Source organism: Streptomyces sp. MH60 (assembly GCF_002939385.1).
Classification (GTDB): Bacteria; Actinomycetota; Actinomycetes; order Streptomycetales; family Streptomycetaceae; genus Streptomyces.
In genome coordinates this window covers 1-41,598 of sequence record NZ_MULI01000065.1, presented here as the reverse complement: position 1 = coordinate 41,598, position 41,598 = coordinate 1, and the positions used below count along the sequence as shown (strand labels likewise).

Annotated in this window: 37 protein-coding genes and 1 pseudogene; 15 read left to right on the top strand and 23 right to left on the bottom strand. The window is 73.0% G+C overall.

Going from position 1 to position 41,598, the window contains the following annotated elements; translation table 11 throughout:
* Positions 1–220: pseudogene (locus tag BZZ08_RS29550) on the top strand (histidinol-phosphate aminotransferase family protein); the annotation flags it as partial.
* Positions 221–236: 16 nt separating this feature from the next.
* Here the strand turns inward: BZZ08_RS29550 and BZZ08_RS29545 are convergent.
* From BZZ08_RS29545 to BZZ08_RS29480, 14 genes are all read right to left on the bottom strand, one after another.
* Positions 237–1,493: a lytic transglycosylase domain-containing protein gene (locus BZZ08_RS29545; RefSeq protein WP_104635270.1), complete on the bottom strand. Its 1,257-nt coding sequence runs from the start codon at positions 1,491–1,493 to the stop codon at positions 237–239.
* A 95-nt stretch (positions 1,494–1,588) separates the two neighbouring features.
* Positions 1,589–2,365 (bottom strand): hypothetical protein, encoded by a 777-nt coding sequence (locus BZZ08_RS29540; protein ID WP_104635269.1) that lies wholly within the window; start codon positions 2,363–2,365, stop codon positions 1,589–1,591.
* A gap of 48 nt (positions 2,366–2,413) precedes the next feature.
* Positions 2,414–2,962 carry a nuclear transport factor 2 family protein gene (locus tag BZZ08_RS29535; RefSeq protein ID WP_104635268.1) on the bottom strand — a complete coding sequence of 183 codons (549 nt, stop codon included), beginning with the start codon at positions 2,960–2,962 and terminating at the stop codon, positions 2,414–2,416.
* Between the two features lie 26 nt (positions 2,963–2,988).
* Positions 2,989–3,666: a nuclear transport factor 2 family protein gene (locus BZZ08_RS29530; RefSeq protein ID WP_104635267.1), complete on the bottom strand. Its 678-nt coding sequence runs from the start codon at positions 3,664–3,666 to the stop codon at positions 2,989–2,991.
* Positions 3,666–4,175, bottom strand: a complete 510-nt coding sequence (locus BZZ08_RS29525) for a hypothetical protein (RefSeq protein WP_104635266.1) — start codon at positions 4,173–4,175, stop codon at positions 3,666–3,668. Before BZZ08_RS29525 ends, BZZ08_RS29530 begins: the two co-directional genes overlap by 1 nt.
* Positions 4,172–5,470 (bottom strand): MlaD family protein, encoded by a 1,299-nt coding sequence (locus BZZ08_RS29520; RefSeq protein ID WP_104635265.1) that lies wholly within the window; start codon positions 5,468–5,470, stop codon positions 4,172–4,174. The genes BZZ08_RS29525 and BZZ08_RS29520 overlap by 4 nt, the downstream gene beginning before the upstream one ends.
* The gene (locus tag BZZ08_RS29515; RefSeq protein WP_104635264.1) at positions 5,467–6,606 is read right to left on the bottom strand and encodes an MCE family protein; all 1,140 of its coding nucleotides are present in this window, start codon (positions 6,604–6,606) and stop codon (positions 5,467–5,469) included. Before BZZ08_RS29515 ends, BZZ08_RS29520 begins: the two co-directional genes overlap by 4 nt.
* A complete protein-coding gene (locus BZZ08_RS29510; RefSeq protein ID WP_104635263.1) occupies positions 6,603–7,625 on the bottom strand; it encodes an MCE family protein in 1,023 nt (340 codons plus the stop codon). The genes BZZ08_RS29515 and BZZ08_RS29510 overlap by 4 nt, the downstream gene beginning before the upstream one ends.
* On the bottom strand, positions 7,625–8,677 hold the full coding sequence (locus BZZ08_RS29505) for an MCE family protein (RefSeq protein ID WP_104635262.1): 1,053 nt from the start codon (positions 8,675–8,677) through the stop codon (positions 7,625–7,627). Before BZZ08_RS29505 ends, BZZ08_RS29510 begins: the two co-directional genes overlap by 1 nt.
* Complete coding sequence (locus BZZ08_RS29500; RefSeq protein ID WP_104635261.1) at positions 8,674–9,738, bottom strand: MCE family protein; 1,065 nt, start codon at positions 9,736–9,738, stop codon at positions 8,674–8,676. The genes BZZ08_RS29505 and BZZ08_RS29500 overlap by 4 nt, the downstream gene beginning before the upstream one ends.
* Complete coding sequence (locus BZZ08_RS29495) at positions 9,735–11,000, bottom strand: MCE family protein (protein ID WP_104635260.1); 1,266 nt, start codon at positions 10,998–11,000, stop codon at positions 9,735–9,737. Before BZZ08_RS29495 ends, BZZ08_RS29500 begins: the two co-directional genes overlap by 4 nt.
* A 1-nt stretch (position 11,001) precedes the next feature.
* Positions 11,002–11,808, bottom strand: a complete 807-nt coding sequence (locus BZZ08_RS29490) for an MlaE family ABC transporter permease (RefSeq protein ID WP_104635259.1) — start codon at positions 11,806–11,808, stop codon at positions 11,002–11,004.
* Between the two features lie 6 nt (positions 11,809–11,814).
* A complete protein-coding gene (locus BZZ08_RS29485) occupies positions 11,815–12,579 on the bottom strand; it encodes an MlaE family ABC transporter permease (protein ID WP_104635258.1) in 765 nt (254 codons plus the stop codon).
* Positions 12,576–13,586 carry an ABC transporter ATP-binding protein gene (locus tag BZZ08_RS29480; protein ID WP_198601759.1) on the bottom strand — a complete coding sequence of 337 codons (1,011 nt, stop codon included), beginning with the start codon at positions 13,584–13,586 and terminating at the stop codon, positions 12,576–12,578. The genes BZZ08_RS29485 and BZZ08_RS29480 overlap by 4 nt, the downstream gene beginning before the upstream one ends.
* Positions 13,587–14,237: 651 nt before the next feature.
* Here BZZ08_RS29480 and BZZ08_RS29475 point away from each other — a divergent pair.
* The 4 genes from BZZ08_RS29475 to BZZ08_RS29460 all read left to right on the top strand — a co-directional run bounded on the left by BZZ08_RS29475 (position 14,238) and on the right by BZZ08_RS29460 (position 18,965).
* Positions 14,238–14,870 (top strand): hypothetical protein, encoded by a 633-nt coding sequence (locus tag BZZ08_RS29475; protein ID WP_104635256.1) that lies wholly within the window; start codon positions 14,238–14,240, stop codon positions 14,868–14,870.
* A 110-nt stretch (positions 14,871–14,980) separates the two neighbouring features.
* The gene (locus BZZ08_RS29470) at positions 14,981–16,567 is read left to right on the top strand and encodes a DUF6801 domain-containing protein (RefSeq protein ID WP_104635255.1); all 1,587 of its coding nucleotides are present in this window, start codon (positions 14,981–14,983) and stop codon (positions 16,565–16,567) included.
* 48 nt (positions 16,568–16,615) lie between these two features.
* Positions 16,616–17,557 carry a hypothetical protein gene (locus tag BZZ08_RS29465; protein ID WP_104635254.1) on the top strand — a complete coding sequence of 314 codons (942 nt, stop codon included), beginning with the start codon at positions 16,616–16,618 and terminating at the stop codon, positions 17,555–17,557.
* A gap of 196 nt (positions 17,558–17,753) precedes the next feature.
* Entirely contained in the window at positions 17,754–18,965 is a 1,212-nt protein-coding gene (locus tag BZZ08_RS29460) for a PucR family transcriptional regulator (RefSeq protein WP_104635253.1), read from the top strand.
* 39 nt (positions 18,966–19,004) lie between these two features.
* On the opposite strand, the gene BZZ08_RS29455 is transcribed toward BZZ08_RS29460, so the two are convergent.
* Entirely contained in the window at positions 19,005–19,979 is a 975-nt protein-coding gene (locus BZZ08_RS29455) for an arabinan endo-1,5-alpha-L-arabinosidase (protein ID WP_104635252.1), read from the bottom strand.
* Between the two features lie 259 nt (positions 19,980–20,238).
* Between BZZ08_RS29455 and BZZ08_RS29450 the strand changes: the two genes are divergently transcribed.
* Entirely contained in the window at positions 20,239–21,810 is a 1,572-nt protein-coding gene (locus tag BZZ08_RS29450; protein WP_104635251.1) for a substrate-binding domain-containing protein, read from the top strand.
* Positions 21,811–21,875: 65 nt separating this feature from the next.
* Here BZZ08_RS29450 and BZZ08_RS29445 read toward each other — a convergent pair whose 3' ends face one another.
* Positions 21,876–22,334 carry an RrF2 family transcriptional regulator gene (locus BZZ08_RS29445; RefSeq protein ID WP_104635272.1) on the bottom strand — a complete coding sequence of 153 codons (459 nt, stop codon included), beginning with the start codon at positions 22,332–22,334 and terminating at the stop codon, positions 21,876–21,878.
* A gap of 96 nt (positions 22,335–22,430) precedes the next feature.
* Here BZZ08_RS29445 and BZZ08_RS29440 point away from each other — a divergent pair, with 96 nt between their 5' ends.
* A complete protein-coding gene (locus BZZ08_RS29440) occupies positions 22,431–25,190 on the top strand; it encodes a beta-galactosidase (RefSeq protein ID WP_104635250.1) in 2,760 nt (919 codons plus the stop codon).
* Positions 25,191–25,308: 118 nt separating this feature from the next.
* Here the strand turns inward: BZZ08_RS29440 and arfA are convergent, their stop codons facing one another.
* From arfA to BZZ08_RS29420, 4 genes are read right to left on the bottom strand one after another with little or no spacing between them, the layout of a single operon-like run.
* Entirely contained in the window at positions 25,309–26,814 is a 1,506-nt protein-coding gene (arfA, locus tag BZZ08_RS29435; RefSeq protein ID WP_104635249.1) for an arabinosylfuranosidase ArfA, read from the bottom strand.
* 49 nt (positions 26,815–26,863) lie between these two features.
* Positions 26,864–27,733, bottom strand: a complete 870-nt coding sequence (locus BZZ08_RS29430; protein WP_104635248.1) for a carbohydrate ABC transporter permease — start codon at positions 27,731–27,733, stop codon at positions 26,864–26,866.
* The gene (locus BZZ08_RS29425; RefSeq protein WP_104635247.1) at positions 27,730–28,671 is read right to left on the bottom strand and encodes a carbohydrate ABC transporter permease; all 942 of its coding nucleotides are present in this window, start codon (positions 28,669–28,671) and stop codon (positions 27,730–27,732) included. The genes BZZ08_RS29430 and BZZ08_RS29425 overlap by 4 nt, the downstream gene beginning before the upstream one ends.
* Complete coding sequence (locus BZZ08_RS29420; RefSeq protein ID WP_104635271.1) at positions 28,668–30,026, bottom strand: extracellular solute-binding protein; 1,359 nt, start codon at positions 30,024–30,026, stop codon at positions 28,668–28,670. Before BZZ08_RS29420 ends, BZZ08_RS29425 begins: the two co-directional genes overlap by 4 nt.
* Before the next feature lie 267 nt (positions 30,027–30,293).
* On the opposite strand from BZZ08_RS29420, the gene BZZ08_RS29415 reads away from it, so the two are divergent.
* From BZZ08_RS29415 to BZZ08_RS29400, 4 genes are all read left to right on the top strand, one after another.
* The gene (locus BZZ08_RS29415) at positions 30,294–30,821 is read left to right on the top strand and encodes a toxin (protein WP_104635246.1); all 528 of its coding nucleotides are present in this window, start codon (positions 30,294–30,296) and stop codon (positions 30,819–30,821) included.
* Positions 30,818–32,002: an MAB_1171c family putative transporter gene (locus BZZ08_RS29410; RefSeq protein ID WP_104635245.1), complete on the top strand. Its 1,185-nt coding sequence runs from the start codon at positions 30,818–30,820 to the stop codon at positions 32,000–32,002. Before BZZ08_RS29415 ends, BZZ08_RS29410 begins: the two co-directional genes overlap by 4 nt.
* Before the next feature lie 103 nt (positions 32,003–32,105).
* Positions 32,106–33,320, top strand: coding sequence for an MAB_1171c family putative transporter (locus BZZ08_RS29405; protein WP_104635244.1), 1,215 nt, complete (start codon positions 32,106–32,108; stop codon positions 33,318–33,320).
* Positions 33,310–34,716, top strand: coding sequence for an FAD-dependent oxidoreductase (locus tag BZZ08_RS29400; protein WP_104635243.1), 1,407 nt, complete (start codon positions 33,310–33,312; stop codon positions 34,714–34,716). Before BZZ08_RS29405 ends, BZZ08_RS29400 begins: the two co-directional genes overlap by 11 nt.
* A gap of 39 nt (positions 34,717–34,755) precedes the next feature.
* On the opposite strand, the gene BZZ08_RS29395 is transcribed toward BZZ08_RS29400, so the two are convergent.
* Together BZZ08_RS29395 and BZZ08_RS29390 are read right to left on the bottom strand one after the other, a co-directional pair.
* Positions 34,756–35,616, bottom strand: a complete 861-nt coding sequence (locus BZZ08_RS29395; RefSeq protein WP_104635242.1) for an SMP-30/gluconolactonase/LRE family protein — start codon at positions 35,614–35,616, stop codon at positions 34,756–34,758.
* Positions 35,613–36,386 (bottom strand): IclR family transcriptional regulator, encoded by a 774-nt coding sequence (locus BZZ08_RS29390; RefSeq protein WP_104635241.1) that lies wholly within the window; start codon positions 36,384–36,386, stop codon positions 35,613–35,615. Before BZZ08_RS29390 ends, BZZ08_RS29395 begins: the two co-directional genes overlap by 4 nt.
* Positions 36,387–36,524: 138 nt before the next feature.
* Here BZZ08_RS29390 and BZZ08_RS29385 point away from each other — a divergent pair, with 138 nt between their 5' ends.
* Entirely contained in the window at positions 36,525–37,127 is a 603-nt protein-coding gene (locus tag BZZ08_RS29385) for a hypothetical protein (protein WP_104635240.1), read from the top strand.
* Positions 37,128–37,148: 21 nt separating this feature from the next.
* Here BZZ08_RS29385 and BZZ08_RS29380 read toward each other — a convergent pair whose 3' ends face one another.
* Positions 37,149–37,856 (bottom strand): FadR/GntR family transcriptional regulator, encoded by a 708-nt coding sequence (locus BZZ08_RS29380; RefSeq protein ID WP_104635239.1) that lies wholly within the window; start codon positions 37,854–37,856, stop codon positions 37,149–37,151.
* 197 nt (positions 37,857–38,053) lie between these two features.
* On the opposite strand from BZZ08_RS29380, the gene BZZ08_RS29375 reads away from it, so the two are divergent.
* From BZZ08_RS29375 to BZZ08_RS29365, 3 genes are all read left to right on the top strand, one after another.
* Positions 38,054–39,460 carry an SLC13 family permease gene (locus BZZ08_RS29375; RefSeq protein WP_104635238.1) on the top strand — a complete coding sequence of 469 codons (1,407 nt, stop codon included), beginning with the start codon at positions 38,054–38,056 and terminating at the stop codon, positions 39,458–39,460.
* Positions 39,461–39,569: 109 nt separating this feature from the next.
* A complete protein-coding gene (locus BZZ08_RS29370; protein WP_104635237.1) occupies positions 39,570–41,027 on the top strand; it encodes an acyl-CoA synthetase in 1,458 nt (485 codons plus the stop codon).
* Positions 41,020–41,598, top strand: a 579-nt coding sequence (locus tag BZZ08_RS29365; protein ID WP_274543300.1) for a carboxyl transferase domain-containing protein, incomplete at its 3' end; no start/stop codon positions are given. The genes BZZ08_RS29370 and BZZ08_RS29365, both read left to right, overlap by 8 nt.

Below are 41,598 nucleotides of genomic sequence, written 5' to 3'. Positions count from 1 at the left end.
GGTGCCGGTCCCCCACCCGGGGCCGGTCCCGCAGCCCGGACCGGCCCCGGTTCCGGCGCCCGCCCCGGCCGTCGCGTACCCGCCGCCGTTCGGGCCCACCCCGCCCGGCGTCCCGGCCCGCGGCGGCCTCACCGCCGCCCAGGTCCGGGGCACCAACGGTCTGGAGTCGGTCCCGGCGACGGGCTGGCCGAACGCCGCGGGGATGGGCCAGGCGGGCTGATCCGCGCCGGGTGCCCCTACCCGGCCGAGGTGGCCGGAGTGTCCGACGGGGTCGGGCAGGACGGGTCCGTCGGGGAGGCCGTGGGGTCGGGGGACGCGGTCCCCGGTTCCGTGGAGCAGCCGTCCGTGGCCGTCGGCGAGGGGCTCGGGCCGGTCGGGTCCGGCGAGGGGTCCGGGGTCTCGGTGGGCGACGACGGGGAGGGGTCCGGGCTCGTCGGGTGCACCGTCGGGGAGGGCGGGTTCGGGGCCGTGGACGGTACGGGGCGGGACGGGGACGGTCCGGGGCTGCCCGGCGTGGTGCTCGGGTCCGGGCCGATGTCGATGCCGTCGTCCGCGCCTCCACCGCCGTTCCCGCCGCCGTGTCCCCCGCCGCCGCTCTCGCCGTCGACGGGCTCGGTCGCCGGGGTGTCGCCGCCCGCGCCGGGGCTCTTCGGGACGACGCCCTTGCCGTCGGGGACGGTGTGGACTCCCCGGCTGTAGAACTCCAGCCAGTGCCTGACCAGTTCGAGGTAGGTGCGGGAGTTGTTGTAGCTGAGGACCGCCCGGTCCAGGTCCGCCGCCCGGCCCAGGTCCCGGTCACCGGCGCACAGGTAGTGCCCGGCCGCCAGCGCCGCGTCGAAGACGTTGTCCGGGTCGGCGCGGCCGTCGCCGTTGCCGTCCGCGCCCCAGCGGGCCCAGGTGGACGGCAGGAACTGCATCGGGCCCACCGCCCGGTCGTAGACCGTGTCGCCGTCGTGGGCGCCGCCGTCCGTGTCCCGGATCAGGGCGAAGCCCCGGCCGTCGAGGGGCGGTCCGGTGATCCGGCTCAGGGTCGTGCCGTTCCGGTCGACCGCGCCGCCGCGTGCCTGGCCGGACTCGACCTTGCCGATCGCCGCGAGCAGTTCCCAGGGCAGCCGGCAGCCCGGGTCCGTCCTGCCGACGGCCGTCTCGGCGGCGCGGTAGGCGCGCAGCACGGTGGCCGGGATGCCCGACTGGGCGCGGATCTCCGGCCCGAGGGCGGGGGCGGCCGAGCCGCCGTCCCGGGTCCTCAGCGGCGGGAGTTCGGTGTGGTAGGAGCCGTCGCCCGGCGGCACGAGTTCGGCGAACGGGCCGTCCGTCGTCGGCAGGCTCAGGTCGTCGGCCGCCGGTCCGGCGTGGGTGTCCTTCGCGTCGCCGGTGAGGCCGGGGGCCTGGGACGCGGTGAGGGCCGCCATGGCCGCCACCGCGAGGGCGGTCGTGCGCAGTCCCTTGCGGGCCCGCCCTCGGTACAGGCGTCGGGCACGGCGTACGGACATGGTCGTCACTCCTGTCGGATCCGTCGGAGGTGCGGGGGCGGGAGGCGGGAGACTGGTCAGGGCCGCGGGTTCGGGGGTGCGGTCGGGCGTGCGGTTCAGCGGCCGAAGGTGTCGAGGGCGGAGACCAGCCAGCGTCCGTCGCGGTGCACGACGTCGACGGCGAGCATGGCCGCCGCGTACACGCCCTCGTCCTGCGCGGTCCCTCCTCCCGCCTCGTTCTTCTGGTCCGTGGCGGCCTGCTTCCCGGTGGTGGCGACGCTGCTCTGGTCGGCGTAGACGAGGACCCGGGCCCGGTCGCCGTCGATCCGTTCGACCGCGCTCTCGGTGACCGTCGTGGTGATCACCGCCTTCTGCTCGTCGGCCCGCGCGCGGACGTCGGCGAACAGGTCGCGGTGCTGGTCGACGGCCTTGCCCGTCAGGAGGTCCTTGGCCGCCTCGTCGAGGGCGCCGGGGTCCGCGTGGTCGTAGGAGAAGAGCCGGTCGACGGCCTTGGCCACCTGTCCCTTGATCTCGCTGGTGCGGGCGAGGTCGGTCAGCGCGGTGTTGCTCCGCGCGGGCTCGGACCTGAGCCCTTCGGCCTTCGCGTGCGCCCAGCCCGCGAAGCCGCCGAGGAGCACCGTCAGCGCGCAGAGCAGCACGAGGAGCGGGGGGCGGCGGCGCGGCCGGCCCCCGGTGGCCTTCGGGGCCGCTCCGTCCGTGGACGGGTCGGCGGTGGCGGCCTCGGCGGGCTCCAGGACGGCGGTGGCGCCGCGCGTACCGGCCCCCCTTGGCGTGCGCTCGGTGTGTTCCGGGTGCCCGGCGGAGGCGGCGGGCCGGGTCTCGCGGGCCTGGCGGCGCCGCTGGCGGTTGATGTGGTGACGGGTCGTCGACATGGTGCGGTGTCCTCCTCGCTGCGGCCGGCTTCGCGGTACGGAACCGGGTCAGCCGGTCGATGTGCCGCCGACGGGTGCCTGTCCCAGGGCGCTCAGCTTCCACCGGCCGTCGGTCCGGGTGAGTTCGCCGAGCATGCGGCTGTCCTTGTCGGACTTCGCCCCGTCGGCCGCCTTGACGGTGACGCGCAGGGCGACCAGCACCCGGGCGCGTCCGGCGCGGTCGTCGAGTTCGGTGACCGCGCCGGACAGCACCCGGGCCGTGCTCACCGTCTTCGCCTCCTTCACCTGGGCGGCGAACTCGTCGCGCCCCGAGGCGAGTTGCTCGTGCAGCTCGCCGGTGGTCGACGACTCCCACAGGTCCAGGCCGCGCTTCAGCTCGCGGTGGTCGAGCGTGTTCAGGTTCTGCACGGCCTGCTCGCCGGCGGAGAGTGCCGCGTCCCGCTGGGTCGCGTACGCGGCCTGTTCGTCGTGGGCCGCCCGGTACCAGTCCTGGCCGGCCCAGGCGGCGAAGCCGCCCGCCACGAGGGTGAGGGCGAGGGCCAGGGCCGGCAGCGGCCGGGAACGGCCGGCGTCGAGGAGGCGGACCGCGCGTTTCATGGGGTGCTCCAGTCTCCCGCGCATGGTCAGCGGGCCTTGATGTCGACGATCCGCCACCGGTCGCCGTCGAGCCGGGCGGTGACGGTGAGCTGGGCCGCCGCGGTGGTGGTCTCGGCGTCGGCCTTGGCTTGGCCCTTCCCGTTGCCCTTGTCTTCGCCGCGGTGGGAGGTCTGGTCGAGGAAGACCAGCAGGCGGGCCCGGTCTCCGTCGAGTTCGATCACTCCGGTGCGGACGGCCCGGGTGCTCAGGGTGACGCGCTGCTCGGTGAGGTCGTCGCGGACCCGGGCGAAGAGGGTCTCGTACTGGCGGGCGGCGCGGCCGTCGAGGACGCTGTTCGCGGAGCGTTCGGCGGCCGCGGTGCCGTCCGGCGTGTAGGAGAAGATCCGGGCGAGGGCGTCGCCGACGTCGCCCGCGACGCGGGTGGTGGCCTCGGTGTCGGTGAGCGCGCGGTTCCGGGCGGGCGCCTCGGACCTCAACTGGTGGGCGGCGTAGAAGAATCCACAGCCGCCGAGGACGAGGACGGCGGCGGTCCCGGCCAGGGCCGCCCTCCGCAGGCGCCCGTTCGGCGGGCCCTTCTCGGCGGACGCCTCGGCGGCGGGCTCCGGCTCGGCGTCCGCGTCCGGGGCGTCCGCGTCCGGGGCCTGCTCGTCCTCCGTGCCGGGCTCCGGTGCGGCGCCCCTGCGCAGCAGCCACGTCGGTGTCATCACTCCTCGCCCTTCCCTTCCGCCACCGGCACGGCGCTCAGCGCCCGTACCTTCCACTCCCCCTCGCCCGTGCGGGCCAGGACCGCCTCCAGGCGTTTGCGGTCGGTGGACGGCTTCTTCGTCCCGGCGGGGGTGACCTGGACGCGTACGGTGGCGATGAGCTTGGCCGTGCCGGACCGCGTGTCGAGCGCGGTGACGGCGGCCTCGGTGACCGTGCCGCGCGCCGAGGTCCCGGCCGCCGCCTCGGTGTCGCCGAGTTCCTCGCGCAGCGGCCCGGTGGAGACGCTGCGCCAGTCCCGGATGCTCCGCTCCGCGCGCTGCCGGGTGGCGGCGTCGAGCGTGGTGAGTACGGCGATGCCGTCCCGCCCGTCGGCGAGCGCCTCGTCCCGCTCCCGGCCGTAGGCGAGCGCGTCGTCGGTGCGGGCCTCGGCGTACGTCCACGCGCCGGTGCCGCAGACGCCGAGGGCCAGCACGAGCCCCGCTCCGGTGAGGATCCCGGCCCGTCTCATCGCGTGCTCCCGGCGGCCGGGGCGAGGAGACCGGTCAGGCCGGCCGGCGCCTCACCGCTCTGTCCGGGCAGGGCGAGAGCGCCGGGGAGGGCCGGGGTGCTCTCCTTGGCCGGAGTGCCGCCCCCGGCCGGGGTTCCGCCGCTGCCCGAGGGCAGGGAACCGGGTCTGGCCGGGTCGGGCACCGGGCCGCTCTTCGGGGCGTTGGCGGAGCCGCGCACGTTCTTCCCGCTCGACGCGGGGGCGGTGCAGGCCGCGTCGGTGTTGAGGGCGGGCGCGGTGCCGAGGTCGAGGCCGTTGCGGTAGCGCGTGGCGCCGTAGCCGTCGGTACAGGGCAGGGGGCTGAAGAAGGTGACGGCCAGGCCGAGGTTCAGCCTGCCCCCGTCGACCGCGGTGGCGCCGGCGGCGACGGCCGCCGGGTACTTCACGAGGAGTTCCTCGATGCCGCGCTGCCGGGTGACGGCGACCTCGGAGGTGGTCAGGAGGTTGGCGAGGACGACGCCGAGGCTCGGGTCGAGGTCCCGCAGCAGGCCGCTGACCTGGGTGGCGGCCTCGGGGGTGACCGCGAGCAGGCGGCGCAGGTCGGTGTCGGAGCCCTTGAGCGCGGCGGCCAGGTCCTTGGCGCCGACGGCGAAGTCGCGGATGGCCCGCGCCTCCTGGGCCTGGGTGCGCAGGACGGTCTCGCCGTCGTTGATGAGCAGGGTGGTGGAGGGCAGGGCGCGGTCGGCGGCCTCGACGAAGTCGCTGCCGCTGTCGAGCAGCACCTGGAGGTCGTCGCCGTGCCCTTCGAAGGCCTTGCCGAACTCGTCGACGACCGTGCGCAGATCCTCCAGCGGCACCGAGCTGACGAGGTCGTCGACGCTGGTGAGGACGTCGGTGACGGGTGCGGGCACCTCGGTGTCGGCCTGTTCGATGCGGGTGCCGTCGGCGAGGTAGGGGGAGCCGTCGCTCTCGGGCCGCAGGTCGATGTACTGCTCGCCGACGGCGGACAGCCCGGCGACCACGGCCTTGGTGTCGGCCGGGATGCGGGGCGCGGACTTCTTGATGCGGAGTTCGGCGACGACGCCCTCGTCGGTGAGGTCGATCGGGCCGACCCGGCCCACCGAGACGCCCCGGTAGGTGACGTCCGAGTGGGTGAAGAGGCCGCCCGTGCGCGGCAGCCGGACGTCCACGGTGTAGTAGTCGGCGACGCCCACGTACCGGCCGAGGTCGGCGTAGCGGATGCCGAGGTAGGACAGGGCGAGGACGGCGACGACGAGGAAGGCGAGGTTCTTCAGCCGTACGGCCAAGGTGATCACTCGCGCTCACCTCCGGACTCCGACACGGAGGGCAGCGGCAGGGGCGAGGAGGAGGACCGCTTCTTCGCCGGTTTGTCCTCGGACACGAGCGGCGGGATCACCTGGGTCCCGGGCACGGCGGTCATGGTCAGATACGTGTTGAGGTAGTCGCCCTTCACGCCGCTCAGCACCTCGTCGGTGAACGGGTACGTCAGCAGCACCTGGAGCGAGTCGGGCAGGTCGGTGCCCGCGTCGGCCAGGGCCTTCAGCGTCGGCGCCACGGCCTTGAGGTCGGCGATCATGTCGTCCTTGCTCGCGTCGATGGTGGAGACGGCGACGCCGGACAGCGTGTCGAGGGAGCGCAGCATGGTCAGCAGGGAGCCGCGCTGCTGCTCCAGCGTCTTCAGTCCGGGCGACAGGTCGGTGAGGACGGTGCCGACGTCGTCCTTGCGGGTGGCGAGGGTCGAGGAGAGCCGGTTGACGGCGTCGAGGGCGTCGGTGATGTCTCCGCGGTGGTCGTCGAGGTCGCCCACCAGGGTGTTGACCCGTTTCAGCATGGAGCGGACCTCGGGTTCGCGGCCGCCGAGCGCGGCGTTGAGTTCCCGGGTGATGGTCTTGAGCTGGTTGACGCCGCCGCCGTTGAGGAGCAGGGACAGCGCGCCGAACACCTCCTCGACCTCGGTGTTGCGGCCGGTGCGGGCGAGCGGGATGACGCTGCCGTCCGTCAGCCGGCCGGTGCCGGTCTCCTTGGCGGGGGCGACGAGCTGGATGTACTTCTCGCCCAGCAGGCTGGACTGTTCGAGGCGTGCGGTGGCGTCGGCGGGCAGCCGCACGTCGCCGTTGATCTCCATGGTGACGCGGGCCGACCAGTCGTCCTCGCCGAGTTCGATGCCGGTGATCCGGCCGACGGCGACGTCGTTGACGCGTACGGCGGCGTGCGGGACGAGGCTGAGCACGTCCTGGAGTTCGGCGGTGACGGTGTAGGGGTGGTCGCCGAGGTCGGCGCCGCCCGGCAGCGGCAGGTCCTCGATGCCGTCGAAGCCGCTCGGTACGACGGTGACCCCGCCGAGGGTCAGGACGAGGGCGAGTCCGACGGCGGCCAGTGCGCCGGCGGTGAGGCCCGCGGCCCGGCCCGCGCCGGTTCTGCCGCGCCTCATCGCCCCTCCCCCTTCGCCCCGTCGGCCGCCCCGGCCACGGGCAGCGGCAGCAGCGGGCCGCCGCCGCTGATCTCGTTGAGGTTGGCGCGGCCGTCGAGGGTGCGGGTGTCCGGGTTGTAGGCGTTCACGACGTTGTCGGCGGCCAGGGGCGCCACGTCCAGCGCCTCGGCCAGCGAGGCGCGTTGCTCGACCAGGGTCCGGGTGAGGGGGACGAGCCGGTCGACGTTCTTCTTCAGCTCGCCCCGGTTGTCCTCGATGAAGGTCTTGACCTGGCCGAGGGCCTTGCCGAGTTCCTTCAGCGCGCCGGTGAGGTCGTCCTTGTTGTCGGCGAAGAAGCTGACGACGTCGTCCAGGCGTTCCTGCGCGGTGCGCACGTCGGTGTCCTTGTTCTTCAGCATGGTGGTGAAGGTCTGGAGGCTGCTGAGCGTCCTGAACAGGTCGCCGCTGCTGCCGTCGAGGGTCTTGGCCGCCTTGCCGAACTCCTCGACGGTGTCGCCGATGGCCTCGCCGTTGCCGTCGAGGTTGTCGGCGCCGGTCCTCAGCAGTTCGGACAGGGCGCCGTCGGAGTTGGCGCCGTCCGGGCCGAGGGCGTCGCCGAGTTCGGTGATCGAGTCGTAGATCTGGTCGATCTCGACGGGGACGTGGTTGCGGGAGGCGGGCAGTACGGCGCCGTCGGCGAGGGCCGGGCCCTCGCGGTAGGCGGGGGTGAGCTGCACGTAGCGGTCGGCGACGACGCTGGGCGCGACCACGACGGCCCGCGCGTCCTTCGGGACCTTGATCCCCTCGTCCAGGCGGAGGCCGACGCGGACCCTGGTGCCCTGGGGGTCCACCGACTCCACCTCGCCGACCCGGACCCCGAGGATGCGCAGGTCGGACCCGGCGTAGACGCCGATGGCGCGGTCGAAGTAGGCGGTGACGCGGGTGCCGTCGGGTTCGAGGACCCGGGCGGCGACCAGGCCGCCGGCGGCGAGCACCACGAGGGCGAGCACCCCGGTGAGGATCTTTCGGCGTCGGGTCATCACTCACCGCTCCCCTGGGCCGCCGCGGGCTGTTTGGGCGGCAGGCATCCGGTCTCGGGCTGGGAGGTCGCGGGCAGGTAGTCGCGGGGCACGACGCCGCACAGGTAGCTGTCGAACCAGCGGCCGTTGCCCAGGGTGTTGCCGACCAGGCGGTAGTAGGGGCCGACCAGCGCGAGGGTCTCGCCGAGCTGGGTGTTGTTCTTCTCCAGGACGCTGGTGACACGGCCGAGCGCCTTCAGCGTGGGGCCGAGCTGCTTCTCGTTGTCCTTGACGAGGCCGCCGAGTTCGGTGCCGAGGTCCTGGCTGCCCTTGAGCAGGGCGCTGATGGCGGTGCGGCGGTCGCGGAGTTCACCGAGCAGTGGGCCGCCGTCCTCGATGAGGGTCTCGAAGCTGGATTTGTTGTTCTCCAGCGTCTTGGTGAAGTCGGCGCTGCCCTTGAGGAGTTCGGAGAGCTTGGCGTCGCGCTTCGAGATCGACTTCGACAGGTCGGACAGACCGGTGGCCGCCTTGCGCACGTGCGGCGGGGAATCCTTGAAGGTGTCGGAGATGGTCGCGAAGCTCTCCGCGAGCCGCCCGGTGTCGATGTCGTCGACGGTGCCGCTGAGGTCCTGGAACGCCTGGGTCACGTCGTACGGGGACGTGGTGCGGGCCAGCGGGATGCGGACGCCCGGGTCCTGGCGGCCGGAGCCGAGCGGGTCGAGCGCCAGGTACTTGTCGCCGAGGACGGTCTTGATGGCGATGGCGGCGGTCGTCCGGTCGCCGAGCCAGGCGTCCTCGACCTCGAAGGTGACCTTGACCTTGGCGCCGTCGAGCGCGACGCCGGTGACCTGGCCGACCTTGACGCCGGCGATGCGTACCTCGTCGCCCTCGTCCAGGCCGGCGGCCTCGGAGAAGTCGGCGTTGTAGGTGGTCCCGCCGCCGAACGGCAGCCGGTCGACGTGGTAGGCGAGGAGGCCGATCAGGGTGAGGACGAGCAGTCCGGCGACGCCCACGGCTACGGGGTTGCGTTCCTTGACCGGCTTGAAGCGCGGCTGGTTGCGGGGGCGCGTCATCCGCGGCACCTCGATTCGGTGATCGCGATGCCGGTCGGCGGCTTCGAGCCGTCGGAGGTGGTCACTCCGCTCACGCGCGCCTCGCAGAGGTAGAGGTTGAACCACGATCCGTAGGAGGACAGGCGGGCCAGGGCGGTCATCTTGGCGGGGCTCTTCTCCAGGAAGTCCTCGATCTGCGGGGTGTGTGCGCCGAGGTTGGCCGAGAGCCGACCCAGTTCCCTGATGTCCTTCTTGAGGGGCGCGCGGCCGTCCTCCAGGAGTCCCGCGGTGACGGTGGTCAGGTCGCCCATGGCGGTGACGGCCTCGCCGAGGGGCTTGCGGTCCTGGTTGAAGCCGCTGACGAGCTTCTGGAGGGTGCCGACGAGGTCGTCGAAGTCGTCCTCGCGGTCGTTGAGGGTGTCCAGGACGGTGGTGAGGTTCTCCACGACCTGGCCGATCACCTTGTCCTTGGCGGCGACGGTCGTGCCGAGCGAACCGATGTGCCGGATCAGGCTGTCGACGGTGGTGCCCTCGCCCTGGAGCACCTGCACGATCGAGCCGGCGAGTTCGTTGACGTCCTTCGGGGAGAGGCCCTCGAACAGCGGCTTGAAGCCGTTGAAGAGCAGGGTGAGGTCGAGCGCGGGCGTGGTGCGGTCCAGCGGGACGGTGCCGCCCTCCGGGAGGGTGCCGGTGAGGTCGCCGCTGCCGCGGTCGAGGGAGACGTAGCGCTGGCCGACCATGTTGAGGTACTTCACGGCGGCGGTGGTCGACCGGGGCAGCCTGCGGTCGTCGCGGACGGTGAAGGTGACCTGCGCGGTGCGCCGGTGCACCACGCGGACGTCGGTGACCTCGCCGACCGTCACCCCGGAGATCCGCACGCTGTCGCCGTCGGTGAGCCCGGTGACGTCGGTGAACAGGGCCTTGTAGGTGCTGGTGCCGCTGGCGGAGTCGACGCTGGTGCCGGCGACGCTCAGACCGAGCACGGTGGTGGCGAGGGCGGTGACCACCACGAAGACGAGGGACTTGACCAGCGGTCCGGTCAGCGGGCGGCGCCGGGTGTGCGCGTGGTCGGCGCCGGTCATCCGAGGGTCACCTCCGTACCGCGGTAGACGGGGCCGACGAGCAGGCTGCTCCAGTCGGGCAGGTCGCCGGGGCTCTTCCCGGCGGCGGGCGCGAGGAGTTCGTTGACGAGGTCGTTCTCCTGCGGGGAGTTGGCGGGACCGAGGTCCTGCTCGGCCGCGGGGGCGGCGGCCCGCGCGGCGGGCCGGGGCAGGGCGCCGAGGTAGGGCACGGAGGGGCAGCGGGGACCGCCGCCGGCGTCGTACACCGGGGTGTCGCGGCCGGGCCGGTAGGCCCCGCGCGAGGCGACGCTGGTGACGTCGACGTGGATGCCGGGCCGGTCGGTGCCCTTGCCGAGCGCCTTGTCCATGGCCGGCACGAAGTCGGCGAGGGTGCGCAGGGTGCAGGGGAAGGCCGAGGAGTACTCGGCGAGCAGTTCCAGGGTGGGGCGGCTGGTGTCGCCGAGCCGGATGATGTTGTCCTTGTTCTTGCGCAGGAAGGCCGTCACGTCCTCGGCCGTCCGGGTCGTGGCGCCGAGGGTGGCGGCGAGTTCCGCCTCCTGCTCGGCGAGGGTGCCGCTGGTGGTGGTGAAGTCGGTGAGCGCCGTGATGATGTCGGGCGCGGCGTCCGCGTAGACATGGCTGACCTTCACGAGTTCCTTGAGGTCACGGTTGAGGGCGGGCAGGTTCGGGTTGAACTCCTCCAGGTGCTCGTCCAGCAGGCTGAGCGTGTCGCCGAGGCGTTCCCCGCGGCCTTCCAGGGCCTGCGAGACGGCGGACAGGGTCGCGGAGAGCTTCTGCGGCTGGACGGCGGTGAGCATCGGCAGCACGTCGTCGAGGACCTGCTGGAGTTCGATGGCGTTCGCGGACCGGTCCTGGGGGACGACGGCCCCGGCGGCCAGGGGTTCGGGCGAGGGGTCCGCGGGCGGTACGAGGGCCACGAACCGCTCGCCGAACAGGGTGGTGGGCAGCATCTGCGCGCGGACGTCGGACGGTACGTCGTCCAGCGCGCCGGGCTTCATGGCGAGGGTGAGCCGGGCGCCGTCGCCGGTGGCGTCGATGGCGCGGACCTCGCCGACGACGACGCCGCGCAGTTTCACCTCGGCGCCCGGGTGCATCTGGTTGCCGGCGCTGCCCGTCTCGACGACCACGGGGTCGGAGTCGGTGAACTTCTTGTCGTAGACGGCGACGGCCAGCCAGATCAGCAGGGCGGGCACCAGCACGAACACCACTCCGGCCAGCCGGTGGCGCAGCCGCCGGCCGCGTGCTCCTCGGGGTCCGCTCATCTCACCCCGCCACTTTCACGGTCGTGGTCGCGCCCCACAGGGCCAGCGACAGGAAGAAGTCGGTGACGCTGATCAGCACGATGGCGTTGCGCACGGACCGGCCGACGGCGACACCGACGCTGGCCGGGCCGCCGGAGGCGCGGTAGCCGTAGTAGCAGTGGGCGACGATCACCATCACGCTGAAGATCAGCACCTTCAGTACGGACAGCAGCACGTCCGTCGGGGAGAGGAAGAGGTTGAAGTAGTGGTCGTACGTCCCCCGGGACTGCCCGTTGAACAGGACGGTCACGTAGCGGGAGGCGAGGAAGGAGGAGAGCAGCCCGATGGCGTAGAGCGGGACGATGGCGACGACGCCGGCGATGATGCGGGTGGTGACGAGGTAGGGCATGGAGCGGATGCCCATGCCCTCCAGCGCGTCGACCTCCTCGTTGATGCGCATGGCGCCGAGCTGCGCGGTGAAGCCGGCCCCGACGGTCGCGGAGAGGGCGAGTCCGGCGACGAGGGGGGCGATCTCGCGGGTGTTGAAGTAGGCGGAGACGAATCCGGTGAACGCGGCCGTGCCGATCTGGTCGAGGGCCGCGTAGCCCTGGAGTCCGACGACGGTCCCGGTGAAGAGCGTCATCGCGATCATCACGCCGATGGTGCCGCCGATGACGCCGAGGCCGCCGGAGCCGAAGGCCACCTCGGCCAGCAGGCGCTGCACCTCCTTGAGGTAGCGGCGCAGGGTCCGCGGGATCCACAGCAGGGCCCGGACGTAGAAGAGGAGTTGGTCGCCGGAGCGGTCGAGCCAGACGAGCGGGGAGGCCATCGGACCTCAGCCTCCCTTCGGCGGGACGATCTGGAGGTAGACGGCCGTCATCACCATGTTGACGAAGAAGAGCAGCAGGAACGTGATGACGACGGACTGGTTGACGGCGTCGCCGACGCCCTTGGGGCCGCCGCGCGGGTTGAGCCCCCGGTAGGCGGCGACGATGCCCGCGATGAACCCGAAGACCAGCGCCTTGAGTTCGCTGACGTAGAGGTCGGGCAGCTGGGCCAGGGCGGAGAAGCTCGCGAGGTAGGCGCCGGGGGTGCCGCCCTGCATGATGACGTTGAAGAAGTAGCCGCCGAGGATGCCGACGACGGAGACCAGGCCGTTGAGCAGGACGGCGACGCCCATGGCGGCCAGGACCCGGGGCACGACCAGCCGCTGCACGGGCGATACGCCCATGACCTCCATGGCGTCGAGTTCCTCGCGGATCTTGCGGGAGCCGAGGTCGGCGCAGATGGCCGAGCCGCCGGCGCCGGCGATGAGCAGGGCGACGATGAGCGGGCTGGCCTGCTGGACGACGGCGAGGACGCTGGCGCCGCCGGTGAACGACTGGGCGCCCAGCTGCTCGGTCAGGGAGCCGACCTGGAGGGCGATGACGGCGCCGAAGGGGATCGAGACCAGGGCGGCGGGCAGGATGGTCACGCTCGCGACGAACCAGAACTGCTCGACGAACTCGCGGAACTGGAAGGGTCTTCGGAAGACGGCTCGGACGACTTCGGCGGCGAGCGCGAAGAGCCTGCCGGTCTGCCGCAGGGCGCCGGTGATCACGCGCCGCTCCCGGCGGCGGGCATCGGCAGGGTGGCCGCCTCGGCGTCCTTGGCGTAGGTGTCCCGGATGGCGGAGCGGGCCGCGGGCGGCAGCGTGTCGATCATGCCCATGACGCGCTCGCGCCGGCGGGCGACGGCCTGACGCGGCGGCAGGCCCGGCGAGGGCTCCAGCTGCGGCACGATCACCCGGGGCCCGTCGGGCACGGCGGGGGCGGCGTTCGCCTCGGCGGCGAGGGTGGCCGCGTCCTTCTCCTCGGACATCCCGATGGGTCCCTCGCGGCGGCCCCCCAGGAACTGGGCGACGACGGGCTCGTCGCTGGTGAGCAGCACCTCGCGCGGGCCGAAGGTGACTAGCTCGCGCAGGAAGAGCATCCCCATGTTGTCCGGCACGGTGGCGGCGATGTCGAGGTTGTGGGTGACGATCAGCATCGTCGCGTCGAGCTGTGCGTTCAGGTCGATCAGCAGCTGGGAGATGTAGGCGGTGCGGACCGGGTCGAGCCCGGAGTCCGGTTCGTCGCACAGGATGATCTGCGGGTCGAGGACGAGGGCGCGGGCCAGTCCGGCCCGTTTGCGCATGCCTCCGCTGATCTCTCCCGGGAGTTTTCCCTCCGCGCCCAGCAGCCCGACGACCTCGATCCGCTCCATGACGATGCGGCGGATCTCGGACTCCTTCTTGCGGGTGTGTTCGCGCAGCGGGAAGGCGATATTGTCGAAAAGTGACATGGAGCCGAAGAGGGCGCCGTCCTGAAACATGAGACCGAACAGTTTACGGGTCTCGTAGATGTCTCTTTCCGGACTGTTCACCATGTCCACCCCGTTGATGAGGACACGGCCCTTCTCGGGTTTGAGCAGCCCTATGAGCGACTTCAGGAAAACGGTCTTACCGGTTCCGGACGGGCCCAGCATCACGCTGACCTCTCCGGCCGGAAGGGTGAGTGACACGTCCCGCCAGATGCTCTGCTTACCGAAGGACTTGGTCAGGCCCTCGACCACTACTTCGATTCCCATATCACCTCCAGCGGACGCCAATCGGATACGCGCTGCGGGCCCGCACGTTAAGTCGGTACGGAGCGCACTGACAACGGGTGCGGCACGGATCACCGGCGCCCCGGTGGAACTTGTCACCGCGCAGACAACCCGGCCGCCCCGCACTTGTCTCCGGGGAGACAGGGCAGGGTCTCGCGGTTCCGGGGGGTGTGGATCCCGCGGGACCCCGCCGGCGGACACCCGGGCCCGACAGGAGGTGGGGCCCGCACGCGTCCGCCATGGCTCCGGCCGACGGGGGCCACCGACCTGGAACCGAGCATCGCACCGGCACGTTACGGCCGAGTAACCTCGACGGGCAACACCGGAATCGGAGTTTTCCGGGATACCGACTCCGGCCATACGGAACCTGTCAGGGAGGACACAAAAACCACTCGGGAACTTGTCATCGAGTGAGTACGGAAACCCCGGCGCGTGCGACGGTGGTGACGCGGGAGCGGCCCGGGACGGCCGCTCGACCTTGGCAGCAGGTGACTAAGAGGAATCGCGATTCACTCACCCCGGAAACAGCTTGTTCCACTTTTCAAAGAATCATGGACGGCCGCATTGTTCGGCTATGTTTCCGGCGAGTAACGTCACGGCGCAATGCAGGTCAACCCTCAAGGAGACCGAGTCATGAAGAAGAGCATCAGAAGGTCCGCCCTCGTGGTGTGTGCGGCCGCGTCGGCACTCGGCCTCGCCGCCGTCCCGTCCTCGGCGGTGCCCTCCACGGTGTGGACGGTCAACCCCTCGCCGGCCGCCTTCAACGCCGTGAACGTCGGCAACATCGTGCTGACCGCCACCATCCCCATGACGTGCACGACCTCGAACGCGGCCGGGACGATGGCGAGCGCCACCGGCAACCCCGGCGACGTCGCCGACATCACCACCATGAACTTCGGTGCGTCCGGCTCGCCGTGCACCAGCGTCCTGGGCAACGTCACCACCACGTCGGTCACCCCGTGGGACGTCATCGCGCTGGACTACAACGCCTCCACCGGTGTCACCAAGGGCTACGTCGGCAACGTCAAGGCCAACGTGACCGCCGGCGCCTGCAAGTTCACGGTGACGGGCAAGGCGTCGGGCACGTACACCAACTCCACCGGTGTGCTGGCGATCAACAGCACCGCCGGTGAACTGGTGGTCACCAACCCCGTCAACTGCGGGGCGATCGTCACGACCGCCACCAAGCCCACCTTCAAGGGCAACTACGCCGTCAAGGTGGCCAGCACCGGCGCCATTCCGACCATCGTCGGCTCCAACCCGTAGGCCGCCGACCAGCCCGTCCGCCCGGCCGGCACCCCGGCCGGGCGTTCGCGGGCCCGGTGCCGCGCCCGAGAAGACACGGCCTCCCGTCCGAGCCATCCGAGCGGAGTCGCATGCAAGCCAAGCCAGCCGCCGCCCCGCGGCCGCCCCGGGCCCGGGCCCGTGCCCGGACCACGTCGATCGCCGCGTTCGTGGTGCTCGCCGCCCTGGTCCCGACCGGGGCCTCCGCCTCGGGCACCCAGGAGGTCGAGGCCGAGCTGCCCTACGTCTGCACCCTCCCCTCGGGGCAGTGGCCCGCGACGGTGCGGATCTCGGCCCACTTCCCGGAACGGGCCGGGGCGGGCGAGGCGTTCACTCCGTCCGACGTCACCACCACCGTGGAACTCCCGGCCCAGGCGGTCGCGGACCTCACCGCCCGCGACGCGGCCGAGGTGCGGGCGGCCACCCGGCTCGCCGTCGGCGTCGCCCAGAACGCGGCCACGGCGACGGCGACCTGGCGGGGCAGCTCCGAGCCGGTTCCGCTGCCCGAGTCGGGCCCGCTGACGCTGACCACGACGGGCGACGTCCCCTCCGTGGCCGGCCGGGGCGACGGCGACCTGACGTTCTCCGCGGGCGCCCTCGCGCTCGACCTGGCGCTCGGGGCGGCGGACCCGGCCACCGCCGACCCCGGCTCGCTGACCGTCGACTGCGCCCTCGCCGAGGACGCGCCCGGCCAGGGGCTGCTGGCGACCGTACCGGTCGGCGCGGGCGAGCCGGCACCGAGCGGTTCGCCGTCCGCGTCGGGACCGGCCGAAACCTCCGGGGCGCCGGACGACGGAGGGCCGGACGAACCGGCGGACCGGCAGCCGGAGCGGCAGTCCGAGAGGTCGCCGAAGGTGCTGGAGAACGCCCCCGGCACCGCCGTGGACCGCGACGACGTCCCGCCGTGCCGCTACGACGAGCAGCACCCGCCCACCTCGAAGTCGCTCAACGCCTACATCACCGGCTACACCAACGTACGGAAGCAGAAGGCCGCCTCGTACCTGCCGCCGTCCTGCATGCTGATCGAACAGGGTGACCCCGTGATGGGCCCCCTCGACCCGGAAGCCCTCATCTTCGACACCCTGTCGTGGGGCGACTTCAGTTATCAGGGGCGCAAGCAGACACCGCCGTTCCGGAGCACCTTCCTGTCCTTCGACTTCGTTCCGGTGACCGCCACCATGGTGCTGGAGCAGACCGGCCCCGTCAGGATCGACTCACGTCTGAAGCTGTACCTCCTCGAGGGTCTGACGACCATGGACACCTACGTCCGGGCTCCGTTGGTCCTTCATGTGACCTCGCTCGAGGTCAACGGGACACCGTTGGACGTCGGTCCGGGGTGCCGGACCGAGAAGTCCCTCACCTCCGCCGACCCGGACCCCGCGAACTTCCCCGGTGACCACCTGGTGCTGTTCGGACGCGGCGAGCAGGTCACCGGCCAGCCCGCCACCGGCTACCAGCTCACCTCCGGCGGTGTGCTGTCCGGCGAGACGACCATCCCGGCCTTCACCGGCTGCGGCACCGACGGCGAGGACCTCGACCGGTTGCTCACCGCCTCCGTCTCCGGCCCCGGCAACTACATCAAGCAGGTCCAAGGGCAGACGTGCGCAGTCATGAACGTCAACCCGCTGGAGTGCACCGAGGACCTCCAGCCCGCCCAGATCCCCGTCGCCGAGCGCTGATCCGGCGCCGCGCTCCCGCCCCTCCCACCTCCACGGAAGGCCACCACCATGCCCCCGATCTCCACCCGTACCCGGCTCGCCACCGTGTCCGCGCTGACCGCGCTCGGCGCCTTCGCCTCGCTGGGCACCGCGACCGCGGCGGACCCCGCGCTGAACGGCGAGTGGGCCCCCTTCACCCGCTGTCCCGTGGACGCCCCGGCGATGCTGGCGGCCGACGGCTTCGAGAAGACCCCGCAGTGCGTGGTGTCCACCTCGGCGAGCGGCTCCATCAAGCTGGGCGACACCGTCGTGACGACCGGCAGGACCAACCTCCAGATGGGCGTCGTCCAGAACGCGGACGGCACCAGCAGCGTGGTCGCCCCCGCCTCCGGCGCGCTGGTCGCCGAGCCCGCCACCGTGCCCGGCGGACTGCTCGGCCTGATGTGCCCGAGCGACATATTCGTGATCACGGGGATCTGCAAGTCGCTGGAGAACTCCAGCCTCAACAAGATCACCGCGACCATGGAGTCGGCCGGCGCGCCCTACGCCTTCGACCAGACCGCGGGTGTCCTCACCGACCTGCCGATCGTCGCCCTGCCGGTCCGCATCCACCTGGAGAACCCGCTGCTCGGCGACAAGTGCTACATCGGGACGGCCGCCCACCCGATCGTGCTGCGCCCGGAGAACCGCACCTACCCCGAGTTCGGCATGACCTTCTTCCAGGGCGACGGAACCGAGGACGCGGCCGGCGAGATGAGCCGGATCAACCTCACCGGCGCCGCCCAGAACGACAGCACCTTCGCGGTGCCCGGCGCCACCGGCTGCGGCCTGAACGTCGGTCTGATCAACGCCGCGGTGAACGCGAAGACCGGGCTGCCCTCCGCCGCCGGGAACAACAGCCTCACCCTCAACGACACCCGGACCCACCTCACCGGCCTCAACGCGCCCGGCACCGTCGTCCCCGACGCCGGCAAGGTCCTCTCGGAGAACTGGCACTCCGCCGTCAACTAGCGGCCGTGCACACGCGGTTGGCGACGTACACAACCGTGACACGATTCCTCCCCAAGAGATGTACAACACAACAAAGTTGATTTACCGTCTGCTTGCCAGACCGGTGAACGCCTTGGACCGGTCCAGGCTCCGCCCGCCGAGGGCGGGGCCCGGTCGGCCCATCCCCACCGGACATGTCGACGGCAAGGGATCACTCATGCCCTCAAGCGCGCGTCCCTCGGTGCTCGGTGAACCGCTCGACCCCCTGCCCAAGAAGTTCGCGGCCTTCATGCGCCCGCTGCTTCCCGGGCTGCTGAACGAGATACGCACCGAGGTCACCCGCAGCTACCCGGTGTACGGCAGGCTGCTCAACGGCCCGGACGGGGACGCGATCCGCCAGGGCGTCGAACAGGCGCTGACCGCCTTCGTGGACCGGGTGGCCGACCCCTCCAGCAGCTCCGAGCTGCGGGACGAACTGCTGCGCAGGTTCGGCCGGGTGGAGGCGTACGAGGGCCGCGACCTGGAGGTCCTCCAGGGCGCCTACCGGCTCGGCGCCCGCATCGCGCTGCGCCGGGCCAAGACACTGGGCCGGCAGTACAGCCTCTCCCCCTCGCTGATCCTCGCCTTCGCCGACGCGCTCTTCGCGTACGTCGAGGAACTGGAGGCGATCACCCGCGAGGGGTACGCGGAGGTCCGGGAGCGGGCCGCCTCCGAGGAGTCCGCGTTACGAAGACAGTTACTGCACTTCCTCCTGGCCGCCTCCCCGCTGCCCCGCACGGCCGTCTCCGAACTGTGCAAGGCCGCCGCCTGGGAGCTGCCCCGGTCGTGTTTCCTCGTGGCCCTGCGGTCCCCGGCGCCCGACCACATCCAGGCGGGACTCGACCGGGACGTCCTCGCCGACCTGGACATCCCCCAGCCGCACCTGCTCGTGCCCGGCGACCTCACGCCCGCCCGCCTGGACATGCTCCGCACCGCCCTGACCGGCACCCGCGCCGCGCTGGGCCTGACGGTACCGATCACCCAGGCCGCCGACTCCGTCCGCTGGGCCCGCCGCGTGCTGCAGCTCGTTGACGACGATGTCATACCCGACGCTCCGCTGATCCGCTGCGAGGAGCACCTGACGACCCTGTGGCTGCTGTCCGACTCCGCCCTGGTCGACCGGATCGCGGCCCGTGAACTGGCCCCGCTCGACGCCTTGCCGGCCAGGCGGCGCGACCGGCTGGTCGAGACCCTGCGCGTGCACGTGTCCACCCGGGCGCCCGCGGAGCAGGTCGGCGAGATGCTGGGCGTGCACGCGCAGACCGTCCGCTACCGCCTGCGGACGCTGGACACCCACCTGGGCGACCGGCTCGCCGACCCCGACCACCGCTTCGCCATCGAGGTGGCCCTCCGCTCGCTGCACCTGCGGGGCCACGACGACGCGGAGTGATGCCCGGGGCCGGTGTGCGGGTCCGTACCGGCGGGCGGCTCAGTACGCCACGGGCCAGCCGCTGCTCCAGTCCAGGAGGTTGATGCCGAGCTTGGGCGTCCCGTTGTCGTTGCCGTCGTAGTAGTGGTAGACGATCAGGTCGCCGTCCACGTCGTTCATGATCGACTGGCCGCCGGGGCCGATGACGCTGCCGTGCGACTCCAGGACCGGCGTCCCGCCGTTGTTCATCATCGAGACGCCGTTGCGGTCGCGGTAGGGCCCGGTGACGCTCGTCGCCCGGCCGACCTTGACCTTGTAGGTGGAGCTGGTGCCGTCGCAGCACACGTCGTACGAGGCGAAGAGGTAGTAGTACCCGTTCCGCTTGACGACGTACGGGGCCTCGACGGCCTTGGTGCCCGTCGGGCGGGAGGCGAGGGAGCGGCGGGCGGTGTCGGAGGCGAGCTGCCTGCCGGTGGCCGGGTCGACGCGGATCATCTTGATGCCGGTCCACCAGCTGCCGAAGGACAGCCACCAGGTGCCGTCGTCGTCGACGAAGAGGTTCGGGTCGATGGCGTTGTAGTCGCTGGCGGCGTTCGAGGTATAAACGATGCCCCGGTCGCTCCAGCTGCCCGGCGCCCCGGTGGTGGAGACCGCGAGCCCGATGGCGGAGGTGTTCACCCCGAAGGACGAGACGGAGTAGTACATCAGGTACGTGCCGCCGTGGTACGAGATGTCGGGCGCCCAGGCCTCGGGGACGTTCGAGTACTGCGACCACCAGGTGGGCCGGGAGCCGAAGGCGTCCGCCCCGGCGGAGAAGGCGGTGCGGTCCGAGGACGCCTTGCTGCTGATGCCGCCGCCGGTGGCGTAGAGCCGGTACTGCCCGGACGAGGTGCGGATCATCGTCGGGTCGTGCGTGACGACGGAGCCGGTGACCCGGCCGGGGTTCGGATAGGCCGACGCCGTGGAGGGGACGAGGGCGAGCAGGGCTGCGGTCGGGAGAGCGAGGAGTGCGGTTCGTGTGCGCAGGCGGCTCATGGATGGCGCTCCTGTTCTGTTGTTGCATTGATTGTCCGTGATTTCGAACATTGGTCGCCTCTTCGGACGGGAACGTAGGGTCGATGCCGTCGCGCGTCAATGCTCTGAGCGGCGACGGTGGCCAACGTCCGGAAAACGCCGGGTTTCACAGGTGTCCGGCGTATGAATGCGAACAGGCGAATCGCCGGACCCGCGCTCCCTCGCACCGCAGCCCCGTCACCATGGCCTCCCGTGTCACCGTCCTGAGGGGGAGCCGGGCGTGAGTCTGTCCTGGGGTTCCGTGGCCGCCGTGCTGGGCCTGGCCGTGCCCGTCGTGGCCGCGCTGTGGGAGTTCGTGCTGGCGGGCCGCAAACGGCTCGGCTACCGCGTCCAGTTGGACACCACGATCCGGGACTCGGCCGCCTCGGGGCCCGACACCACGGTGCTGCAGCGCATGCAGTGGGACGGTACGAACCTGCGCGACCCCTCGGTCGTGCTGCTGCGGATCGAGAACGCCGGCTGGAGTCCCGTGGTGGCCGGCGACTACGTCGCTCCCGCCAGCGACCCCGTGGGCATACGCATCGCCTTCCCCGGCCGCCGTGTGGTCGGCATGACCGTCACCGAGCGCAGTGCCCAGGTGCCGCCCTCCTTCTTCGTGCCGGGCGCCGAGGGGTTCGAGACCACGGGCCGGGAGATCAGGCTGCCCAAGGTGATCCTCAACCGCAGGGCGCACTACAAGGTCCTGGCGGTCCTGGACCGTGAAGAGGGCTTCACCGACCCCGAGTTCCCCGAGCCGGAGGTCACCGCGGGGGTCGTCGGCGGGGTGCGCGGCGGGAACATCAAGAAGACCGCGTACTACCCGTTCGCCTCGCGGCAGGTCCGGTGGCTGCTCGCCTCGCTCATCCTCGTCAGCGCCACCCAGTCGGGGTTCACCCTGGCCGGGAGCGGCGACGGCGCGGCCGCGCCGCTGGACTGCGCCGCCGGGACCCTGCACCTGTCGGGTTCCACGGCCTTCGCGCCAGTGCTGCGCGAGGCCGCCAGGCAGTACGAGCGGACCTGCCCGGACGCCCGTATCCCGCTGACCGCGACCTCGTTCAAGGGCAGCGTCGACGGGCTCGACACCCTCGCCGCGGCCGGTGCGGGCGCCCGGCTCCCGGACGGCCGGGGCCTGGGCGACGGACTGTCGTTCAGCGACGGACCGAAGTCCGACGGCCGCCCGCGGCTGCTGCCCAGGCCCGTCGCGCTGTCCCTGTTCACCCTGGTCGTGCACGAGGACGCGGGGGTCGAGGACCTGTCCCTGAAGCAGGTACGGGACATCTACGCCGGGAACATCACCAACTGGAGCCAGGTCAAGGGCAACGACGTGCCCATTCACCTGGTCAGCCGGAACCCCGGCTCGGGCACCCGCACCACCCTCGAACAGCAGGTCCTCGACGGCCGCCCCCTCCCGGCGGTCACCACGCCCGACTGCGCGGGCCTCGACCGCGGCCGGCCGGGCCGCTGCGAGGTGGGCGGCACCGGGACGCTGCTGGACACGGTGGCCGCCACCCCCGGGGCGCTGGGGCACAGCGAGGTCGGCGCCGCCGCCGCGCACGACGACGTCCGGCAGATCCGCATCGACGGCTTCCCGGCCACACTGGAGGGCGCCGACGAGGGGGCGTACCCGTACTGGCAGACGGAGATCGCCTACACCTACGGCGAACCGCCGGCCGACTCGATCGCGGCGGGTTTCCTGCGTTACCTCGCCAACGAGGTCGGCAAGGACGTCATCCGCTCCAAGGGCCACCGCCCCTGCGCCGAGCTGGACAAGCCGCTGCTGTGCCGGCCGGACGGTTCACCCGCCGCGAGGTGACGCCCCGGGAGGGGCCCGGTCACACCGGCCGCCAACCGGCCGCCTCCCGTCGAACGGGCCGGGACCTACGGGTTCTCCCAGGCCGCCGGTTCCGCCGCCAGCTCCCGCACCGGGTCCGGCAGCGCGTCCGCCGCGAGGTCCGCGATCGTCACGCCCTCCAGGATCCTGCGCACGTTGGCGCGCAGCGCCACCCACAGCGGCAGCAGCGGCCCCGCCGTGCCCGTGTAGACCAGCCCCGTCGGCCGCTCCCCGCGCACGGAGACGATCGGGCCGTCCACCGCCCGGATCACGTCCGCCACCGTGATGGCCGCCGCCTCGCGCGCCAGCCGGTACCCGCCGCCCCCGCCGCGCCGGCTCGCCACGACGCCGCCGCGCCTGAGGTCCCCGAGGATCCCCTCCAGAAATTTGTGCGGAATGTCCTGTGCGGCGGCCACGTCCTCCGCCTTGACCGGGGAATCGTCCTGCCGGACGGCCAGTTCCAGTACCGCCCGTACCGCGTAGTCCGCACGCGCCGAGATCCTCATGCCGACCATTGTGGCGCGCGCTGGGACAATGGCCCGGCACAGGCGTCCCGGGCTACTGACGGGACCAGAGGTACGCGCGCAACAGGAGAGGCTCCCTTGGAGCTCAGCAGGCCCAGCAAGCTCGGCAGACGAGCGTTCAGCGCCCTCGCGGGCACCACCGTCCTCGGTCTCGCGCTCGGCGGCAGCGTGAGCAGCGCGGCGCTGTCCGCCCCCGGCGCCCCGGGCCCGGTGCCCACCGGGCCGCCGCCCGGCCCGCCCGGCGCCGACGGCCGGCGCCACCGGATCGCCATGGACCGGTACTCCCTGCTGGTGGACGGCAGACGGCTGGCCCTGTGGTCCGGCGAGCTGCACCCCTTCCGGCTGCCGAGCCCGTCCCTGTGGCGGGACGTGCTCCAGAAGATGCGGGCGTACGGCCACAACGCGGTCAGCGTGCGCCTGGCCTGGAACCAGCACTCCCCCGCCCCCGGCCGGTACGACTTCACCGGCGTCCGCGACCTCGACCTGTTCCTGCGCACGGCCGCCGAGTGCGGTCTGTACGTCGTCCTGCACCCCGGCCCGTACATCGGCGCCGGCGTGGACGCCGGGGGCCTGCCCGGCTGGCTCACGACGGCCGGGGGGCGGGCCAGGACCACCGACCCCGCCTACCTGCGCCACGCCGACGAGTGGCTGGGCCGGGTCAACGCGATCGCCGCCCGGCACCAGTTCACCCGGGGCGCCGGCACGGTGCTGCTCTACCGGGCGGACACCCCCGAGCGCGCCGACCTGGACCACCTGCGGGAGCGGCTCCGCGCCGACGGCGTCGAGGTGCCGCTGCTGCACGCCGGCTCGCCGCTGGCCTGGCAGGAGCCGGAGCCGACCCGGGACGCCGCCGAGGCGCGGCGGGCCCACTTCGACCGCCTGACGCGGGGGAGCACGCTGCACAACGTCCGCATGGCGTTCGGCGGCACCTCGTGGGGATGGCTGCCCGCGCCGTCGGCGCCCTCCCCGACGTACGACCCCACCGCGGCGATCGACGAGGCACGGCGGCCGACGGCCAAGCTCGCGCCGCTCCACCAGCTCGGCCACCTCCTGCGGCACGTACCGGACTTCGCCCGGATGACCGAGGCGCCGGCGGTCCGGGCCGCGGACCCCCGGCTCCGGGTGCGGCACCTGGCCAACCCGGACACCGGCGCGCACGCCTACGTCCTGCGCAACGACTCCGCGGCCGACGTCACCTCGACGCTGCCGATGGGCGGCAGGGACGTGGAGGTCACCGTCCCCGCCCGGGACGCCAAGCTGCTCGCCACGGGCCTCCGCCTGGGCGCGGGGCGCGAGCTGGCGTACGCCACCGTGCAGCCCATGCTGTCGCTGAGCGTCGGGAAGCTGGACGTCGCCGCGTTCGTGGGGCGGGCCGGTGAGATGGCGCACCTGGTCCTGGACTGTCCGGACGAGCCGTGGCCGACCCGGCTGGACGAGGAGGCGGCCTGGACCTTCGACGACGGCAAGCTGCACGTGATGGTGCCGCTGAAGGAGGACCGCCTGACCCGGGTGCGGGTGCGCAGCGGCGAGACCGACCGCACCCTGCTCCTCCTCTTCGCCGACGACGCCGCCTCGCTGCGGCTGTGGCCGTACGAGACCCCGTCGGGCCGGGTCCTGGTGCGCGGCCCCGAGCTGCTGCGCGAGGCCGCGCTGGACGGTGCCGTGATCCGGCTGACCGGTGACACGGTCGACGAGCGCGAGCTGGAGGTGTGGGCGCCGCCCGGCATCACGGACGTCACCTGGAACGGCGCGCCGGTGCAGTCGGGACTGGGCCGCGCCCAGAGCCTGATGACCGTGTGGCCGCTGCCCGGGGTGCCCGACCTGGTCCTGCCCGCGCTCGACGGCTGGCGGCGGCGCACGGAGAACTTCGAGTCGGGGCGCGACTACGGCGACGAGGGCTGGACGGTCGCCGACCGGCGCACGTCGCACGGCACGACCCCGGTCCCCGACGGGCAGCCGGTGCTCTTCGCCGACGACTACGGCTTCCACTACGGCGACGTCTGGTACCGCGGCCGCCTCACCGGCGCCTCGGGCCTGGAGTCGGTGTCCCTGTCGTACCGGACCGGCGCGCACGGCCTGCTGATGGCCTGGCTGGACGGGGAGCCGCTGGGCAGCCACCGGCCGGGCGGGGCGGGCGACGGGAAGGGCACCTGGACGGCCACGGCGGACTTCCGGCTGCCGCGGCCCCTGCGCGCGGGGGGCGGCGAGGACGGTGAAGCCGTCCTGTCCGTCCTGGTCCGGCGCACGCAGCACGACCAGGACGCGTACCGGTCGGCCCGCGGGCTCGCGTCGGCGCGCTTCGAGGGCGCCTCGCCCGACGTGCGCTGGCGGATCATGGGCGCGCCCGCCCCCGACCCGGTGCGCGGGCCGCTCAACACCGGCGGCCTGTACGGCGAACGCCACGGCTGGCACCTGCCCGGGTACGACGACGGCGCCTGGGAGCCGGTGTCCCCGGCGGCTGCCCGGGACGAGGACCGGCGCCAGGGCGTGACCTGGTACCGGACCACGTTCCGCCTGGACGTCCCGCCGGAGACCGACGCCTCGGTCGGCCTGGTCCTCGACGGCGTCCCGGGCCGCGACGTGCGCGTCCAGGTCTTCCTGAACGGCTGGAACATGGGCGCGTACGTGGGCGGCCGCGAGGGCGCCCCGCACACCTTCGTCCTGCCGAACGGCATCCTGCGCACCCGCGCCGCCGCCAACACCCTGGCCCTCGCGGTCCTGTCCGGCGCCGACGCACCGCCGGGCCCCGGCCCGGTCCGCCTGGAGCTGCTGGGCAGCGCGGCCGGAGGAGTACCGGTGAAGCCCGTCACCTCCCCGGGCCGGCCGCACCGCGGTTGACGGCCGTCGGTGTCGTCCGGCGGTGTCGTCCGGCGGTGCAGGTGCGGTCCGGGGGCGGGGCGGGGGTCGCCCCGCCCCCGGCTTCGGAGTCGCACGCCGCCGAAAGGGCGGGTCCGGCTCAGCGCAGCCGGATCACGTTCCAGGACAGCGGCTCCAGGGCGGCGGTGAGCCTGCCGTCGCTCAGGGCCGTGCCGTCCACCGGGTGCGGGACGACCCGCTCGGGCTCGGCGAGGGTGTTGCGGGCGTCGGGGTCGGCGTCCGCGAGGGCGCTGTGCTCGACGACCTCCGTCAGCTCCAGGCCGCTCAGGGCGGCCTCCAGCGGGAGGGCCTCGGTGCGGGAGCGGTTGACGGCGAAGACGGTGACCGTACCGTCCTCGGCACGCACGGCGGTGGCGTGCAGGAGGTCGGCCTCGCCGTACTTCGCCGTCTGGTACGTCGGGGAGTCGACCCGGACGTCGAGCACCTCGCCGCGGCCGTGCTTCGAGGCCTGGGAGAAGGGGAAGAACGTCGTCTGGCGCCAGGCCGGGCCGCCCGGCTCGGTCATGATCGGGGCGATGACGTTGACCAGCTGGGCGAGGCAGGCGACGGTGACGCGGTCGGCGTGGCGGAGCAGGGCGATCAGGAGCGAGCCGAAGACGACCGCGTCCAGGACGCTGTAGTTGTCCTCCAGCAGGCGCGGCGCCTCGGGCCAGTCCAGGACGCTCACCTGGGCCTCGGTCCTGCTCATGTACCAGACGTTCCACTCGTCGAAGGAGAGGTTGATCCGCTTCTTCGACTTGAGGCGGGCGCCGACGTGGTCGCAGGTGGCGACGACGTTCTCGATGAACGACTCCATGTCGACGGCGGAGGCGAGGAAGGAGTCGACGTCGCCGTCGTGCGGTTCGTAGTAGGCGTGCAGGGAGATGTGGTCGACCAGGTCGTAGGTCTCCTTGAGGACCGTCGCCTCCCAGGCGGCGAAGGTGTCCATCGCCTGGCTCGACGACCCGCAGGCGACCAGTTCGACGTCCGGGTCGATCTGGCGCATGGCGCGGGCGGTCTCGGCGGCGACGCGGCCGTACTCCTCGGCGGTCTTGTGGCCGGTCTGCCAGGGGCCGTCCATCTCGTTGCCGAGGCACCAGAGCCTGATGCCGAAGGGGTCCTTGTCGCCGTGCTCGGCGCGCAGGTCGGACAGCGCCGTGCCGGCGGGGTGGTTGGCGTACTCCTGGAGTTCCAGGGCCTCGGCGACGCCGCGGGTGCCGAGGTTGACCGCCATCATGGGCTCGGCCTGGGGGCCGATCTTCTTCAGGAAGGCGATGTACTCGGACAGGCCGAAGCGGTTCGTCTCGGTGGAGCGCCAGGCCAGGTCGAGGCGGCGCGGGCGGTCCTCCACCGGGCCGACGGAGTCCTCCCACTTGTAGCCGGAGACGAAGTTGCCGCCGGGGTAGCGGACGGCGGTGACGCCGAGTTCCCTGACCAGCTCCAGCACGTCCTGGCGCAGGCCCTCGGCGTCCGCGGTGGGGTGCCCGGGTTCGAAGACGCCGGTGTACACGCACCGTCCGAGGTGTTCGACGAAGGAGCCGAAGAGGCGGGGGTTGACGGCGCCGACGGTGAAGGCGGGGTCGAGGGTGAAGCGGGCGGTGCGCATCTTTTCCTTTCGGGGGGGGTGACGTGTCCTCGTACGGGGCTACGGGGCGCTACTGGCCGGCGAGACCCGTATGGGCCACGCCCGCCACGATCTGGCGCTGGAAGAAGACGAAGACGATGATCAGCGGCAGGCCGGCCATCAGGCCGCCGGCCATGAGCTGGGCCCACTGGATGCCGTAGGAGTTCATGACGGTCGCGATGCCGTTCGGCATGGTCATCAGGTCGGGGTTGTTGGTGACCATGTAGGGCCACAGGAAGTTGTTCCAGGAGCTGATGAAGGTGAAGATGCCGACCGCCGCGAGCGAGGGGCGGGAGAGCGGCACGATGATCGTGAAGAAGACGCGCCAGCGGCCCGCGCCGTCGATGAAGGCGGCCTCCTCCAGCTCGCGCGGGATCCCCTGGAAGAACTTGTAGAGGATGTAGACCATCGCGGCGGGCGCGCACTGCGGCAGGATCATGCCCCAGTAGGTGTCGACCATCCCCATCTGCTGGACGCTGGTGAACAGCGGGACGCCGAGCACGGCCGGGGAGACCATGAGGCCCGTCATCACCACGCCCATCAGGACGCCCTTGCCCCGGAACTCGGTGCGCGCGAAGCCGTATCCGGCGAGCGCGGCGACCAGCAGCACGATCGCCGTCACGCACACCGACACGACCAGCGAGTTGACGAACCAGTTGGTGATGTTGCCGGTCTCGAAGAGGGCCTTCCATGCCTGGCCGGTCCAGTCCTCGGGCAGCCAGTGCGTGGGCACCTCGACCGCCTCGGTCTCCGACTTGAGCGAGGTGAACAGGGCCCAGGCGAGCGGGGCGAGGAACACCGCGGCGACGGCGGTGCCGAGCAGGGTGAGCACGATCTGGGCGGGCGTCCAGGCCCTGCGCGGCCTGGTGCTCCGGGTCGTCTGCGCCGTGGCGGTGGTCATCGGCCGCCCTCCTCACGGTTGCGCAGCAGCCACATCCGGGCGAGGGCGACGGCCGCGATGAGCACGAAGAAGATGATGGAGATCGCGGAGGCGTAGCCCACGCGGTAGCTGGTGAAGCCCTGTTCGAGCGTGTACTGCACGAAGGTGCGGGTCGAGTCCTCCGGGCCGGGGCCGAAGTCCTGCATCACGACGGCCTGGTCGAAGACCTGGAGGGAGGCGAGGATCTGCAGGGCGAGGACGAGGCCGGTGATGTTGCGCAGCATCGGCAGGGTGATGTGGACCATGCGGTGCCAGGCGTTCGCGCCGTCCAGCTTGGCGGCCTCGTAGAGGTGGGCGGGGATGCCCTGGAGCGCGGCGAGGTAGAGCAGGAAGCTGAAGCCGACGGTCCACCACAGGGTGGTGATGACGACCGCGAGCATGGCGTACGACTTGTCGGTCAGCCAGGGCGTGTCGAGGCCGAAGACGTGGTTGACCATGCCGGTGCCGGGGTTGAACAGCCACTGCCACAGGTTGCCGGCGACGGTGGACGGCAGCAGGAACGGCAGGAAGAAGCAGAGCCGCCACAGCCACTTGCCGCGCTCGATGTGGTGGGCCAGCATCGCGAGGAGGAAGGCGAGGACGGTGATGCAGGGCACCACGAGCAGCGTGAAGTACGCGCTGTGGCCGAGCGCGTCCCACATCAGCGGGTCCTTCAGGGCCTCGCGGTAGTTGTCGAGGCCGATGAAGCTCGCGCTGTCGCCGGAGATGTTGGCGTCGGTGAAGCTGAGGTAGAGGCCGCGCAGCAGCGGCCAGATCACGAAGAGCGCGAAGAGCGCGAGGAACGGGGCGACGAACCAGCCGCCGTGCTGGAAGCCCTGCCCGCGGCGGACACCGGCGCTGTCGGCGGCGGTCTTCGCACGCGCCGGGCGGATGATCGTTTCGGCGCTGGTGGCGGTCATGCGGCGCTGCCTCCCTGTGCGGCGGTGCGGCCGTCCATGGGGTTCTTCATGGCGAGCAGTTCGGTGAGCGTGCCCTTCATCCGGCGGGCGGCGGACTCGGGCCCCGCCGAGCCCGTCGTCGAGGAGACGACGATCGGGCCGACCCGCTGGGCGAGGATGCCGGTGGACCCGGCGAACCACACCTTGGGCTCGGTGGCCTGGTGGTCCATGGCCGAGACGTACTCGTTCTGCGGCTGGAGCTTCTTGTACGCGGCCGTGGACAGGGTCGGCGTGTAGGCGGGGATGTGCCCGCCGGCCGCCCACTGCCGGGCGTGTTTGACGACGTAGGCGGCGAGCCGGTGCGCGCCCTCGTTGGTGGCGCCGCCGCGGCCGGCCTGGTGCGGCAGGACGAAGGAGTGGGACTCGGCGTGGGTGGCCCGCTTGCCGAAGACGGGCGGCAGCGGGGTGGCGCCGTAGTCGAGCTTCGCGGTGTCGAAGACCGGCACGGACCAGTTGCCCTCCCAGGCGAACGGGGAGCCGTTGACGAACTGTTCGGCGCCCGCGTTGCCGCCGAAGGCGGGGTTGGCGTAGCCGTCGGCGACGTGCTTGCGCAGGAACTCCAGGACCTGGGCGGCCTTGTCGGTGTCGAAGGTGACCTCGGTCTTGGCGTCGTTGAACCAGGTGCCGCCGAGCTGGGTGTAGAAGGCGACGAAGAACCACCACTGGAAGTTCTGGTCGTTGTGCCACAGCCCGATGGTCTGCAACCCCTTCGCGGTGGCCTTCCTGGCCTCCTTGAGCACGTCGAACCACTCGTCGGTGGAGGTGACGGGCACCATCCGGCCGTCCTCGCCGAGCAGGCCCGCCTTCTTCAGCACGTCCTTGCGGTAGAAGCAGAGCTGGACGTGGATGTCGAGCGGCAGCGCGTAGAGCTTGCCGTCGATGACGGCGCGCTTCCACAGCTCGGGGTTGAAGTCCTCCTCGCGCACCCCGTACTTGGCGAGCAGTGCGGGGTCCCAGGGGTCGAGGAGGCGGCCGGGCGAGAACCCGGTGACGCGGCCGAGGTGCATGACACCGAGGTCGGGCGCGCGGTTGCCGGCGGCGGCCATGGCGAGCTTGGTGTAGAAGGGGCTGCCCCACTGGAGGGTGGAGTCCTTCACGTCGATGCCGGGGTTGTCCTTACGGAAGGAGTCCAGCATCGCGATCATGTTGTAGCCGTCGCCGCCGCTGAAGAGGTTCCAGTAGCGGACCCGGGTGTCCGCGCCGGAGGCGAGCGCGTCGGCGCCGGTGCCGAGGGCCGCGAAGCCGAAGCTGCCCGCGACCGTCAGACCGCCGGCCGCGGCCAGAAAGTGCCTGCGATTCAGGCCAGGTCGTCCCATGCCCTGCCCCATCTGTCGTCATTCGGACATTGTCGTTCGGTATTTCGAATACTGCTCGTAACTTCGAACGGGAACGTAGGTGGGAAGCGCTTGCGCGTCAATGGTTCGGACAGGATCGGGCCGGACTTCACAGGGTGCGGGGGACGTGGCGGGGAAACGTCCCGGCCACTCGGCGACCGGCGGGTCCCCGGAACTGGCCCGGAGGCCACGCGTCTTGGCATATTGCAGGGGTGACCGACGGACGGCCGGGGGGACGAGGAGACAGCGGTGCGTACCAGGAAGGAGATGCGTCGTCTCGCTGACGCCCTCATCGACCCCATCCAGGTGGCCGTGCCGGCGGACCCCGAGGTGCTGTTCGAGGCACTCGTCGCCTCCGTCAGCGCGTGGCGGGGACGGGAGGTGGTCGTGCACCGGGCGGCGTTCCCGCCGCACACCGCGAGTGGACTGTGGCTGGAGCGCGAGAGCCACGACGACGTGGTGGTGGACGAACGCGCGGCCGTCTGGCACCAGATCGTGATCCTCTGCCACGAGGTGTGGCACATGAGCCGCCGTCGGGCGGAGGCGGACGACCGGGCGGGCGACCGGCCCCGGCCGGTGGCCGCGCGCACCGACTTCTCCCTGGCCGAGGAACAGGAGGCGGACCGCTTCGGCATGCTGATGGGCAGCCGGCTGCGCACCTGGCTGGACGCCTCCACCGACTCGGTGTTCGCCGCGGAGGGCGGCGGTCCGGCCAGCCCGCAGAGCCTGGCCGGCCGTATCGGGGCCGCGCTCAACTACCGCGGGACGACCAGATGAACAGCCTGATCAACTACCTGAGTTGCGGTGCGCTGTGGCTCGGCCTCGCGGTGCGGGCCCCCGACCTGCTGCGGCACCGGCACGATCCGTATCTGCGGGCCATCTGCGCGGTACTGGGACTGGCGGGGCTCTGCTTCCTGCTCGGGGCGCCGCCGACGGTGGGAGCCGTCAACCGGCTGAGCGGCGTGCCCAACCTCGCGGCGCCGGTCACCTATGCGGCGATCACCGGGTACTGCGCCGCCTCCCAGGTCCTCGTCGTCCACTGGCGCGGCGGTCCCCGGGTGCGCCGCACCGCGCGCCGGTGGACGCTCGCCTACGCCGCCGTGGTCCTCGGCATCGCGGTGACCTTCGCTCTCGGCGACGCGCCCGTGGAGCGCCGCACCGATCTGGACACCTACTACGCGACGACCCCGTTCCTCGCCCAGATGATCGTGCTGTACCTGGTCGCGCACCTGACCGCGGTGACCGTCACGACCGTGTCCGCACTGCGCTGGGCCCGGCAGGTGCGCGGCGGACTGCGGGCCGGTCTGACGCTGATCGGGGCCGGTTCGCTGTGCGGCGCCGGTTACAGCGTCGCCAAGCTGGTCGCGGTGAGCGCCCGCTGGTCCGGGCACGACTGGCCGGCGCTCGGCACCACGGTCTCCCCGGCCGCCGCCGGCCTCGGCGCCCTGCTGGTGGTCGTCGGGGTGCTGGTGCCGCTGGTGACGCCGCGGGTGGCCGAGTGGCGGCGGGCGGGGCGCGCGTACGCCCGGCTCGGGCCGTTGGAACGGGCCCTGGACGATCTGCTGGTCCGCCGGTCGCTGCGGCTGCCGCGCCCGCGGTTCGCCTCGCCCGCCACCCGCCTGATGTGGCGCCGGACCAGCATCCACAACGCACTCGGCCACCTGGACGCGTACTGCGACCGGGACCTGTACGACCGGACCCGCGCCGACACGCTGGCGGCCACGGGCGATCCCGAGCTGGCCGGGGCGAGGGCCTGGGCCGCCGTGATCGTCGACGCGCTGCGGCACGAGGCCGAGCCCGGGACGGTGTCGCCGCCCGGCGTCGGCACCGGTCGCGCCCTGGCCCCGTCACCGGACCCGGCGGCCCTGGCGAGGATCGCCGACGTGCTCGCCGGCGCCGTACGGGTACCGGCCGCGTCCGCCGTGCCGAGCGGCAGGACCACGGCGGGCACCGCGTGACGGCCGGCGGGTGCGGCGACGGGCACGACGGGGACACGGCCGGCCGCGCGGGCGCCCGGCACGGCCGGGACGCACGGGTCCCGCACGAGAGGAGTGATCGGACGTGAGTCTCGTCGTCTACCTGGCGGCCCTGGTGTTCGGCATGACCTCCGTCCTGCTGTTCCGCCGTCCGCGCACCGCCATGAGCAATCCGCTGACCCTGTCCACCTGCGTGGCGATCGTCCTCGGTGCCCTGGTCTTCGTGTGCGCCGCCCCGGCCACCCTGCGCACCGTCAACGAACTCACCCGCGTCACCAACTTCGGGGCGCCGCTGACCTACGGCATGCTCTCCGCGTACAGCTGCGCGGTGCTGGTGCTGCTGATCAACTGGCGGGGCGGCCCCCGGCCGGTGGTGCGGCGCGCGGTGATCCGCAGCATGGCCGCCTACGGTCTGCTGGTGGCCGCCATCGTCGTGCTGTTCCTGCTCGCCGACGCGGACACCGAGCGGCTGACCGACCTCGACACGTACTACGCGGGCACCCCGTTCATGCGGGAGATGATCCTCCTGTACCTGCTCGGGCACAGCGCGGCGATGCTGGTGATGTGCGCCGTCTGCCTCAAGTGGAGCCGCGAGGTGGACGGTCTGCTGCGGGCCGGGCTGCGGCTCATCCTGCTGGGCGCGCTGCTGGACCTGGTGGGGTTCCAGTTCGCCAAGTACACGGCCGTGGCGGCGCGGTGGACGGGTCACGACCTGGACTTCCTGTCCACCACGGTGGCCCCGCCGATGGCGTCGCTGGCGGCACTGGTGTGTTCGGTGGGCTTCGCCCTGCCCAGGCTGCTGCCGTCCGTGCTCGCCCACTGGCGGGGGCTGGACGACTACCGGCGGCTGGGTCCGCTGTGGTCGCTGGTGAGGTCGGTGTCCACGGCGCCCCGGCAGCCGTCCGCCTGGTGGCAGCTGCCCCGGGCCCGGCTCCAGTGGCGTGAGGTCTCCATCCACGACGCCCTGCTCACCCTGGCGCCGTACTTCGACCACCGGGTCCGTGAACGGGCGCGGGACGCCGCCCTGCGCGCGGGACGCTCACCCCACGAGGCCCGGCTGGCGGCGGAGGCGGCGATGCTCGCCGACGCGGCGCGCCGGGCCGCCGCCCACGAGGAACCGCCCGACGCCACCGGGTCCTACCGGCTGCACGCCACCGAGGTGCCCGGCCCGAGCGGGCTGGTGGAACTGTCCCAGGCTCTGCACCACCGCCCGCCCGGCCCGGCCACCGCGCCCGGCGGCACGCACCCGTCGTCCCTGACCGGAACCCTGACCGAACCCGAGGAGCCCCATGTCGCGTAGAGCTGTCGTCGTCGGTGCCGGACTGGCCGGGATGCTGGCCGCCGCCGTACTGGCCGACGCGGGCGTGGAGGAGGTCGTCGTGCTGGACCGCGACGAGCTGCCCGACGGTCCCCGTCAGCGCCGCGGGCTGCCCCAGGGCCGGCACGCGCACCTGCTCATGCCCGGTGGGCTGACCGCGATGGAGGAACTCGTGCCGGGCGTCAGCCTGCGCAAACGGCTGCTCGCGGCCGGCGCGCACGAGATATCCCTCAGCTCGGGCATGCTGGCCCACACCTCCGAGGGCTGGCTGCGCCGGTGGCGGCGCGAGGGGCCCGTCATGCTCACCTGCACCCGGGCGCTGGTGGACTGGACGGTACGGGCCGCGGTGCTCGAACACACGGGCGTCGAGGTGCGCCGGGCGGCCGCGGTCGGGCTGACCGGGTCCGCGGGCCGGGTGCGGGGCGTGCGGGTCTCGGGGCCCGACGGGGAGACGGACCTGGCCGCCGACCTGGTGGTCGACGCGAGCGGACGCGGCACGCGGATCGTCTCCTGGCTGGAAGGGCTCGGGCTGTCCGGCGTCCGGACCCGGACGGTGGACTCGGGGCTGGTCAACGCCTCGCGCGTGTACCGGGTACCGGCCGGGGCGGAGCGGTTCCCGCTGACGATCGTGCAGGCCGATCCCTATGTGTCCCGGCCGGGCCGGAGCGCCATGGTCATGCCGGTCGAGGGGGACCGCTGGCTGGTCAGCTGCGGCGGCACGCGCGGCGGTGAGCCGCCGGCCGATCCCGAGGGTTTCCTGCGGTACACGCTCGACCTGCCGGACCCGATCGTCGGCCGGCTGATCTCCGGCGCCGAACCGCTCACCGACGTGCACCTGAGCCGGTCCACCAGCAATGTGCGGCACTACCTGGACAAGGCGCCGCACTGGCCGGAGGGCCTGGTGGTCCTCGGCGACGCGCTCGGCACCTTCAACCCGGCCTACGGGCAGGGCATGTCGGTGGCCGCGTTCGGCGCCCGCGTCCTGGGCCGGGAACTGGACCGGGCCACCGGGCTCGACGCGCCCGGCCTGGCCCGGCGGGTGCTGCGGGGCGCGGCGCGCACGGTGGACGCGGCCTGGGCCATGGCCGTCGGGCAGGACGTCCTCTACCCGGGGACGCGCGGCGGCGGGCGGCCGGGGATCGCGGACCGGGCGGTGACGGCGTACACGCGGCGCATGACGAGGGCGGCGACCTCCAGCTACGCGGCGGCCTCCGCGATCTGGGACGTCACCAGCATGCGCACGCCGCCGACCCGCATGTTCCACCCGGCGGCGGTCCTGGCCGCCCTCACCGGGCCGCCGCTCCCCCTGCTGACCGGGCCGCCGCTGACGCCCGGCGAACGCGAGGTGCTCGCCGGGCTCGACCGCACGGGGGTGTGAGCGGACCGCCGGGTCGGCACCGGGTGCCGCGGCGGCCGCTCACCCCGCGAACGCCGGCTGCGCCACCCCCCGCCCCGCCCCCGGCACCACCAGCAGCGAGCCCGCCAGGGGGTGCGGGGCCGCCAGGCCGACCCGGGCGGTGGTGAGGTACAGGTCGGTGAGGTCCGGGCCGCCGAAGGCGCAGGCCGTGACGCGCGGGACGGGGAGGGCGACCACCCGGTCCAGGTCGCCGGACGGGGTGTAGCGGCGGACCGCGCCGCCGTCCCACAGGGCGGTCCACACACAGCCGTCGGCGTCGACGCACAGGCCGTCGGGGAAGCCCGCGCCGTCCTCGATCACGGCCAGCGGGCGGCGGTTCGCGACCCGGCCGTCCGCGGCGACGTCGAAGACGTCGATCCGGCGGGTCGGGGTGTCGGCGTAGTACATCAGCGTGCCGTCGGGGCTCCATCCGGTGCCGTTGCTCACCGTCACGTCGTCGAGGACGGTCTCGGCGGTGCCGCCGCCGGTGAACCGGGTGAGCGTGCCCCCGCCCGCCGCCTCGTCGTAGCGCATGGTGCCCGCCCACAGGCTGCCGTCGGGGGCGACGGCGGCGTCGTTGCCGCGGCGGCCGGGGACGGGCTCCCGGTGCAGCCAGCGGAAGGTGTCGTCGGGGTCGAGCAGGCCGATGCCGTCCCGCAGGTTGAGGACCAGGCCGCCGCCCGCGCGGGGCTTGACGGCGCCCACGTGCTGGTCGGTGCGGCGCAGCGTGCGCCGGCCGGTGGCCGGGTCGTAGGTGTGCACGCGGGAGTTCAGGATGTCGAGCCACAGGAGGCGGCCCGTCGCCGGGTCCCAGGTGGGGCCCTCGCCGAGGGAAGCCTCCGCGTGGACGGCCACCTCGAAGGCCGTGCCGCTCGTCGTCATGCCGCGCTCCTGTGGCCGAGCCGCTCGGAGAGGTCGGCGGCGCCCTTGACGGCCAGCTGCTCCAGTTCGGCGCGGCGTTCCTCGCTCCAGCGGATCATAGGCACCGAGATCGACAGCGCGGCGACGACGCGGCCGGTGCGGTCGCGGACCGGGGCGGCCACGCAGGACACGTCCGGGTTGGACTCGCGGCTCTCCACGGCGGTGCCGCGCTCGCGGATCGCGGCCAGGGCCTCGCGCAGGGCGGCCGGGTCGGTGATGCTGTTCGGGGTCATCGCGGTCAGCTCGGCATCGTCCGGGAAGCGCGCGGCGACCTCCGGCTCGGGCAGGGAGGCCAGCAGCATCTTGCCGACGGACGTGCAGTGCGCGGGCAGCCGGCGCCCGGCCGCGGAGACCATGCGCACCGCGTGCGTGGAGTCGACCTTGGCGATGTAGATGACGTCGGTGTCCTCCAGGATCGCCACATGCACCGTCTCGTCGCAGGTCTCGGCGACGGTGCGGGCGACCTGCTGGCCCTCCGCGGCGAGGTCGAGGTGCTCGGCGTAGCGGGCGCCGAGCTGGTACGGACGGACGCCGAGCCGGTACCGTCCGGACTGCCCGGGGACCGGGACGATGTACTTGCGGGCGGCGAGCGTGGTGACCAGCTCGTGCACGGTGGTGCGCGGCAGCTGGAGCCTGCGCACGATGTCGGGGGCGGAGAGCGTGCCGTCCCCGTCGAGGAAGAGCTCCAGTATGTCGAGAGCCCGGGTCACGGCCGGCACGAGGCGTCCCATGTCCAGCCCCCTCCCTGAGTATGTTCGAGATTTCAACAGGCGGTCGGAATAACGAACACAGGCTACTCATATCGCGTTTGCCTGGGCAATGGGCGGGTTCCGGCCGCTCCCCCGGCCCCATCGGGCCCCCGGTCCGCGATGATGGTCGCCATGCCGACCGGAAAGCAGCCCGCAGGACCGTTCACCCCGCGCGACTTCCAGCTGGTCCTGCTGCGCCGCATGGCCGACCACAACCCCGGCCCGGTCGAGGACGCCCGCCGCGAGCTGGGCGCCTCGGTCGCGGACCTGCGCGAGGCCAACAGGCGCTGGCAGGCGATGCTCCGCTCCCCCCGGTCCCGTTCGGCCGCCGCCCGCTACCGCTCGGTCCTCGGCGAGCCGGAGTCGGTGGCGTCCCGCCGGATCGGCGACCTGGAGTGTGAGGCACGCCGGTGGGCGCTGCCCCTGTGGCCGGACCTGCGCTTCGAGGTGCTGGTCGCCGACAAGGGCGTCGTCTGGAACGAGTGGCTGGTGCGCGCTCCCGGCGCGCCGGGGCCCGAGCTGCGCACACTGGACGACCTCACGCCCTGGTCCTGCACGGTGGACGAGGCGGCCCGCGCCTTCGCCCCCGCCCGGCCGCTCCAGGGCTCGGCCCCGACCCGGTGGGGACTGGCCTTCACCGCCCCGGACCGGGACGGCGTACGGCACGAGGTGGTCGCGGAGTTCACCTGGGGGCTGTTGCAGCGCACGGCCGTCGGCGGGTGACGCGGGCCCCGCGTCACCGGGTCAGTGTTCGTCCTCCGGGTCCCAGTCCAGCAGGCGGACCTTGGCGACCGTACGGACGTGGCGGCGCATCGCGGTGGCGGCCTGCCGGGGCTGCCGGGCGGCCACCGCGTCCAGGATCGCCCGGTGCTGGGCCAGGGAGCGGCCGGGGCGGCCGGGCTGGCGCAGGGACTCGGTGCGGCTCTCGGCGATCTGGTGGGCGATGGAGCGCATGAACTCGGCGAGCAGGCTGCTGTGCGCCGCCGCCGTCACCGCCGCGTGGAACAGCCGGTCCCCCTCGACGCCGTGCCCGCCCCCGTCGATCTCCTCGGCCATCACGTCCAGCGCGGACCGCATGGCGGCGAGGTCGTCCTCCGTGCGGCGCTCGGCGGCCAGTTCGGCGAGTTTGGTCTCCAGGGCCTCGCGGGCCTCCAGGACGTCCGGGAGGCGCCGGCGGCGTTCGACCATCTTCTCCACGGGTTCGACGTCGAGGCTGTCCCGGACCAGATAGGTCCCGCCGCCGTGCCGCGCCTCCACCAGACCCTGGACCTCCAGGACCACGATCGCCTGCTTCACCGAGGCGCGGCTGACGCCGAGGCGCTGGGCGAGGTCCCGTTCGGGCGGAAGCCGGTCGCCGGCCCGCAGGCCGCCGTCGGTGACGTACTGGCGCAGCCGCTCCAGCACCTGTTCGTACAGGCGCTGCTTGGTCATGGGCCGCAGGGCGTCGGTCATGAGATCCCCCCTCTCGCCGGGAGCGTAGCACCGGGGCCGACGGTGGCCCGGTGGCCGAGTGGCTGAGCCAATTATTGCGCGACCCCTTGACGTGTCCCCCGGCCGGGCCCACGCTGACCAGCCAACCGCACCACTCCAAGTGGCTCAGCCACTCGTCCACTCATACCGACAGTCAGGTCAGCACTCGGGAGCCCCGCATGTCCCCCGAACTCATCTCGATCCTCGTCCTCGTCGTGGTGTTCGTCATCGCCACCACCCGCTCCGTCAACATGGGCGCGCTCGCCTTCGCCGCCGCGTTCGGGGTGGGCACGCTCGTCGCTGACCTCGACGCGGACGGCATCTTCGCCGGTTTCCCCGGTGACCTGTTCGTCGTCCTCGTCGGCGTCACCTACCTGTTCGCCATCGCCCGCGCCAACGGCACCACCGACTGGCTGGTGCACGCGGCCGTCCGGCTGGTGCGGGGGCGGGTGGCGCTGATCCCGTGGGTGATGTTCGCGCTCACCGGCGCGCTCACGGCGATCGGCGCGGTCAGCCCCGCCGCGGTCGCGATCGTGGCGCCGATCGCCCTGAGCTTCGCCACCCGGTACTCGATCAGCCCGCTGCTCATGGGCACGATGGTGGTGCACGGCGCGCAGGCCGGCGGATTCTCTCCGATCAGCATCTACGGCTCGATCGTCAACGGCATCGTGGAGCGGGAGAAGCTCCCCGGCAGCGAGATCGGCCTCTTCCTCGCCTCCCTGGTCGCCAACCTCCTCATCGCGGCCGTGCTGTTCGCGGTGCTCGGCGGGCGGAAACTGTGGGCGCGCGGGGCGGTGACGCCACAGGACGGCGGCGCCCCCGGCAAGGGCGCGGAACCCACCGGCCCGCCCGCCGCAGCCCGGACCGGTACGGGTACGGGTACGGGTACGGGCCCCGGTACGGACGCGGGCACCGGCACCACCGCCCCCGCCGCCGTGGCCGTGCGCCCCGACCGGGAGACCGGCGGCGCCGGGGGCACCGGCGTCCGCCTCACCCCCGCCCGCATCGCCACCCTGGTCGCCCTGGTCGCCCTGGTGGTGGCCGTCCTCGGCTTCGACCTGGACGCCGGTCTGACCGCGGTGACCCTCGCCGTCGTACTGAGCACCGCCTGGCCGGACGACAGCCGTCGCGCCGTCGGCGAGATCGCCTGGTCCACGGTGCTGCTGATCTGCGGTGTCCTCACCTACGTCGGCGTGCTGGAGGAGATGGGCACCATCACCTGGGCCGGTGAGGGCGTCGGCGGCATCGGCGTCCCGCTGCTGGCCGCCGTGCTGCTCTGCTACATCGGCGCCATCGTGTCGGCCTTCGCCTCCTCCGTGGGCATCATGGGCGCGCTGATCCCGCTTGCGGTGCCCTTCCTCGCGCAGGGCGAGATCGGGGCGGTCGGCATGGTGGCGGCGCTCGCGGTGTCGGCGACGGTGGTGGACGTCAGCCCGTTCTCGACGAACGGCGCGCTGGTGCTGGCCGCGGCCCCGGACGTGGACCGGGACCGCTTCTTCCGCCAGCTGATGGTCTACGGCGGGATCGTGGTGGCGGCCGTGCCGGCCCTGGCCTGGCTCGTGCTGGTGGTGCCCGGATTCGGGTAGGCCCACCTCGCGGATCCGGCGCGACCCGGCGCGATCCGGCGCGATCCGGCAGCCTTGAACGACAGCTCCCGGGCGACGGCTCCCGGGCGACAGCTAAGGAGTACTTCGCGTGTCCTCTCTCTTCCCGGCCCTCTCCCCGGCCCCGACCGGCGCTCCGGCCGACCGGCCCGCCCTGCGGTTCGGCGAGCGCTCCCTGACGTACGCGGAACTCGCCGCAGCGGCGGGCGCCACGGCCGGGCGGCTCGGCGGCGCCGGCCGGGTCGCGGTCTGGGCGACCCCGGCGATGGAGACCGCCGTCGCCGTGGTGGCGGCACTGCTGGCCGAGGTCCCGGCCGTGCCGCTCAACCCGAAGTCCGGCGACAAGGAACTCGCGCACATCCTCTCCGACAGCGCGCCCTCCCTCGTCCTGGCGCCCCCGGGCGCCGAACTCCCGCCCGCCCTGGGCACCCTGGAGCGGGTCGACGTCGACGTGCGGGCCCGCGGGACCGTCCCCGAGGACCGCGCCGACGACGGCGACCCCGCGCTCGTCGTCTACACCTCCGGCACCACCGGCCCGCCCAAGGGCGCCGTCATCCCCCGGCGGGCGCTGGCGACGACCCTGGACGCGCTGGCGGACGCGTGGCGGTGGACCGGCGACGACGTCCTCGTACAGGGGCTGCCGCTGTTCCACGTGCACGGGCTGGTGCTCGGCATCCTCGGCCCGCTGCGCCGGGGCGGGTCCGTGCGGCACCTGGGCAGGTTCTCCACCGAGGGCGCGGCGCGGGAGCTGAACGACGGCGCGACCATGCTGTTCGGCGTGCCGACGATGTACCACCGGATCGCCGAGACGCTCCCCGGCGACCCGGAGCTGGCGAAGGCGCTGTCCGGGGCGCGGCTGCTGGTGTCCGGGTCGGCCGCACTGCCGGTGCACGACCACGAGCGCATCGCCGCCGCCACCGGGCGCCGGGTGATCGAGCGGTACGGCATGACGGAGACGCTGATGAACACCAGCGTGCGCGCCGACGGCGAGCCGCGCGCCGGGACGGTGGGCGTGCCGCTGCCCGGCGTGGAGCTGCGGCTGGTGGAGGAGGACGGCACGCCGATCGCAGCGCTCGACGGGGAGAGCGTCGGCGAGATCCAGGTGCGCGGCCCGAACCTGTTCACCGAGTACCTCAACCGCCCCGACGCCACCGCCGCCGCCTTCACCGCGGACGGCTTCTTCCGCACCGGCGACATGGCGGTACGCGACCCCGACGGCTATGTGCGCATCGTGGGCCGCAAGGCCACCGACCTGATCAAGAGCGGCGGGTACAAGATCGGGGCGGGCGAGATCGAGAACGCGCTGCTCGAACACCCCGGGGTGCGGGAGGCCGCGGTCACCGGGGAGCCCGACCCCGACCTCGGGGAGCGGATCGTGGCCTGGATCGTCCCGGCCGACCCCGCCGCGCCGCCCGCCCTCGACGCGCTGGCCGACCACGTCGCCGGGCGGCTCGCCCCGCACAAGCGGCCGCGCGTGGTCCGGTACCTCGACGCGCTGCCCCGCAACGACATGGGGAAGATCATGAAGCGGGCGCTGGACCGTGACTGAGCGCCTGACCGCGCGGGAGTTCCTCGCCCTGGTCACCGACGGTTCCACCTTCGCCGAACTCCCCCACCCGGACGGCGCATGGCAGCCCGACGGCCCCCTCGGCTGGCCGGGCTACGACGCCTCGCGGGCCCGCGCCGCCGAGCGCACCGGCGAGACGGAGTCCGTCGTCTGCGGCACCGGCCGGGTCGAGGGCACCCGGGCCGTGCTCGTCGCCTTCGAGTTCGGTTTCCTCGGCGGCTCGCTGGGCGGCCGCACCGGCGACCGGATAGCGGCGGCGTACGCCCACGCCCGTGAACACCGGCTGCCGGTGGTGCCGTTGGTCGCGACCGGCGGCAGCCGGATGCAGGAGGGGATGCTCGCGCTGACCCAGCTCCAGCGGGTCGCCCGGCAGTCGGCGCTCACCCGGGCGGCCGGGCTGGCGCAGATCGCGGTGGTGCGGGACCCGGCGACCGGGGGCGGCTGGGCGACGCTGGGCGCGGGCGCCGACGTGGTCCTCGCCCTGCCCGGCGCCCAGGTCGGTTTCGCCGGGTCGCGGGTCCGGCCGCCGGACGCCGACCCCGCCGCGTACACG

Coding starts and splice junctions, on each gene's coding strand:
- BZZ08_RS29545 (WP_104635270.1), bottom strand. CDS start 1,493: ATGTCCGTACGCCGTGCCCGACGCCTGTACCGAGGGCGGGCCCGCAAG.
- BZZ08_RS29540 (WP_104635269.1), bottom strand. CDS start 2,365: ATGTCGACGACCCGTCACCACATCAACCGCCAGCGGCGCCGCCAGGCC.
- BZZ08_RS29535 (WP_104635268.1), bottom strand. CDS start 2,962: ATGAAACGCGCGGTCCGCCTCCTCGACGCCGGCCGTTCCCGGCCGCTG.
- BZZ08_RS29530 (WP_104635267.1), bottom strand. CDS start 3,666: ATGACACCGACGTGGCTGCTGCGCAGGGGCGCCGCACCGGAGCCCGGC.
- BZZ08_RS29525 (WP_104635266.1), bottom strand. CDS start 4,175: ATGAGACGGGCCGGGATCCTCACCGGAGCGGGGCTCGTGCTGGCCCTC.
- BZZ08_RS29515 (WP_104635264.1), bottom strand. CDS start 6,606: ATGAGGCGCGGCAGAACCGGCGCGGGCCGGGCCGCGGGCCTCACCGCC.
- BZZ08_RS29510 (WP_104635263.1), bottom strand. CDS start 7,625: ATGACCCGACGCCGAAAGATCCTCACCGGGGTGCTCGCCCTCGTGGTG.
- BZZ08_RS29505 (WP_104635262.1), bottom strand. CDS start 8,677: ATGACGCGCCCCCGCAACCAGCCGCGCTTCAAGCCGGTCAAGGAACGC.
- BZZ08_RS29500 (WP_104635261.1), bottom strand. CDS start 9,738: ATGACCGGCGCCGACCACGCGCACACCCGGCGCCGCCCGCTGACCGGA.
- BZZ08_RS29495 (WP_104635260.1), bottom strand. CDS start 11,000: ATGAGCGGACCCCGAGGAGCACGCGGCCGGCGGCTGCGCCACCGGCTG.
- BZZ08_RS29490 (WP_104635259.1), bottom strand. CDS start 11,808: ATGGCCTCCCCGCTCGTCTGGCTCGACCGCTCCGGCGACCAACTCCTC.
- BZZ08_RS29480 (WP_198601759.1), bottom strand. CDS start 13,586: ATGGGAATCGAAGTAGTGGTCGAGGGCCTGACCAAGTCCTTCGGTAAG.
- BZZ08_RS29475 (WP_104635256.1), top strand. CDS start 14,238: ATGAAGAAGAGCATCAGAAGGTCCGCCCTCGTGGTGTGTGCGGCCGCG.
- BZZ08_RS29470 (WP_104635255.1), top strand. CDS start 14,981: ATGCAAGCCAAGCCAGCCGCCGCCCCGCGGCCGCCCCGGGCCCGGGCC.
- BZZ08_RS29465 (WP_104635254.1), top strand. CDS start 16,616: ATGCCCCCGATCTCCACCCGTACCCGGCTCGCCACCGTGTCCGCGCTG.
- BZZ08_RS29460 (WP_104635253.1), top strand. CDS start 17,754: ATGCCCTCAAGCGCGCGTCCCTCGGTGCTCGGTGAACCGCTCGACCCC.
- BZZ08_RS29455 (WP_104635252.1), bottom strand. CDS start 19,979: ATGAGCCGCCTGCGCACACGAACCGCACTCCTCGCTCTCCCGACCGCA.
- BZZ08_RS29445 (WP_104635272.1), bottom strand. CDS start 22,334: ATGAGGATCTCGGCGCGTGCGGACTACGCGGTACGGGCGGTACTGGAA.
- arfA (WP_104635249.1), bottom strand. CDS start 26,814: ATGCGCACCGCCCGCTTCACCCTCGACCCCGCCTTCACCGTCGGCGCC.
- BZZ08_RS29430 (WP_104635248.1), bottom strand. CDS start 27,733: ATGACCACCGCCACGGCGCAGACGACCCGGAGCACCAGGCCGCGCAGG.
- BZZ08_RS29425 (WP_104635247.1), bottom strand. CDS start 28,671: ATGACCGCCACCAGCGCCGAAACGATCATCCGCCCGGCGCGTGCGAAG.
- BZZ08_RS29420 (WP_104635271.1), bottom strand. CDS start 30,026: ATGGGACGACCTGGCCTGAATCGCAGGCACTTTCTGGCCGCGGCCGGC.
- BZZ08_RS29410 (WP_104635245.1), top strand. CDS start 30,818: ATGAACAGCCTGATCAACTACCTGAGTTGCGGTGCGCTGTGGCTCGGC.
- BZZ08_RS29400 (WP_104635243.1), top strand. CDS start 33,310: ATGTCGCGTAGAGCTGTCGTCGTCGGTGCCGGACTGGCCGGGATGCTG.
- BZZ08_RS29395 (WP_104635242.1), bottom strand. CDS start 35,616: ATGACGACGAGCGGCACGGCCTTCGAGGTGGCCGTCCACGCGGAGGCT.
- BZZ08_RS29390 (WP_104635241.1), bottom strand. CDS start 36,386: ATGGGACGCCTCGTGCCGGCCGTGACCCGGGCTCTCGACATACTGGAG.
- BZZ08_RS29385 (WP_104635240.1), top strand. CDS start 36,525: ATGATGGTCGCCATGCCGACCGGAAAGCAGCCCGCAGGACCGTTCACC.
- BZZ08_RS29380 (WP_104635239.1), bottom strand. CDS start 37,856: ATGACCGACGCCCTGCGGCCCATGACCAAGCAGCGCCTGTACGAACAG.
- BZZ08_RS29375 (WP_104635238.1), top strand. CDS start 38,054: ATGTCCCCCGAACTCATCTCGATCCTCGTCCTCGTCGTGGTGTTCGTC.